The sequence below is a fragment of the Bacillus sp. SIMBA_005 genome (assembly GCF_046535585.1).
GTDB classification, from domain to species: Bacteria; Bacillota; Bacilli; order Bacillales; family Bacillaceae; genus Bacillus; species Bacillus pumilus.
On sequence record NZ_JAWRWI010000004.1, the window covers coordinates 227138 to 284808 of the forward strand.

Sequence of the window (57671 nt, forward strand, 5' to 3'; positions counted from 1 at the left end):
TGTTGCCTTCACGTATGGTTCTTCAATTTTCTCAATCTTTTGCGGATCAGGCAGATTGGACGGGTTATCGACGATGATTTTTTCACCGTCCGTCATATACACATCGTAAATAACACTTGGTGCTGTCGTAATGAGATCGATTTTAAATTCACGTTCAATCCGTTCTTGGATGATTTCCATATGAAGCATTCCAAGAAAGCCGCAGCGGAAACCGAAGCCAAGTGCTTGGGACGTCTCTGCCTCATATTGAAGTGAAGAATCATTTAATTCAAGCTTTTCTAGTGCTTCACGTAAATCGTTATATTTCGCTGTGTCAATTGGATAAAGACCGCAGTAAACCATTGGGTTAAGCTTTCTGTATCCTGGCAGTGCTTCTTTCGATGGGTTCACCGCACTTGTGATCGTATCCCCCACACGTGTATCGCCGACATTTTTAATCGCTGCTGTTAAGTAGCCAACATCTCCAACAGTGAGCTCATCTGTCGGCATGGCTTTTGGTGTGAATACGCCGACTTCAAGTACTTCAAATTCTTTGCCCGTCGCCATCATTTTGATTTTCTGACCTGGTCTGACGGTCCCTTCCACAATTCGTATGTACGCAATAACGCCGCGATACGCATCGTAGAGAGAATCAAATATAAGAGCTTGAAGCGGTGCTTCTGGGTCTCCAGCAGGTGCTGGCACCTTTTCGACGATTTGTTCTAAAATATCTTCGATCCCAATACCCGCCTTAGCAGAGGTGAGAACAGCTTCAGATGCATCCAACCCGATGACATCTTCAATTTCTCCTCTTACACGCTCAGGCTCTGCACTTGGCAGATCGATTTTATTGATAATCGGAAGAATTTCTAAGTTGTTATCAAGAGCTAAATAAACGTTCGCAAGTGTCTGTGCTTCAATTCCTTGTGCTGCATCTACTACGAGAATCGCACCTTCACAGGCAGCAAGGCTTCGAGATACCTCATAGGTGAAGTCGACATGCCCTGGTGTATCAATCAGGTGCATAATATATTCTTCTCCATCCTTCGCCTTATATTTCAGCTGGACAGAGTTTAATTTAATCGTTATGCCGCGTTCACGCTCTAAGTCCATGGAATCAAGTAATTGTTCTTTCATTTCTCGCTGCGTAATCGCCGCTGTTTTTTCTAAAATACGGTCGGCCAATGTGGATTTCCCGTGGTCAATATGGGCGATAATGGAGAAATTTCGAATTCTTGATTGCCGTTCTAATCGTTTTTCTTTATCTGTCACAATCTATCACTCCTACTATAAAACGCGGGTTGCGCTAGGTTAGATTATATCAATAGGGCTGTAAAGATTCAATCGAAATCAAGAAAAGCCGCTCATCAATTAGCGGCTTTAGTCATATGGTGTTGATTTGTTTATTTCCCATTCACCCAATCATAAAGAGAACGAGCTGCATGTGTCATGCCATCAGACAACGCCTTCCCTGCCTTGGAGAAGGCATTAAAGCTCTCTATTTCCTCAAGCTGCTTTTGTTTTTCGGCAAGATCCTTTTCTGTAACAGCCGTTCCTAAGATAGAGGCTTCTCGTTCTTCGTCATCGTTTATTTGGATGGAAAAAGCGCCTTTTAATTGCGGGTCATGGTAACCCTTCATTTGCAGCATGCCATTATTTGCCTGCTGCATTCCTAAAAAGACGCCAAATAGCAAGACCAGTCCTAAAATAATGGTTTTTCCAATAAATGATCCCATGCACCGTCACCACCTTAAGAGCGTTTTTTCTCATCCTTTGCTTTGCCGTTTACCTTTTCCGCGTCCCAGAAAATGTCGCTGAAGACATCAGCTGCTGCATTGGATGCATTTTTCAATTCTTCCATATTATTATCCACTCCGCCAAATTCTAAAAGAAGGGCTTTGTCGGATAAATCTTGATTATAAATTCCATTATCACCAATTTCGCCTTTGGCAAACACACCGACACTGAGCCCTTTATATTTTTTCTCCATCAAATGGTGGAACTCCGTCGCAAGCTTGAGGTTTTTCTCATAGCTTTGATTCTTCTTCCCCACAACAAACGCAATTCTCGCATATTTCTTTCCTTTGATCTCGACAGTGGTGTCTTTCTTTCTTCTTGAGTCACGGTGGATATCGATTAAATATTCGAGATCATCATTTTTCGCTAAGGCTTCTTTTACGACCAGTCTTGATTCATTATAAGACTGGGGATACTTTAGTCCTTTTTGCAGAAGCCGTTTTTCAACTTCTGTTTTGTCGACCGTATTCCCGATTCCTTGCTGATCAAGCGCCTTTCCGAACATGTCGCCGACAAGGGTGACATTCACTTTAGAGTGCCGTGCATTGTTTGGATTCGTTTCTCCTTTTAAAAATGGTAAATATGATTCCGTATTATGTGTGTGGTAAATGTACACTGCTTTTCGTTTTCCTGTCGACCGGTCCGGCTCTTTCGCAGGCTTTTTCGGCACATCTTTGTCGAGCTTGTCCAGCTCTGCCAAATTCGCTTCTTTTTCATCTTGGATGACTTCACTTGGCGGCGGCGATTCCATTGGCATGTTGGTATAGTCTGTTCCTTCACCCGCTAAAATGATTTTTGTATCAAAATGTTCAAAGCCCGGGAGTTCTCTCCCTAGAAAACTACGCGGGTCTTCTAAATTGATACTGGTCGCAAGCTTGAGTGACAGTCCAGAGAAATGAAACCCTTTTTGATCTTTCGGGACGGCTGAGGCGAAATATTGATTTTCCATGCCCATTAATGTGGCAAAAAAAGCCCCGGAAAGCTCATCTGCTACACCATATAGCGAGGCTTGTGGCCTCAGCTCCGGCTTTAAAGATGTCAGCGCCCCTGACATCACAAATACTACAACAAGCGAGGCTATAAATAAGAAAATGCTTTTGACTACTTTCGTTCCATTAATCGCAACGACCAACTGTCGAGGACGGCGGGGTCTTTTTTTCATGATTTACTCCCTCCAGCACGCTTTCTAGTAATTACACTATGAGCGAGCTAGAGAAAGTAGAACCGATTAATGATTATAAGAACCCATGTTATCTTGAGAGATTTTTTGATGAAGCGCTGTGTTCAATCCATTGGCGAGCACGTTTGCCATATCATCAATGAATGTATCCACTTCCTTAGGCGTGACCATGAGATTTTGCCCTAGCGGCGCAAGCACTTCATGGATCAGCTGCCGTTTCTCTTCTTCTGGAAGAGTTCCTACGATACCTAAGAATGATTGACGCGTTTCCTCATCTGGTAAGTCTTCTTCGTTTAGTACTTTTTTCTTCCCAAACGTCAAACCAGCCGGCACAAGAGAGCGGGACGGCCGGTCATCTTTCAGTTCTCTACCAAAATGCTTTAAGACATAATCAATTGTGTCACTTGCAATAGTGACTGCATCTACGACTGTCGGAACGCCAATCGCAATCACTGGAATTCCCAACGTTTCTTTGCTTAATTCTTTTCGCTTATTCCCTACACCTGAACCGGGATGGATGCCTGTATCAGAGATTTGAATCGTCGTATTTACCCGTTCTACTGCACGAGCAGCAAGGGCATCGATTGCAATGACAAAATCAGGTTTGGACCTCTCGATGACACCTTGAATTATGTCGCTTGTTTCAATACCGGTCAGTCCCATCACTCCCGGTGATAAAGAGGACACTGGGCGGTAGCCTTCCTGTACATTTTCCGGCTGCAATTCAAAAAGATGCCGGGTCACAAGCAGACTTTCAACCGTGAGCGGACCTAGCGCATCTGGCGTGACATTCCAGTTTCCTAGACCTACTACAAGACAGCTCGCATCAGTTTGTATGCCTCGGTCTTTTAAAAACTGAGCAAAATGATGGGCAAAGACTTCGACAACTTTTTCCTGCATCTCAGAATCTTTCTCCCGAATGCCCTGCGCCTCAAGTGTCAAGTATGTTCCTGCCTTTTTACTGGTCAGCGCCTCCCCTTCTTTCGTGATCTCCACCGTGCGTATACGGATGCCGTGCTCCTCTTTTTCCTTTTCGACAATCCCTTGAATTCCGTCCTTTTTGACGACATTCGGATCGTTCTCTTGTTCTAGTATCTCTTTTGTTTCAACAGCCAGGTCTGTCCGAATTTGATAAGCACTTAAATCAAGTTTCTGTTTCTCCATAAAAAGACTCCTTCCACCAAGTAATTAACAGTAGTCTTTCCATCTCTTGAAAGAAACATTCGAGCGCTTCATCAATGAAAAATACTTTACATTTATATTGCATTCTAAAGGTGTGTTTGATAGAATACAACTTGTTCTATTGTGAAGATTTAACCTTAAGACAATTGTGTTTAGGTTGTATCTTAGGAGGTGAAACACATGCCAAATATTAAATCAGCGATCAAACGTACAAAAACGAATAACGAACGCCGTGCACACAACGTGACAATCAAGTCTGCGATGCGTACTGCGATTAAACAAGTTGAAGTTTCTGTAGCTAACAACGATGCTGAGCAAGCAAAAGCTGCTCTTTCTTCTGCTGCAAAACGCATTGACAAAGCCGTTAAAACTGGTCTTGTACACAAAAACGCAGCTGCGCGTTACAAGTCAAGACTTGCTAAACAAGTAAACGGACTTTCTGCATAATGCTTGCAACGCCTCAGTAATGAGGCAACTGTTTAACTGTACGTCCGTCCTGACCGGCTCAGCCATTAGGACAGACTGGCAATTATACATCTACAAAAACGACCTTCTTTTTAGAAGGTCGTTTTTGTATGTTCAAGCGCCTAATAGGCGAAGCAGAAACAATTCTAGCAATAGCTGCTTGTCCTTTTTACCGGTTTTCATTTCATAATCGATCGTTGACAGCTCTTTGACAATCTGCTTGAGCTCTTCTTCTGTAAACAGTCTTGCCTGATCCATAGCAAGTTTGACGCGGAATGGGTGAACTTTTAGATTTGAAGCAATTTGTTTTTGCCCATATCCTTGCTGAGCGAAATACTTTGTCTGCAAAATCAAACGAAATTGAGTGGATATAAGCGCTAATATTTTAATGGGTTCCTCATTTTGTTTCAGCAAATCATAAAACATCTGCATGGCCTGAGAGCGGCGTCTGTTGACAATTTGGTTAATTAATTCAAAAATATTCTGCTCTAAGCTTCTTGCAACAAGCTGATTAACATCCGCTAATTCAATTTCTTCTCGTTCTCCAATATATGTACTGAGCTTCCTGACCTCTTGAAACAATGAGGATAGGCTCCCTCCGCACAGCATCACAAGCTGCTCAGCCGCTTCAGAGGAAATCGACTTTCCTTCTGTTTTCACCAGTGTAATGGTGAAATCCGTTGTTTCTTTTGGGTTTAACTCTTTTGCCTCAACCATAGCCGCTTTCTTTTTTAGCAATTTGGTGATTTTCTTTCGTTCATCCAGCTTTTCATATGGTGCCAATAAGACGAGAATGGTATAAGGCGCCGGCTTTTCTAAATACGCTTCTAACAGAGAAAGCTCATGCTCAATCTTCTCCTTTTTCTTTTCCGCTGTAAGAAAATAAGGGTTCTTAATCACAACAAGACGCCTTTCTCCCATGAACGGAAAGGTTTCTGCATCTGTCACAGCCTGTTCAAGCGGTACCTCTTCCATATCAAAGACGGAGTAATTAAAATCCTTTGTCTCCTCGTCTACTACAGTTTGTCTTAATTTAGCTGCTGTTTCTTGCAGTAAATACGTTTCTTTTCCATATAAGCAATAAACGGGATGGATATCCCCTCTTTTTAAATTGTTCCAAACCTCAAAGACCATAAATTGAATCCCTCTCTTTCACTTCCTCCTCTATCCTAAAGTGTGCGAAGACATTAGTAAAGAGGAAGCTGAAAGTACCGCCTCCTCATTTATAGTAAACGTCTGGTGCAAGCTCCCGGGTCAGCTTGCCACAGACGATATTCATAAAATGATCATGAAAATGGAAAACGGTTACTTTACCTTCTAGCAATTCCAAATGAGTTCAAGTATACTAAAATTAGCCAGGAGGGATGAAAATGAATGAATTTGAAAAAAATGTTCAAAGCAAGCGGAATGATGTGACCGACTCAGCCGTTGGTTTTATCGTCACATTCGGATTTTTCGCCTCAATGTTTATTTTGGCCACCATTATACACCTCGTTGGATCTTAACTTCATGAATGCTACATGACTGCCGTTTTGGCAGTTTTTTATTGATTTTGTAAGATATCATATGGAGGATGCGTGTAAAACGTTCCTTTCTCCTCAAGAAATTCATATGTCACACTCCCGTCTCGATCTGTACGGTACACCTTCGTTTGATGATCCATGAGTTTTTTCAAGACATCCTGATGAGGATGCTGATAACGATTGCGTTCACCAGCCGAAATGAGTGCATGCGACGGCTCTAGATGCCGAAGCCACTCCTCACTTGTTGACCCTTTGCTCCCATGATGCCCAACCTTTAAGATATCTGCTCGCAGGTGAGGGTAGGCTTCTATAATGTCTCGTTCCCCTTCATGTTCAAGGTCTCCAGTGAACAGAAACCGTTTCCCGCCAAGAGTAAAAGCTAGAACAAGTGAATCATTGTTCTTACTTGTCACCCGGTGTTTCGAAGGGTGGAGAACCTCAAATGTGTGCTCTCCAACTTGGAGCTGATCTCCTCTTTCTAATTCAACAATCATAATCCCTTTTTCAGCGGCTTCTTTTAACAGTTTTGCATCCTCTGGACTTCGGGCAAAACCTTTTGGTATAGCCAGCCGCTTTACTTTATTTCGCTTGATTAAATGAACCGCTTCTCCCATGTGGTCTTGATCTGCATGCGTGAGAATCAACACATCAAGTTTTGCTATACCTTTTGAATGGAATAACGGGATTAGCGTTTGATCACCGATCGTAGATACTTTACGTCTTTTTTTCCATGGTTCATCATCAAAAGAAAGTCTGCCACCTGTGTCCACAAGTAGATGTCCCTTTCGGTAAGGGAGCTGAATAAACAGACTATCCCCTTGTCCGACATCCAGCATCGTGACCTCTCCTTTTTGGAGAAAATTCGGGGTGAAATAGTGTGCACTCAAGACACCAATGAGTAACAGAATCGGCACGGCATAGGATTTAACGGACATTTTGCACTCCATCATAAATAGCAGAAAAACAATAGCACTCACTTCAAGCAGAATATGCCACCAAGTCGATTTCATAAAAATTAAGTTGAACCCATCAAAAACTGCCATATGTGCTGACAACTGATGACTTAGCTGGATGACCGAATCAAGCAGCTGGAACAACGCTAGCCCAAGCGGAAGATAAATGATAGACAAAAGAAAAAAGAGTAAGGACAAAGGCAGGACAACTGTCGTATAAAAAGGCACAAATATCATATTCAATGGGATGCTCAGCAAAGAAAATAGCTGAAAATGATATAAAAGAACAGGAAGCGAGGCAAGCTGTGCAACAAATGAGATCAGGAATAACTGCATCACTGCGCTTTTCGCTTGTGATAAGATTCTGGTCGATAACAAAATAAAAAACGTCACCACAAATGAAAGCTGAAATCCGATATCGAATAGATATAGAGGATGAATCGCTAATAAGAATAAAAACGCTGCGCTTAATACGACAGCAGAAGACTGTTTCATTTCTTTTGGCAGGCTTGTCATCACTAAATAGATTCCTGCCATAAGGCAAGCTCTTAAAACTGATGGTGCAGCACCTGTCAAACAAGCATAAACTGGAAGAAAGCATAATAGAAGAAGACGTGCTGTCTCTCTAGTCACACCGGCACGAAGCAGACACCAAAATAAACAGGCAAGAAGCGTTTGCACATGGAGTCCTGAGATCGCTAACAGATGAATAATGCCGAGCATTTGATAGTCTCTTAGTGTGTCAGAATCTATCAATTCTCGTTCTCCAAAAATAAGAGCCTGTACAATACCTACAGAGTTTTTCGGTACATGATCTTCTAAGAATTTTAAGCCCTTTTGCCTCATCTTTTGAAGAAAATAGGAAGGACGATCATTTTTTGTACAGCCTTTGATTGACTGCGGTAAGAAAATAGCGCGAATGCCTTTTGATTTTAGAAATTGATCGTATTGAAACCCGTTAGGAATGGTTGCGTGTTTAGGTCGTCGAACATCACCTGTCATATGACAGCTCATACCTGGCTCTATATCTTTTAGAGCCTCTTTTTCACGCTCTGTTTGAATGGTATAGAAAGCGGCTAGACGCTCATCTTCTGTTGACACAGTCGCCGAAAAACGATTACCATCTGTTTTCGGAATCGTTTCAATCACAACGGAGCCGGAAAAGAATTTTTCTTGAACAGGTTGATCTTTTTCAAAAGACTCATGAACCATAAAAATAAGAATATAGATAGCTCCACATAGGCTGATCACGAGAAAGAGTTTAGGAATTTTTTTCAGTAGACTGAGAAGGAAGATGATGAGAAGAAAGAGAAGGAAATACATATGAAGATGATATGCAGCCAGAGCAATTCCAACAGCTGCTGAAATTGCCCCAAACGGCAAATAATTAAACATACGAAGTAAATAATTGATTCGCCTTCTCATGCATATCGCGAATTTCTGATTCACTAAGTCCTGATTCACTTAGTTTGCCAATTAGATCTGCAACAAAGGCTAATTTTTCTTGATTTTTTAAGTCGATGATCATTTCATCAAGTTCAACTTGTTCCGTTTGAACACCTGCCTGCTCAAATAAATCAATGGCGTATGGGTGATTTTTATAATCCTTTGCATAGTATACGGTTCGAATACCTGCTTGAATAATGGCTTTACAGCACTGCAAACAAGGAAAATGTGTGACATATATTTCAGCATCGGATGTAGGTGCACCAAATTTGGCACATTGTAAAATAGCATTCATTTCCGCATGGATGGTGCGAACGCAGTGATGATCAATGACATAGCATCCCACATCTGCACAATGGACATCACCAGCAATTGAACCATTATATCCTCCCGCAATGATACGCTTGTCTCTGACGATGGTCGCCCCAACAGCTAACCGCTCACAGGTGCTTCGTAAAGCAAGCAAATGGCTTTGTGCCATAAAATATTGATTCCATGAAATTCTTTCCACGAGCTGATCCCTCCAGAATGATGGTTGGTATTAAGTGTACATGCCTTCCTTCTATACCGTCAATTCTACTTAACGGTCAATTCATTTTTCAGCCGTTCAATGGTCTTCTCCCCAAAACCTGAAATGTTCCGCAAATCTTCAATTTGGTGAAATTCTCCGTGTTCCTCTCTGTACGTAATGATGGCTTCCGCTTTAGCTGGCCCTATTCCATTAATGGTTTGCAATTCCGCCGCATCAGCCTGATTGACATTGACACCTTGACTTTTTTCATTACCTGATGGAACGTTTGCACCTGCTGTTTGTGTCTCTCTCTCTGCTTCTCCCTGCTTCCGAACATAAATCATCATACTGTCTTCTAATTTTGCTGCTTGATTAATTTCAATCGTGTCTGCTTTACTAGTAAAGCCTCCTGCCCTTCGAACGGCTTCTTCTACCCGCGCATCAGGCTGAAACGTATAAACACCTGGCTTTTTTACAGCCCCTTTGACCTCCACAAAAATGGAGGATGATTCATTATCGGTCTTTTCTTGTTTGTCTTCTACTGTGACTTGTTTGTCTTGATCGCCCTTCAATACACTTGGCTCTCTAGTGCCCCCCTTATTTCCTACCAAAAGGAAGAAAGTGATGATGATCGCGCCCATGAGCCCAGCTCCGATATAAAGACTGTATTTTTTCAATGGAATGAATCGCTTCAAGTGCTCACGCTTCTTTCAATCATATTTTTCTATTGCTCAACATACTGTTTAGAAGATAACAGATCCTATGCGCCTAAGGAGGGAGAACGTTTGAATATCGGGATAATCGGTACAGGAAACATGGGTACCATACTTACTGAGGCATTTATTGAATCAAAGGCAGTCAATCCCTCATCCATCACCATTACAAACCGGACCATTGAAAAAGCGTTCAATATAAAAAAGAACCATCCAGAGCTTGAAGTTACGAAACAGCTTACAGGAGCTATCACGAATAAAGATTTTATCTTTGTTTGTGTCAAACCGCTTGATATTTATCCTCTGTTAAAGGAAGTGAGCCCTCTCTTAACAGAGCAGCAAACCATTGTCATCATCACAAGTCCGGTTCATCCTGAGCAGCTTCAGGATGTCGTTCCTTGTCAAACAGCCAGGCTGATTCCAAGCATTACGAACCGCGCTTTATCAGGAGCGTCACTTTTAACATTTGGATCGTCATGTAATGTCACAACGAAAACAGCGTTAAGACAATTAGCTTCCTGCATTTCAACACCTATCGAAATTCATCATTCGATTACAAGAGCGGCGTCAGATATCGTCAGCTGCGGTCCTGCCTTTATCAGCTTCCTCGTTCAGAAAATGATTGAAGCAGCCGTTGAAGAAACGGATATTTCTAAAGAAGAAGCCACCTCCTTATCAGAAGATATGCTTGTAGGGCTTGGCCGTTTGATCGAAAAAAGAGTCTATACCCTTCCGACACTGCAAGACAAAGTGTGTGTAAAAGGCGGCGTCACTGGTGAAGGGATTAAAGCACTTGAAGCAGGTGTTCAAGATATGTTTCACCGCCTTTTTCAAAACACACATAAAAAATTCGATGAAGATCTTGAAGCAGTTGCGCATCAATACCCGCCAAGTGTGTTTACTGATGATCACAGAAATTAATCAACTCTGCAACAAGCGAAAAAAGGATTTTAAAAAACCATCGTTCCATTAAACGATGGTTTTTGGTTTCTTAGCTGAAATGAAATATCTTTCGGCGAATTCCCCGGGCGCTTCATTTGTAAAATCAGCGGTCACTTCTATTTGTTCAAAGCCAGCGGACTCAAGGAACGCCGCATACGTCTCAAATGGAAATGTACGCTGTTCATGTGTCTCATCATAACGCTGATACACGTCTCCGTCCTTTACAAAAAAGCTTAAATCATGAATGACCGAATATATGTCATCCCCTTTATCACTCTGCCAAATATAGCTGATCTCTTCATCTTGATCGGCATAAGTCGAACCTGGGAATACCTCATCCATTTTATAAGGAGTATGAACATCAAAGAGTAAAACCCCATCTGCCTCTAAAAGCTGAAACATGTTTTTAAAGGTTTTTTTGACATCATTTTCGTTTTTTAAGTAATTCAAGGAATCACAGCATATAACCGCCGCTTGAAAGACTTGCTCAAAACCCGTCAGCTCTCTCATATCTTGATGTAAAAATTGAATGGACTGCTTTTTCGCCTGTGCTTTTTGCTGTGCGAAAGCCAGCATTTCTTCACTGAGGTCAATTCCTGTGACTGCATGACCCTTTTCAGCTAACCGAAGAGAAATCTCTCCAGTTCCACAGCCAACATCAATAATGGCAGCATTCGGTTTGATATTCTGCTGGATCCACTGAACCCATTCATCATAAGGTGCATGTGTCATGAGCTCGTCATATACACCTGCAAACCCTTGATAAATCATGAGTTAATGCCAAGTGAAAGCGTTTCTCTCGGCGCATCTCCCCATAGCTTCTCTAGGTTGTAGTATCCTCTTTCTTCTTTGTGGAACACATGAGCTATGACATCACCAAGATCAATCAATACCCATCTTGCTTCATCAAAGCCCTCCATCTTCTTCACTTCAATTCCACTTTCCTCTGCAAGATGTTTTACCTCTCTTGCAATGGCCTGAACTTGTTTATCAGAGTTCCCGTGACAAATGAGAAAATAATCGGCAACAAGTGAGATTCCTTGCATATTAAGGGCAATAATATCCTCCGCCCGCTTATCATCGCATGCTCCTGCCGCGACGTTTAAAATTGATGATGAATCCATCCAAATTCCTCCTTAATTGTTCTTATGCACAAGTGAGTTGTAAGTCGCAAGCGTATCTGGATAGACTGGCTGGTTCTTTTTCAATAAAAAGCTGATCGTGTTTTTTAGTGATTGAATCAGTGCGCTATCTAGATCTTGCTCTGCTAACTCTCTTACTTCTTCAACACCAGGGAAATGACGTCCTGGTTCGATATAATCAGCGACATAAATGACCTTTTCAAGTAATGTCATGTTTGGTCTGCCTGATGTATGAAATTCAATAGCCGTTAAAATGTCTTGGTCGTGAATAGCTGCTTCCTTTTTAACCAAATAGGCACCGACCGGGGCATGCCAAAGCTCGGGCGAATATTCCAGCAATAGAGGGTTCATCTGCTCCTTTTGGATAATCCCCTTCATTTCATCCTTTGGTCTAAATTTCGCATAATCATGAAAAATAGCGGCGGTTTCTGCTTTTTTCACATCTGCACCGAACCGTTCCGCTAATGAAATAGCTGTCTCCATAACCCCGAGTGTATGTGTATATCTATGCTCTGTTAACTGCTCTTTGACACAGTTCAATGCTTCTTCACGATTCATATAAGTGATGCTCCTTTATATAACGCTCAACAGGTTTCGGTATCAAATAATCGACAGGTTTTTCCTGCAAGATTCGCTGCCTAATCAATGTCGATGATACATCAAAAGCTGGAACATCTGCAAATAAAAGAGGATATGTCGTATTTCCGGTATAACCCGGTCTTTTCATCCCAATAAAAGTAATCATCTGAAGCAAATCATCAATCCGATGCCATTTTGGCAAATACTCGACCATGTCCGCTCCAATCATAAAAAAGAACTCATCTTCAGGGTGACGCTTCTTTAAAAGCTCCACCGTATCTACTGTATAAGATGGACCCTCTCGCTCCATTTCAATGAGCTCCAATCGAAAATGTGGATTTGACTGGATCGCCGCTTCCACCATTTTCACCCGGTGACGACTATCTGCTCGTTTCCGGTCTGTTTTATGAGGAGGCTTGTGATTTGGGATAAACCAAATTTCATCAAGCCCTACTTGAAAACGCACCTCATTTGCCATCAGTAAATGCCCATTATGAGGAGGATCAAACGTACCGCCGAACAACCCTATTTTTTTCATATCACATCCACCTTTACGGCAGCTTAATTTGTTTATTTTCCTTCGATTCTTTATAAAGGACAATCACATTTCCGATCGTTTGAACAAGTTCAGCTTTTGCACCTTTGACAAGTGCTTTCGCAACTTCCGTTTTGTCCTCGTCGCAGTTTTGTAATACGCTGACCTTTAACAGTTCTCTTACTTCAAGCGCCTCGGAAATTTGCTTGATCATATTGTCATTTACCCCGCCTTTTCCTACTTGAAAAATAGGCGATAAATGATGTGCTTTTGCACGTAAAAAACGTTTTTGTTTCCCTTTTAACATGGTGTTCCTCCTAATTTCTGTATCACAATTGACTTCATTTTTCTTACGTCAGGCGTGATGCCTGTCCATAGTTCAAAGGCTCTAGCTGCTTGTCCAACAAACATGCCGACACCATCTACTGTTTTCAAACCTAACCCGGCTGCTTCTCTGAGCAGTTTTGTTTCTATTGGATTATACACAATATCACAAACGACCGCTGTTTTTTTTGCGTTTGCTAAAGAAATCGGGGTTTCTTCAACATTCGGGTGCATACCAATAGAGGTTGTATGGATGATGACATCATATTCCCCAAGCTGCTCTTCCGCCGTCTTTAATGTAATGGCACTAGAAGTGATGTTCCCCTCTGCACTTTCAATTAAAGCCTCAGCTTTTTCAATGGTGCGGTTGGTGATATCAAAGCTTTTCGGTGCATAGCCAGCAATTGTCGTATAAATTGCTCTTGCCGCTCCTCCAGCACCAATTAGAAGAAATGAAAGCTCTGATAATGGCTGATCCAAGGCTTCAAGCAATGAATGAAGAAAGCCCTCTCCATCTGTGTTGTACCCAACGAGCTGACCTCCTTCGAGCCGCACCGTATTGACGGCACGCAGGCGTTCAGCTGTGACATCAATTTTGTCCAGGTACTGCATGATGTCTACCTTGTGCGGAACAGTGACGTTAAAGCCGCTGATTCCTAAGGCTTTCATACCGCTAATCGCATCTTTCAGGTCATCATTTTCTACTTGAAAGCCGTGATAATGTCCATCAATTCCAGCATCCTTTAATGCTGCATTATGAATATCTGGAGACATTGAATGGCCAACAGGGTTACCGATTACTCCGTATAAAGGTTTCAAGGTCTCTCCCCCTCTGAACAATTATATTAACGAACGTCTCATAAACACATGCACGCCTTTTGGCGCATAGACTTTAATTTGCTTACCTGCATCATTTGCCGTGATCCATCCTAAGCCTGAGAAAACGATATCCATTTTGGGCTGATCAATGGTAAAGGTATGCGGAACGAGTGCTGGAAAATCTTCCATCCCCTCTTTTGATGGCGGCGATAGCAGTTCCCCTGCATGTTTTTCATATAAATCATCTGCGTTCTCTAACTTTGTTCTGTGTATGTTCAGCTCATTTGGCATATAGCAGACAAATGATGTTCTGCCGCCTTTTACATAATCAAATCGAGCAAGCCCGCCAAAATAAAGCGTTTGTGCTTCATTTAATTGGAACGTTCTCGGTTTCAATTCTTTTTTCGGCGTTAAGATCTTCAAGTCATTTTTGCCGACATAGTGCGCCATCTGATGACGGTTGATAATGCCCGGCGTATCAAATAGAGCAGATCCGTCATCAAGCGGGATCTCAATGGCATCAAGTGTTGTACCTGGATATTGGGATGTGGTGATCACGTTCTCTTCGCCAGATACTTCTTTGATGATTCGATTGATAAATGTGGATTTCCCAACATTCGTACAGCCGACCACATAGACATTTCTTCCCTCGCGATAATGATCGATCGCTTCCATCACCTCAGGTACGCCCTGACCTCTGCTTGCACTGATTAAGAATACATCGACCGGGTTCAATCCGTTTTCTTTCGCTTCCCGTTTCATCCAATGAATCAAACGATCTTTTTTCACGGATTTCGGTAAAATATCTACTTTGTTGCCGACGAGTAAAATCGGGTTACCACCAACTATACGACTCAGCCCATTTATCCAGCTTCCGTTAAAGTCAAAAATATCAACGACCTTGACAATCAGAGAATCTGTCTCTCCGATGCTGTGCAATATATTTAAAAAGTCGTCTTCCGTTAAAGAAACATCTTGTATTTCATTGTAGTTCTTTAACCTAAAACAGCGCTGACAGATCACATCTTCTTTCAATAGAGATGCTGCCGGCGCATATCCTAATTGATCTTTATCTTCCGTCTGAATGGCTACACCGCAGCCAATACAAACAACCTTTTCCATTATTACTCTTCCTCCCACTGAATGTGGCCCTTACGCTTTAAGGCTCCTAAAATTCTGCGTTCAATCTGCCTGTTAAATTTAGTGAAAAATCCGTCTGAGGCAGCAACAGGGACGACCAAAATCGTATGGAAGCCGTGACGATTCCCGCCTAGAACATCGGTCATAAGCTGATCCCCAATGACCACCACATCTTCTTTTTTCAATTGCATATCAGCGACGGCCTTATTAAAAGCTCTTCCCATCGGCTTTTTCGCTTTATAAATAAACGGGATATGAACTGGTTCAGAAAAAAGCTTGACCCTTTTTTCATTATTGTTCGATACAATCGTCACTTGTATCCCGTGATCCTTCATTTCTTGAAACCATTCAATTAAGCGGGGCGTCGCACTTGGACGATCCCATTCTACTAGTGTGTTATCTAAATCAGTAATAATTCCTTTTACATTTCGTTCTTTTAATTTTTGCGGTGAAATGTGGAAAATGCTTTTCACAAATTCATCCGGTAAGAAATACTTCTTTAGCACAATTTGCACCCTTTCTTCCATTGGTTTTTCAGCGATTGTGTCGAATCAAATCACAATTTGTCTGTCTATCGAATACAATGAAAAAGTTTTCGACATATGATGAGTACCTTCAACAGGTGTGGATAATTTTACACACATTATCCACCTATATTCCATCACGCTTTCATTCAATTATAAACACTCTACCCACAAGTTATCCACTTCACCATGTGGATAACAGAACGATTGTTCTTGTTTCCCATTCATGGTAGATTAAAGGTACTTCAGAGACATTCGATCAACCTATGATGATATGTCTTTTTCTCAAGTTTTATGCCAACTTTTTCAGGGGAGGTGTTTTTCCCATCATATGGGTTTCTAGTATGAAAAAGCTGTCAGATGATTTACTTATAGAATCGTACTATAAAGCAAATGAAATGAACTTAAATCGCGACTTCATTGAATTAATTGAGACAGAAATGAAAAGACGTTCGCTCGGGCATATGCTCTCTGTTTCCTCTTAATTCCATATCACAGGAACCATGCCTCCCGAGCACTCTCCTTTTTTAAACTCAGGTGACTGATATTATATCACTTGCGCTATAGGCTTACTACTATTTTCCGTAAAAAACACCCCTTCTTAACAAAGAAGAGGTGTCTTATTTGCAAGGCTGTTCATTCCAAAACCATAACCCTCCACCTACGACCAAAATGACCACAAGGAACACAACAAGAAAAGCGTAACCGATTCCTGCTCCTTGAGCTGGATAAGGCGAACACGCAGGGTAAGGATAAGGGCATCCCCACATATCAGTTACCTCCTTCTAGGAAGATATACTGTTAGACTATGCTGGAAGGATGGTCTTGTTTAGGCAGATGGCCATCATTTAAAAATGTTTAATGACATCCCGCTCTTTGATTTCGTTATAAATGATTCTTGCCCCTTTTGGCGTCATATGATTGCCAGAAGGGTCGATCAAACCTGATTGAATCAGCGCATTGTCACTATCTTCGCCCGCTTCTCGGATGAACGCTTTCCAGTTGTCGACAAGCGGTACTTGCTGATCCTTGGCTAGTTCTCTCGTGATGTCATTATAGGAATTTTGCCAAGCTCTTGCCCCGCCTCTCTCAGCAAAATAAGATGACTTATACCTAGAGTAATAATACAAGCCCTTTTTTCCGCCTTCTACAACAGGAACGCACGTCATGAGAATTGGGGTAATACCTGCTTTTCTACTTTCAGAAATGAAGTAGGTTATATTTTCTTTAAATCTTTTTTTCGTCACTCGGGGATGTTTCCCGTCTAAAATCGCCGCATCATTCGTACCGAACATGATGAGGACGTAAGTTGGTTTCTGCTTTAAAATATCCTGCTCAAAGCGAAGCTTCGCATCTTCAGTCGTCTGCCCGCCAATCCCTGCGTTCTTCACTTGAATTTGACCGCGCTCGACGTTTTTCATGAGATTCACCCATTTTTCAGATGTTGGATAATCTCGAAAGTCCCAGTTTGATCCCTTTGTATTACTGTCGCCAAATGCAATGACACTTTCTTGTTCTGGCTTTGAACACCCAGCAGCGACACAAAGTAGGATGAAAAGGACAACATATTTCTTCACAACATTCACCTCCAAAAGCCCTCTTCATATAGTAAACGACAAGACTTTTGGTTTCAATGAATGACTGTTTTTGACGAATACTTCCTAGTGCAGTTGAACAGGTACATACGCTTTGTCGTGATGCAGCAGTTCGCTCACTTTGACAAATTCATAGCCTCGATCCTTTAATTCAGGTATCACTTGTTTCAGTGCTTCGACCGTCTGCTTCCGGTTTCCCCCGCCATCATGCAAAAGAATGATATCGCCGCCTTGAATGTGATCAATAATCCGGCTCGCAATTTTGCGTGAGCCTGGTCTTGACCAGTCCTTCGGATCTTGCGTAAAGGACCACATCACCACATCATATCCTTGCTTTGACAAAATGCGGAAAGATTTCATCGTCAAGCGGCCGCCAGGAGGGCGAAATAATAAGGGTCCGCCAGGCTGGAGTGAAGCGATTTGAGCCGCTGATTCTTTTAGCTCCTGCTTGATCTCCTTTGATGATAACAGGTCAAAATACGTATGATTCATCGTGTGGTTGCCAAGCTCATTTCCCTCGCCTACGATTCGTTTCGCAATCTCTGGATATGTATGAATCCGGCTGCCTATAGCAAAAAAGCTGGCATTCACTTGATGCTCCTTCAGCACATCTAATACTTGATTCGTGTACACTGGATGAGGTCCATCATCAAAGGTCAGTGCAATCTTTTTTCGTTCCTGTCTCATGTCCCAAAAAGCTCGTCCTGTTTTTTCTAGGTCGATTCTTTTTAATGTTCGAGCTTCTATTTTATTAGGAACAAACGTGCATAGCATTAATATACACATCAAGACATGCAACCCTCTCATTTGACCGCCTCCACAGAACATTCTTACAGATTAAATTGCCCGCTTTTTGATGAATCATTCAACATTCAAGGTCACGATCCCCATCTCTGGCTTCTTTTTTACATAAAAAAAAAGCTGGCCATCAGGCCCGCTTTTTGTTTCACGTTTGGTTTCTCTCTTCAACTGTCGAACGTTGCTTAGAATTCATACAGACACTCTCCTTCTTGGATTTGATTTTGAGCCCATAATAATTTCCGATAATACTGGTTGGACTTCTGGTATTGTTGGGAGGCTTCTAAGGCTGTCGCAATTTCTAGTGAGATATCCTCTATATAAGAGTATAGGCTAAGTTTTTCCAAATAATCAATGGTTTTTTGCAGTTGTTCTTCATTCATTTCTTGAACATATAAAGCATCTAGATACTCAAACATATGACAGAACAGCTGGTCTTCATGCTTCTTTGCAGCTAATTTCCCATCCTCTAATATGCGGCATGCTGCTACTTGTTCATTTTGTCTAAAAAGCAGTTTTGCCAGCGTATAGAGCGTATGCGGAAGCGTGGGAAGCTGCTCTTTACAGGCAATATCAGCCGATTCCGTTAAATAGCGTTCTGCTTCCTCAAGGTAGCCCAGCTCCCCATAACATTTCCCTAAATTATAAAGCGCTGAACTGTATATCCGCGGGTGATCAATTTGTGATGCGAGCTGTTTTGCCTTTTTTAAATGAGGCAGTGCTCGGTCTTTTCGTTTTAAATCTTGATAGTTTCCTGAGATCACAAACAGGCACTGAATGATGCGAATAGAATAAGCATCATGCTGATCGTATATTTCCAGCGCCTTTAAAATATGATGCATCGAGACATGCGTTTGCTTCATAATATAGTAGGCTTCTGCTACTTTAAAATGAAATTCAGCCTGCTCAATATCATCAAATACCATAGACAGCTGTTTTTCTGCCACTCGGTAATATTTGACGGCTTCTAAATATTCTTTTTGACTAAACTCATGCATGCCACGAAAAAATGCATGGTAATAATGCAGCATATCAGATAACTCATGATTGGAGTTTTCGATTTTATCGACAAGATTAGATACTGAGAAAGGTTGATATTTTGAAGGGTGTATATAGTCAAGCATGATCTGGTGCCGAAAACACATGAGCTGATAATAAATCAGTAAATGCTGGTCCTCTTCCATCCGTTCAATTTCCGCTTCTACTTCTGCTTTTAGGATTTCCGCATCTGGAACACTGAACTGCCGTATCATTCGATACCATTCATTAATTTTCATACCTACATGTGAAGAAAGAACCTTCCCCATGTTCCGAAAAAACCCCTTCCTTTTCGGTCTAATATTACATATTTTAGCACGCTTCTTGACCGCCAAGCACCGCAAAGAAACCGCAAACATATGAGAAGGGAAGCAAAACAAGACGAACAGAAGCCCGTTTTTTTCGAAAAAGATGATTTTTTCATCGTACAGACACAGACAATCCCCCCTTCACATACATTTGAGGATATAGGCAGTGGCCTAAACATGGTGGAGGTGAAAATCGTGGCAGGAGTATTTACAGCGATGGGATTGATGGTCAAAGAATTGGTGTTCTTAGTGTCCTATGTCAAAAACAATGCCTTTCCACAGCCCCTTTCGGGAGAAGATGAAAAAAAATACTTAGCCCTTATGGCAGAGGGCGATGAACACGCGAGAAATATGCTGATTGAACATAACCTTCGGCTCGTCGCCCATATTGTCAAGAAATTTGAAAATACCGGGGAAGACGCAGAAGACCTCATCTCCATCGGGACGATCGGACTCATTAAAGCCATCGAAAGCTATTCCTCTGGAAAAGGAACAAAGCTGGCAACGTATGCCGCGCGGTGTATTGAAAATGAAATCCTGATGCATTTACGCGCGCTCAAAAAGACAAAAAAGGATGTCTCCTTGCATGACCCCATTGGTCAGGATAAAGAAGGCAATGAAATTTCTTTAATTGATGTCTTAAAATCCGAAAATGAAGATGTGATTGATACGATTCAGCTCAACATGGAGCTTGAAAAAGTAAAAGAGTATATCGACATTCTCGACGGCCGGGAAAAAGAAGTGATCGTCGGCCGGTTCGGCCTTGATTTAAAGAAAGAAAAAACACAGCGGGAAATAGCCAAGGAGCTCGGAATATCACGGAGCTATGTGTCCCGGATTGAGAAGCGAGCGCTGATGAAGATGTTTCATGAGTTTTACCGGGCGGAGAAGGAGAAACGGAAGCGGGAGAAGGGGAAGTGAAAATAAATTGCTTCCATCTACTAATAAAAAACAGACCTTGTTGGGTCTGTTTTTATTTTCAGCACTAAGCTACTGTCTCTCTGCATTTCCTTTCAAATAGATGCTCTGTATTCATAACGTCCATAAATCTAATTTAAAAAGATTGCGATATCCTTTTTATTAATGAAAAATAAATGGTTATTATCATGATCTTTTTTAGGATAATGGTCAATTAAATATTGTCTCAAGGTATTTAATTCATCTATTTCAATCATTTTTGACTCAATTGCATTTTCCCACATTACAATTAATGTTTCATCGTCTATTACTTCTAGCACTTGAGGAACAAATTTTTTATTCTCTCTTCTATACGCTTGATACGCTGTGTAAGAAACTGCATCTAATACTGAATACCAGCCATATTGTTTTTGTTCATCTTTTTCTTTATTTGCGAACTCGGCTACATCCATATAATCTTCACTATCTATGTAGTTACATAAATCATCTGCACTTAACTGTTTGCCAGAAAGCCATTTCCAGCAATCATCTAAAGCTTTTTGTCCTATGTGGTAACCATCATCTTCTTTACCTATGAATGTATACATTTTTTCGGCTATCGCTAAGCCTAGTGCAACTTTAGCTTCTTCACTAAGGTCATTTATAAAATCCATTCTATAGCCTCTTTTCTATTTTTTTATTTTAACTACATTTTCTGTAACACCATTTTTAACATCAAAAGATAAAGTATCTCTTGGATGTGGGACACTTGGATCTCGTTCTGTTGTTACTTTTATTTTCAATTCAGGATAGTGATCTGTCAGTTGCTTGAATATTCCTCTTTCCTCACTTGGAACTCAATCAAACAAACCTTTTGTACATTTATTACAAACTCCATTTGGATTAGATTGATGGATATTTAGTATACCTTTTATCTCTTCTGGTTTAAAAACAGCACTTAGATGATTCAGAGTTCTCGAAAATTTAAACTAGTAATATTCTTTTAAGATGTTAATGCGCAACTATTTTAATCAAAGAAATTACCATCTTCCTGTCTCTAAACTCTTAAAAAACACGCCTTCATAATCAAAATCATGTTCATAATACCCTACATGTAAAAGCATAGTATCGTCTAAACTAGGTAATTTTTCTTCTGTACTCACTTTCATCTTACGCCCCTAACTTTTCATATCCTTCTGAAAATCAATATCCCTCAACTCAACCCATTCAACAAAGTCAGGAACTGTTTTTGTCGTCAAAAAATGATGAACGATTTGATACGCTTAATTACGATCGACATAGCTGCACGACGGCACATACAATGAGGTTCCTGCGACCAAATGCTCGATCGTTTCAATTTTTTCTCCCTTTTTAAAAGGAACCAAAAAATTTGGATACCTCATGATCAAGAAACCATACGGTTCCGTATAAAAGAAAACTAGACTTTCACTTTCCCAATCTTCTTCTATCTCAATGGAAGATTCTCCGTTACCTTGTTCCCAATATTCTTCACCCTCCTGAAAGAAAATCCTTTTCATGAATTCTTCTCCTGGATTTGCTACTGAAGCTCCTGTGGGGCCGTAGTATAAAAACATCTATATCTCTCCTTCATACCTATATCAACTTGTTAACCAACTGTTCTATTTCCTTCAAATTGATAAAAAGCTTGTGGTTCTTCGTTTAATTTCAGCAAGTGATATAGCTTTGGGTTTAGCTTTTGAAAAGTTTGCTTGCTGACCCATTTTACTTCTTCAATATCATGATCCGAATCGAGAATACTCATTTGTCCTCCGGTGATTTCAGCAAAGAAGGTGATCATCAGTGCATGATGCTTTTTGTCTTGAAAGAATGCTTCTCGAACCGAATGAAGTTCATTCACTTTGCAAATATACCCTGTCTCTTCTTTCACCTCACGGATCACGGCTTGATGCAGGTGTTCGCCTTTTTCTACAGCACCACCAGGAAGTCCCCAATATCCCTTTACGTTTTTGACCATTAAAATATTTTCTGCCTCATCATTCATAATAGCTGATACTACGTCTACTCTTTTCAAATGAATCCCCCTCAATCATTCTCTTTTCTCATCAATTATCCAATAAATAGCACGAACTGTTCATTTCAATACATTCATTATACGGTATCCTTGATACAAGAGAATGGATAAGAAAGCAAACAGCTTTCGTGAACAGATTGGAGGCCACAGCATGTGGATCATCATCATTTTACTTATTGTCCTCATTGGGTTTACAGGGAATATCGTTTCTTTATTAAGACAAATGAAAGAATCAAACGAGAAAATTATACAACTGTTAGAACATCAAAAACCGAAAAAATAAAAACCTCACTCTTTTAGAGAGAGGTTTTTTAGAGTAAGCCATTATTCTTACCGTTTCTCGTGAAGCAACATATATCTGATTCGACGAATATAATGCAGCGCAATATGAACGAGACATAAAATGAGCCCGATCATCGCAAGAATATAAATGGGCAGCATCAAACCAGGTACATAGTTGACGATAAAACCCAAACAAAACGCTGTCAGCATATATAGGCTGATCAACCTCATCAATACCATTCGAAGCCCTCCCTTTCTACAACTTTAACATCATTTCCTTTATTTTCATAAAAAAATGCGAATCCACTAAGATTCGCATGATCATTACGTATTCAATTCACCTTTCTTCGCCCGCGCTTCCTTCCACTGCTCAAGCTCTGACACTGTCAATAATTGATATCCTTGTTTGGTTAATTCCTTGATAATCGTGACAGCTGCGTTTGCCGAGGTGTCGTAGATGTCGTGCATTAAGACGGTTTCTCCGCTAGATGCATGTGTGAGAATGTAGTTGGCAACATACTCGCTGTTGCGATATTTCCAGTCTTCAGGATCTACGTCCCAAAGCGTGACTTTCATGTTGACAGCCGCGTTAATTTGCCCGTTTGTTCCTCCATATGGCGGTCTAAAGTGAGTCGGTGTGAAACCGCCCGCTTTTTCAATGATTTGCTGGGTCTCTTCCACTTGTTTGACGGCTTGTTTTAATGGAAGTCTTGTGAGTAAAGGATGGCTATAGGAATGATTTCCGATTTCATTCCCACCCTTTCTGATTTCACCTAGCATATCAGGGTAATATTGAACCCTGTTTCCTAATACAAAAAATGTCGCATGTCCTTTGTTTTCTTTTAAGGCTTTTAAAATTTTTGAGGTCGTGGATGGATTTGGTCCATCATCAAATGTCAGGGCAATGGCTTTTTGATTTGGGTTGAATGTTGCTTGTTTTGGCAGTTTGACGAGCTTTCTTTTTGAGATCGGTTCTTTTTTCTCATTTTTGTTCTTTTCTTTATGAATGTATTCGGGCTTTAACAGTCCTTTAAGCAGCGTTTTTTTAATCGCCAGCACTTGAGGTCCTTGTTCGCTTGGTGCGATTTGCCCTGCTGGAAAGTAGAATTCTATAAAACGATCTTTGATGGCAAAATACTGATAATGCTCTGCTGCAGGAGACGTTCCATGTTTGAGCAAATGCTCATTTTCAGCAAGAGAGCGATCTTTTTTTAATTCATCAAATGTCATTTGAGACAGTTTTTGCAGATCTTCTTTCTTTGATAAAAATAGATCATCTATTGATAAAAAATGCTGTTTCTTGAAATCAAAATTGAATATCTTTGATTCATGTTCGCCCTTTACTCCGCCTTTTAATTCATAAGTATTGAATTTGATCGCAGCGGTTTGCTTGGCATAATGAGTAATCTCGTAATCTATGTTTAATTCGTATCGATGATCTTCATCGACATCGTTTGCTTCACTGAATGATGTTTTGAATTTATCTAGCGCTGTTTCAGCAAATCTTTTCATCTCTTGATCTAGCTTTTCTTGATGAAAGACCGGATAGTTGACAGCATATCTCATGTATCTCCCGTCATTCACGAGGGTGACTATTTCCACTTCTTTATAGCTCGCATCTTGTTCTACTTTCTTCTTCTCCGTCCCGCTTGCCTGCTGATTATGAAAAAACGCAGCAATTCCGATGATGATTGCAAGTCCGCATAGGACGAGACTAATCTTCCATTTCATTGACACAATAATTCCCCTCTCGTGATGGCGTCATGCCTTAATGACGTGTGTTTGTAGGATAGACTTTGCGTGAACCCCATTTAGTTTTCAAAAAACAAACTCGTCACATTTTAGACACATTTTAAAAGAGGAATAGAAAAAGGGCTTGATTTCTCAGCCCTAACATTATTTTTGCATATATAGTTGAAATAATTTCGTTTCTTCATCAATCGAACTCGCTCGATCAAAAGCCGCTCTAAGCGTCTTTGTATTGTTTAATCGCTCATAAAGCATAGTCAATACAAAGATGAATGCCGCATTCCCATCAATGTAATCATCCGGCGCTACATAGGACATGGCACCAGCTTCTAAAAAGGCATCTGCTAGTTTTTTCTCACCTAGTGTGCAGCCTGTAGAAATAACGTGAACCCCTTCTAACGAAGCATATCGCTTGATTTCATCCACTCCAAAAGCAGCTCCTCTAGGCTCCCCATCTTCATATACATCTTCCCCTAATTCCGGCATGAGAAAAGCTCCTTCTTCCCCATGAAATGATAGAAGAATATAATCGATTTCTCCTCTATTTTTTCCAGATAACACATTGATCAGGTCATTTGGTCTTCCGATCCATTGCATATCGACTTTCACACCGAAGTTTTCAAGTGCTGCACGCAGCGCAAAAGATTCGAGCTCACTATTTGGTCCTGCTGCTAACATAATGCGCATCGTCTGTTGATCCACTTTTATCCCCTCCAGATTATGCTAAAAATAAAACCATTTTTTCCTCATCTGCATATGTATGATCAGGCCATTTTAGTGCTTTTTCTTCAAGTGCGTATGACTCAAATCCAATAGAGCGATACAGGCGTTTGGCTGAGTGATTGGTCGTCACGACTGATAAATACATTTGCTCAATGTCATGTCTTTCTCCGGCGAATGAAAGAACTTCTGTCATCAAGGCCTTGCCTACTCCTTTTCCGCGGGCACCCGCCGTTACATACATCGCTGCTACATTCGCTCGGTGCTTTAATTTCTGCAAATTTTCTTGGATGAGCGTGACCATGCCCACAAGCTTCCCTTGATCAAAGGCGCCAAAGGTCCACATCAATTGTACAGAAGCAAAACGAGCTGCGTATTTTTCTATTGTACCGATTTGCTCTTCTTCATAACTCATCGCAAAGCCCTCAGGATGTAATCGCAGTGCTTCTAGTCTCAATGCGGCATATTCTTCAGCATCATCTGGTGTTAACAATCGAATATTCAGAACATCGCCCCCAACAGAATGATTAATACGTCCAATTTTATCTTGAAAGGAGATTTTGATCAAAATGTTTCTCCTGAAAATAAAAAGGCATCCCCTAAAAGGATGCCCCCTCCATTACCACTTACAGCGTTTCACTGGACGGCAGCAAGGGTTTTTGATATCACTGCCGCAATCGTATTCTTTCACGATATACTCGTTATGAGTCGACTCAGTGACAGGATAGTAGTTTTCAATTCTTTTGATGTTTTTGTTGACGTTTGTGATATGCGTTGGATGAATTTTTCTGATGGTTTGTTCATTCGTTCTTGTGTTGACAATTTGACGTGTGGGGAAAACAACCGTTTCATCTCCTCCATGGTTTCCTCTGCGAGGTCCAAAGAAAAAATCATCTAATCGATTCCGGCTCATCTCAACACCCCTTCAATTTGTCTTTCACTTACACTCTATCGTATGTAAGAGACGCCATTCGTGATTAGATGCTTGTCTATTTTTTAAAAATTCCGCTATTCATCTCGTTTTCTCTCTCTTTACAAAAGGGTAATCTTAACATATTATACAAATGATATATTGTGGTAGAAGAAATGGTCCCCATAGCCTTCCCACTCATCATCAAACACGAGGTGAACGATATGATCAATACGACACAACCAATCGAACGAAACAAGCTAGACATTGCACTTGAACTGACTCAAATGCATTTGAATCGATATGAAACGAATCATCCTGATCAGCTGAGTGAGGTTTATGCGAAATACTATGCACTGCTTGAAGTGCTGGATTTATCTTCTTATGATCAATTGATTGATTTATTGCCAGATGAGCTAAAACAGACGCTTGAGTAAAAAACCCTCTATCCACATGGGATAGAGGGTTTTCTTTATACTCGTGCTGCCATATCGGTTTCGATTTGTTCTAGGCTTCTTCCTTTTGTTTCCACTAGTACAAAGCGGGTGAACAATAGTCCGATTAAGCAGATGACACCAAATGAGGAGAAAATGACCCCGAAGCTGAATTTGTCTGCCAAGATAGGGAACACGAGTCCAACGGCTAACGATCCCGTCCAGTTAAAGGCAGATGAAATACCTGCGCCGATACCTCTGACAGAAAGCGGGAAAATTTCGCCGATGATGATCCACGTGATCGGTGCCCATGAGAAGGCATAGCACAAGATAAAGCAGCAAAGTGAAATTAAGGTCACCCAGTTTAAAATCCCTTCACTAACGCCAAGCGCACCTAATGCGGCTGGTGCAAAGAAAGAAAGGGCCATGCCCGTTCCCCCTACGGTGAGAATCGTTCGGCGGTCGAACCGGTCGACAAATTGTAAAAAGATTACGGTGGTGACGACAAAAATGACACCGACAATGACGGTAAAACCTGCAGCAACCTGAGGTGCAAGCCCTACATTTCGAGCAATACTCGTTGCATAATACACAATAGAGTTCGCCCCTTGAATTTGCTGAAGGGTCGCCATCCCAACCCCGATGAAAAGAGCCATTCTAAATTTCTTTTGAAACAACTCGCGAATACCAGAGCGTTCTTCTTTTGCGACTTCTAAAATTTCCTGCATCTCTGCTTCGATTTCCTCATGAGAAGAGCGCAGTGATCCTAATACTTCCCGTGCTTTATGAGCCATTCCGTGTTTAATTAAATATCTCGGAGATTCAGGAAGCTTCAGCATACCAATATAAAGCACGATGGCAAATAAAGCGGCACTACCGAGCATCCAGCGCCAGCTGTCTGGAATAGGTTCAAACACAAATGCGACAATATAGCTCAGCAGTAGTCCACTCACGATCATGAGCTGATTGAGCCCGGACAATTTCCCGCGGATTTTAGCAGGAGCAATTTCAGACATGTATGCCGGCACCAAAGATGAGGCTGTACCAACGGCTGTTCCTAAAAAGATACGTGCAATGGTTAATGAAATCTCTTCTGGTGCGATAGCTGATCCAATCGCTCCGACAAAAAAGATAACAGATGAGACCAAAATAAGCTTTCTGCGGCCAAATTTATCCCCTAAGAGACCGCTTAAAATGGAGCCGATGATCGCCCCGCCCATTAATGAAGAAACGACAATTCCAAGCCATAATGGACTGAGCTGAAATTCTTGCTGAATATGCCCTTCTGCCCCTGCAATAATCCCAATATCATATCCGAATAAGATGCCTGCAAAGGACCCGAAAAAGAAGATAAATTTGCTTGACACTTTTTTCTCCAAGTGGATGACCCCCTCACTTAATTAACCGCTTTCATTTCATCCCGTGCTTCTACTGTAATCAGTAGAAGACCTTTCACCCTTCTATAAAACCACATATTCTGCACTCACAAGCTTTGCAAAATGAACAATTTGATCAACCGTTAAATTGAGGGATACGACTGTATGATGACCCCCGCCTTGCTTAATCCACGCTTTGACGCCATCCTGAAAATTCGGCTTGATTTTCCAGAGCACACGTGCAACCGGTAAATGAGGTGCTGCTTCCTCCGGCTCAAAGGCTTCGACTTCTTGTATGAGCCATTTGAAATGAGTCCCAAAGTCAGCAATAGAAACAACAACACCTTCCCCTGCTTTGCCATCAAACACAAGACGAGCTGGATCCTCCCTGTTTCCAATTCCAAGCGGAGATACGACAATGACAGGTTTCGTATGGGCGAGCGCCGGATCTACTTCTAACATATGAGATTGCAGCACTGCTTCCTGTCCAGAGGTCATTTCATACGTGTAGTCCTCCATAAAACCAGTGGATTGATGATGACTCATCACTTTTAATAACCGGTCCAGCGCAGCCGTTTTCCAATCGCCTTCCCCCGCAAAGCCATATCCCTTTGCCATTAGCCGCTGTACCGCAAGTCCTGGCAGCTGTTTCATTCCATGTAAATCTTCAAAGTTTGTCGTAAAGGCATTGTACCCGCCTTCATCTAAAAAGCGTTTGATAGCGATTTCATAGCGCGCTTGCACCTTCACACTTTTTTCCCATTCTTCAACTGAATACGTCCCATAATCCACATCATATTGCGATAAATACTCCGCAAATAATGCATCTACCTCTGCTTCTTCTACTGCATTCACATATTTGACGAGATCGCCTATACCAAAGTAATCAACCGTCCATCCTAACTGAATCTGGGCTTCGATTTTATCACCTTCTGTGACAGCCACGTGGCGCATGTTGTCACCAAACCTAGCCACTTTAATCTGAAAGCTTTCATGATAGGCAGCTGCCACGTCCATCCAATCAGCGATTTGCTGCTGCACATCCGGCTTAGACCAATGACCGGCAACAATTTGATTTTGTTTATTTAGACGTGCATTGATATAGCCATATTCTCTGTCTCCATGTGCCGATTGATGAAGATTCATATAGTCCATGTCGATCGTGTCCCACGGAATCTTTTCATAATACTGTGTGACAAGATGCAAAAGAGGCTTCTGCAAAAGATTGGTCCCGCGTATCCACATTTTTGCCGGTGAAAATGTATGCATCCACGTCATGACGCCGACAACCTCATCACGATAATTGACCTCTTTCATCAGCTTTGTGATTTGATCCGCGCTGACAGCTAGCTCCTGCAAGATTACTGGATAAGGAAGTAAACCGCTCTCATTTAAGGCATCCGTCATCTTTTGTGCATCTGCTTTTACTTTCTGCAGTGCTTCATCTCCGTATAAATGCTGTGATCCGACAATAAACCAGCATTCTTTATGTTGACTTGTTAACATAGATATCCCTCTTTTCTTTATCTTGAAGGTTTTTGTCCGTAATACGCATGTTCGCCGTGTTTTCTTAAGTAATGTTTATCTAAAATTCGCTGCGGAAGAGGCTCCGCGTATTCATTTAATTGCTTTGCGAACAAATTCATTTTGGCGACTTCATCTAAAATCACACTGTTTGTGACCGCACTTTTTGCATCTTTCCCCCACGTAAATGGGCCGTGGCCTTGAAGCAAAACACCCGGCACCGCCATCACATCTAGGTTTCTTTTCTCAAACGTTTCGATGATCAGCCGGCCCGTTTCTACCTCATAACCGCGATTGACTTCTTCTTCTGTCAGAAATCGAGCACACGGAACAGCGCCGTAAAATGTATCGGCATGTGTTGTGCCCATTGCCTGTAAATCGAGACCTGCCTGCGCCCAAACAGTTGCCCACATGGAATGGCTATGTGAAATACCGCCAATTTCCTCAAAGTGTTTGTAAAGGACAGCATGTGTTGCTGTATCTGATGAAGGACTGTATTTCCCTTCCACTACTTCACCGTCAAAATCGACCACAACCATGTCTTTCGCTGATAATTGGTCATACGCTATCCCGCTAGGCTTAATAACAAATAGACCGCTGTCACGATCACACGCGCTGACATTGCCCCATGTGAATTTCACAAGTCCGTATTTTGGTAAATCTAAATTGGCTTCGTATACTTCTTCTTTTAAGCGTTCTAGCATACGGTTGTCACTCCTTTCTTTGGCATCAGATGTGCTACTGCCGCCTCTTCAATCGGAAGGCCGTCTTGATAGCGCTTTAAAAATTCGCCAAAACCTTTGACATCAAGCGGATCGGGTTCTATCAGTTCTTCTGATGTATGGGCAAACACTTGATGCGTGAGAAATTCAGCCAATGTTTGCTTTTGATGATGGAGCATATAGGAAGCGAGGACAGCCATTCCAAACGCACCGCCTTCACCCGCAGTGGAAACGACTGATACAGGTGTATTAAGCGCTGCCGCCACCATTTTTTGACCAACGAGCGGTGTTTTAAATAACCCTCCATGTGCTAATAAACGATCAATCACAACATGTTCTTGTTCTTTTAAGCGATCCATCCCTATTTTCATTGCGCCAAAAGCAGAAAAAAGATGGGTACGCATGAAGTTAGCCAGATTAAAGCGGCTTTCAGCTGATCTGACAAAAAGAGGTCTTCCTTCTGGCAGTCTTGTAATATTTTCACCAGAATAATAGCCATAGCTTAAGAGTCCGCCGCCATCTGGATCTGCTTCTAACGCCTGCTGCAATAAAGCTTCGTACACCTTTTCTGATGCTACTTGCATACCCAATGCGTCAAATGCCTCTCTAAAGATATTCATCCAAGCATTTAAGTCACTTGTACAGTTGTTCGCATGAACCATTGCGACTGGCAGTCCGTCTGGCGTTGTGACCATATCCACTTCTGGATACACACCCTTTAGCTCCTGCTCTAGCACAATCATGGCAAACACAGATGTCCCAACTGAAATGTTCCCTGTCCGTTTTTCTACACTGTTTGTTGCCACCATTCCCGTTCCGGCGTCACCTTCCGGGGGGCAAAATGGAATGCCTGGCCGCAAATGTTTGCCTTGATCTAAAATGGCTGCTCCTGCTGCCGTTAACACGCCAGCCTCCTCACCTGCTAAATAAACACGCGGCAGAAGATGACGAAGCTTCCACGGATAGCCTTTTTCTGCGATCAAGTCTTCAAATTGATGGAGCATTTCTTCATTGTAATCTTTCGTATGTTCGTCAATTGGGAACATACCTGACGCATCCCCAATGCCAATGGCCTGCTTTCCTGTTAACAGCCAGTGAATGTATCCTGATAGGGTGGTCATATATTCTAAACGGGAAAGATGTTTTTCCTCTTCTAATATGGCTTGATACAAATGGGCAATGCTCCATCTTTCTGGAATATGGAATTGGAAAACATCCGTCAGTTTTTGACTCGCCTCTATGGTTGTTGCATTCCGCCATGTGCGGAACGGAACGAGGACCTCTCCTGTATGATCACATGCCACATAGCCATGCATCATCGCTGATACCCCAATTGAGCCAATGGTTTGAATGGTCACGCCATACCTTTGCTCGACTTGCTCTTTCATCTCTCGGTACGCTACTTGAAGACCTGTAATGATATCAATTAAGTTGTACGTCCAAATACCTTCCTGAAGAGAACTTTCCCATTCAAATGCACCTTGGGCAATTGGCTGAAACGCTTCATCTATTAAAATGGCTTTAATTCGTGTTGAACCAAATTCAATCCCTAAAGATGTACGTCCTTCTTTTAAGGCTTTGGTCGTCTCTTCATGATTCATTCTGCGTTCACCCCCATGATTGATAGCGGTTTCAATTTTAATTTTCTAGATTCATTGATTCTCTGTGCACATTCACAATATAATATTTGTACGTACATATGTCAATAATAAATATAGTTGTACATACACAATACGACAAAAACCTGCACTTTTCTAAAGCTGGGACGTCAGAAAGGGAAAGCGCCTGTTTTTGATTCGACAACCATGTTAAAATATGTCCATACAATTTCTTCTCAATCCGAGTAGATGATCAACTGAGAAAGAAGTGAAACGATGAAAAAGAAGTACCAGATCATTATCGATGATATAAAAAGCAAAATACTTACAGGAGATTACCGGATCGGGGAACGTATTCCAACTGAATCAAGCCTGCAGGAGACGTATCAAGTGAGCAGGCATACAGTTCGAAAGGCCATCTTAGAATTGTCGAGCGAAGGTTTTTTGCGAAGTGAGAAGGGTTCAGGCACATTTGTGACCAATCAATATCAAACAAAGCCTGCGGGACATGCGCATATGAAAACGATTGGGGTTATCACGACATACATATCCGATTACATTTTCCCTTCCATCATTCGAGGCATTGAAAGCCGATTAAACGAAGAGAACTATTCTTTGTTACTGGCGAGTACAAATAATGATGTAGAACAGGAGAAAAAAGCGCTAGAAATGATGCTGTCCTTTGGTGTGGACGGACTCATTGTCGAGCCAACGAAAAGTAATTTATATAATCCGAACATCTCGTACTACCTATCTTTTAAAGAACAGGATGTACCGCTCATTATGATTAATGCCTATTATGAGCAGTTAGAGGTTCCTTTTCTCTGCTTGGATGATGTGAAGTCCAGTTATTTAGCCACAAAAGAGCTGATTACCTCGGGGCATCAGCAAATTGGGCTCATTTCAAAAACAGATGATTTACAGGGAAAGTACCGAATGAAAGGCTATATTCAAGCGCTCGGTGAAGCGAAGCTTAATTTTCTGCCTGAGCACGTCCTCTTTTTCGATACAGAATCGAAGCAGCATTTGGGGGATGATATTAAAACTTTCTTATTAAAGCATCAGCACGAGCTGACTGCCCTTGTTTGCTATAACGATGAGGTCGGATTAGAGGTTGCCAATGTATGCAGTGACATCGGGCTGTCCATTCCAGAGGATCTCTCCATTATTGGACAGGATAATTCATATATTGCCCAGAAAAATGCCCATGTGAAGCTGACAACACTGACGCACCCTCAGGAGCAAATGGGCCGGGATGCAGCAGACTGGATGATTAAAAAAGTGCAGGGGAAGAAGAATCTCCCTCATCAAACCTTTTATGAACCTGAATTGGTTCCAGGAGAAACGATCAAACAAATGCATGCAAGAAAAAAATGAGCCCTTGCCGCAAGAGGCTCATTTTTTATATGATTAGATCTCTTCTTTAGGAGTAGGCACTGCGCATACACCATCTGCACATGCCGCTTCAAATGAATTAGAAGCCGCTTTATCAGCTTGGGCTGCTTCTTCTGTCCAAGCCGTTTCAAGTGCACGCAGGAATGTATCGGCTGGCTGTGCACCTGCCACTGAATACTTGTCATTGATCAAGAAAAACGGAACAGCATTGACACCAAGCTGTCTCGCTTCTTGTTCGTCTTTTCGGACATGATCGGCAAACTCTTCACCGCCTAAAATTTGCTGTACTTCCTGCAAATCAAGACCTGCTTTTTCTGCAATGTCTAAAAGGGTTTGACGATCACCAACATGCTTTCCATCTGTAAAGTATGCTTGAAACAGCTCAGTCATGACGAAATCACCTTTCCCCATTTGACCAGCATATTGCGCCAATCGATGGGCATCAAAGGTGTTTGTCAACACGAGTGGATCAAATTGAAAATCGATTCCTTTCTCTTTGCCGGCCTGCTTCACCTGCTCATTCATCGCCACGGCCTGGCTGCGGCTCATCCCATATTTTTTGACGAGCATATCATGGACATCATAATTGACCTCAGCAGGTGCATGTGGATCAAGCTCAAAGCTTTTAAACTCGATTTCTACCTGTTCCTTTTGAGGGAATTGTTCAAGCGCTGTTTCTAGTTGTTTTTTTCCTATATAACAAAAAGGACAGGCGATATCTGACCAGATTTGTACTTTCATGTTCATCTTCCTTTCGTGTTTACGCTTTTTCTTTGACGATGTAACAATTATAGTTACACCAAATCGGTTATGTCAAGATTCTGATCTTGATTGAAATGAAAAAGCCTCTCCTTTTAAGAAAGGAGAGGCTTTGAAAATGACTATTCTAAATTGGCATGGTGACCGTACATTGTCTGTGTGTCGAGCTTTTTCATTTCCATTAACCGCAAAATAACCGCATCGTATGTCAGAAGAAGCGACTGCTCAAATAGCGAGCCCATTGGCTGAATGGTATGATGGCTTCCTTCCTGTTGATCCTTCGGCGCACCTGACAGTAAGATGACTTCATCCGATAGATCAGCTAGAGGTGACTGAGCCGAAAGCGTAAAAGCTGCCACTTTTCCACCAATTGCTTTTGCCTTTTTTGCAAGGACAAGCAAGGTCTCTGTACGGCCAGAGCCGCTCCCGACAATCAAGAGATCTTCTTCTGTAAAGGAAGGTGTATTGGTTTCACCGATCACATACGCCTTGACGCCAATATGCGTGAGTCTCATGGCAAATGATTTTCCCATCAAACCAGACCTGCCAGCCCCTGCCACAAAGACCTTTCTTGCAGTTAAAATGCTTGAGACAAGCCGCTCTGCTTGTTCGTCTTGAATAGCGGGCGAGTGCTCAGAAAGCTCATTTAAAATGGCTTTCACATAGTCACTGGTTTTCATGATTGTGCGATCAGCTGCTTCATTTGTGCGGCCACTTCTGCTTTATTGTCCTGGCTTGCGATACCACCGCCGACAATGATTAAATCAGGATTTAATTTCACGACTTCAGGTAACGTATCAAGCTTAATTCCGCCTGCAATGGCTGTTTTCGCTTGTTTGACGACTTGTTTAATGGTCATAAGGTCAGCAAATGAGTTTTGACCAACCGCTTGCAGATCATAGCCCGTGTGCACACAAATATAATCGACTCCAAGTTCATCCAGCTCTTTTGCCCGGCCGGCGATATCTTTGATACCAATCATATCCACTAAAATCTGTTTCCCTCTTGCTTTCGCTTCTTTCACGGCTCCTTGAATGGACATATCTTCTGCCGCTGCAAGAATGGTCACGATATCTGCTCCAGCTTCAGATGCCTGCTGCACTTCATAACCGGCCGCATCCATTATTTTCAGATCGGCGAGTACACGTAAGTTTGGAAATGCCTGTTTGACTTCTTTAACGGCACGCAAGCCTTCGTTGATCACAACAGGTGTTCCAATTTCGACTACATCGATCGATCCTTCTACTTCTTTAATCAGCTCAATCGCTTCTGGTATATTCACTAAATCTAATGCTAATTGTAATTTCATGAACGTTCACTCCTATTTTTTCATCTCATCTTCAAGAGCTCCGTGGATAGGGCTTCTTGCACGATGAAATGAGTATAACAACAGGATGGAAGCAATCCAAGTACGCACTTTTTTTTTACATACTATACTTTTTCGCATATGGTTACAAAAAAGACACTGTCTTTTCGGCCAGTATGTCAGCGAGCGCACAAACCCTCGCATTCGGTGTCATGTCTGTGTTCTGATGCCGCTCCGGTACTCGGCCTCCCTAGACTGCAAAGGTTTTCAAGTCACGCTGAAAAGAAGACAAAGAGCTAAAATAAAGTGATTTTAGCTCTTTGTCTACATCGGTCATCTTTCTATTTATCATCCTTTAAAAAATTGCTGTCGAGATACTGTTTTCCCCAATCATACATCGCCTCTAAAATTGGCATTAAGCTTTCCCCTAGTTCTGTGAGAGAATACTCAACCTTTGGCGGAACGACAGGATAAACCTCCCGGTGCACAATGTGATCTTCCTCTAATTCTCTTAGCTGATTGACAAGCATTCTTTGCGTAATTCCAGGCATTAACGACTTTAACTCACCAAACCGTTTTGTCCCTTCTCTGCCAAGGTGCCATAAAATCAGCATTTTCCACTTACCGCCGATAATATTCAGCGTCAGCTCTTTTTCGCAATTGAACACTTTATTTTCCATACGTGATGACAACAACATTCACTCCTATCATTACAAACCATTTACCCTTTATCATATACTGCGGCAAAATGGATTGCCTAGCATACAGTCTTTGTTATTGATTTTGTTTTTTGACGAAAGCCATCACAGCCTTTGTCATATCTTGCGCTTCTTTTGGCGCTCTGTCAGATCCAAACCATTTATTTAAATCACTGTGGCTCAGCGAATGAACCCGAAACACAAACCGTGAGCCTTTCTCATGATTCAGTTTTTCTGCAAATCGGTACACCTCAGGATTTTCCCATCCTGTGACCAAATAAACAGGCGGTACATTCGTTTGATTCATATAAGTGACCGGTGATGCCTTTGTCCAGTTTTCCTCTTGTTTGCCAAAGACTTTTTTGTACGATGGAATGGCTTGTATAAATTGATTGATGTTTAACGGTCCATCTAAAATCACGATAGAATTGATCGTTTTTGGCGACAGCCCCACACGTTTTAAGTAAGTCGAATCTGTAGCAACCAATGCTGTCAAATGACCGCCCGCTGAGTGTCCCATGACATTGATTTTTGACGAATCGATTTGATATTCATCTGCATGATCCTTGACCCACTTAATAGCATTCGCCGTATCATCTGCCATCTGCTCGAAGTTGGCATCGGGGTGAAGCCTGTAATTCATTGAAACAAACACATACCCTTGACCCGTAAAATAATCAGCCTTTGAAGCGACTCTATTCTTATCGCCGCCTGTCCAGCCGCCGCCATGGAGATAGATCATGACTGGATGCTTCTTCTTTTTGTCTTCATCTTTTCCCTTTGGCATATACATATCCAGTGTTTGCTGTTTATTTTGTGTGTCTGCATAATGGATGTTCGTCGTCGGCTTAGGCTGGTTGAAACGGAACACAAAGAATGCGCATACCAATAATCCAGCGATGACCGCCGCAAATAAGAGCCATTTCATGATTCGATTCAATGTCATTGCACCTTTCTGTGTTGGGATGGGGAAGACTGAATGTCCAATAAAAACTAGAATCGTCTGTTAAGTACAAACCTTTGATTTAAACAGAAGGTAGATTGGTGAATTTTAGATGTATGTCGGCTTGAATCACAGATTCAAATGGGTTGTGCACGTCAATACAATAGATCAAGTCGTTATGTTCATTATACTCTTTAATGTAGTGAAATTCATTGATTTGCACTAGATGATTGATATTGAAATCAGGGATTTGTTTCTGGATTTTTCCATCTAAAAACTCTATCATAGTTGGCCTCCAAGAGGTTATTGTATCAGTGCAATGATTCGTTTTCTTGTTTCTTCATGGTATTGAACATAGGAATGCAATAAAGGATATGAATCAAAGATATGTTGACATGTTTTGATTTGGGGATATTGCTCTTCAAATGACTGACGCAGCACGTTTAACTGTTTTTTCGGTATTCGTTTATGATCGATCACAAGACTCAAGCTGCCTGCAACAAGTGAAAAAAATAAATAAAAATCATCTGAGGACATCCCAGTTTCTTCTTCAAAAGAGATGATATCATCTGGATAAGCAGAATCTAATAAGTATTGATAACGCTGCTTCAAATCATTGATTAAGCCTTTTTTATCTTGGCTGATGTTCATGGATCTTTACACCTTTCTCTCAATGCTTTTAAGATAATCAGTCTTTCAATTTTTGATTAACTAAAAATGTGCCTTATATTGAATATCATAATATAAGGCACATTTCCAATAATACTATTTGTATTTTTTCACAATAACACCCTGAATTTTCCCCTCGACTACTGCACGGTCTTCCCTATAATCGTATACTTGTATAAACTGTTTTATGTGCACGTTTGAAAAGTGCCACTTCATTATCCGTTAGCCATTTAAGCTCTCGCATATGATACGAAATTTCTTCTAAGTAGGTATCGGTTTCAGCAATTAACTTTTTATCTAAGATATTTCTTTTTTTGTCTTCAACTACCAGATAAAGAGTAAACTGCTTTAAATCTAATTCGATAAGTGGGTAAGCTTTCTTTTTTTTATCGGGACTTAGTTTTGCTTTCCCTTTAATCTCCGCTTTATATTCCTTCTCTTTCATTTTCTTAAATGTAGCTTTGACTAGCTGACTATCCCATTTTTTTAATTCACACAGATATAGCAACGCTTTTTCCAAAGTATCAGCTAAGATTTTTTTCTTATTGGTTGCATTTTCAAATTCACTGTAACGGAAGGGTACTTCCAGCTCGTACGTATTTTTTAAAAATAAGATGTCAGGTTCATCTTTTGAAGTACTAATTAATTGGTAGTCTGTGAAAGATCCACAAATCAAAACAATAGCCTCACAATCTTTCGTTTGAAATTTCTTTTCTAATTCGTATAAGAACATTTCCGTAATACAAAGGGATTGGCTAGCTAAAATTCCATGATCATCATCTGACATTAATTGTATATTTTTCAAATACACTTCTTATAAGCCTCCTAATAAGATTTTAATCACCATGGCCTTGAATGTTTACTCATTCTTTTTCCTTTACTTGCTTTCTTAACAGCTAATACTCTACCTCGTTCCCATTCAAGCGCCCTTTTTCTTCCCTTTAAATTTCGTTTTACAACATATGGTTTATACCTTTTATAACCAGCAGCTTTATTCCATCTATTCGCTTGAGAGTTCGCCCTTCTTGATGTTCCATTTTTATTTAACTTACCACTACTAATTCCTATTTTAGCTAATTTACCTGTCTTAGTATCGACTATTTTGTAACCATGGTTTATTTTCTTAGACCTTTTGCTATTTCCATTGACTTTCTTCGAAAATCTCAGAGCCTTTTTCGCACCCTTTAACTTTCCACCACCCAAAAATCCTGATGCGGCTGCAACCGCCACACCCTTCCAATCTTTTCCTGACTTATGTGCTTTGTATCCATCATATACCGCAAATCCTGCATTGACAACAAACCATACCCAATGACCATCCGGGTCCACATTCATGACTGGGTTGTTGTTTCCATAGGTATATCCGTTTTGATCTAGTGCATCTCCATCGCTTCCTGGGTCTGGATCTAGTGATAGGAATACTCCGTTTCTCGGTTCATAGTAGCGGGCGATTAGATAGTAAAGTCCTGTTTCTTCGTCGAAGCGGTAACCAGCATAGCGATATGGGTTTCCTTTTACTTCTTCATTTTCTTTTACTTTTGTTGGAACGCCCCATGTATCGTATTCGTACTCAGCAACGATTTTTCCTGCACTATTTGTGATGGCCATGACATCACCGTGTGCATTGTAGTGATAGAAATATTTGTTTCCATTTTGCGTGAATGCAAGGAGTTGTCCACTCTCACCGTATGTGTATGTTTTTGTGACTTCGTTGTCTCCATCTGTTTCGTATAAAACATTCAGACTATCACCGTCATAAAAGTAATTGGTGACTTTTCCATTCACTGTTTTTTGAATTCTATATCCACGCTCATCATATTTGTAAGTGACAAATGGCTTGTCTTCCCCTTTTTTCGTGATGGCCGTTATGTTATCTTCTGCATCCCATTTATAAAGGAATTGCCCGTCAGACGTTCGGTTGCCATTTTTGTCATAAGTTAAAGTCTCATCATTTACCTTTGTCAGTTGGTGCATGATGTTGAATGATGCATTGATTGTTTTTTTAGTGCCATTTTTTTCAGTCGTGACGGTTTTTCTGTTTCCAAACCCATCATATGTGTACCCAATGACCATGCCATCTGGATGAGTTTCTTTGATCAATTGATCTAATTTTCCATATTCATAACGAATCTTCCCGTTGCTTCCTTGATCAACCGTTATTCTGTTTCCATTTTGATCATATTCGTAAGCTTCGTTTAAGATCGTTACCCCTTGGCTTGTTCCAATGTGCAAATCATTAATTAAATTGCGCTCATCATAAGCAAAGCTAGCACCACTGCCGTTACCTGTAATAAAGGACTGAACATTTCCATTTTCATCATAATCAAACGAATACGTAGAACTCGAATCCTTCATCTGCGTCATTTGATCAAGCTTATTGTAATTGAATTGGTTCGTTCCTTTTTGATTTCCGTGTGTCCATTCAAAGAATTTCAGTTTATCTGAATTGGCTGGATACGTCCAAGTTTGGCTGCTGCCACGCTCTGTTAACTTTGTGATGCGGTTTTGTTGGTCGAACGTTCTGTTTTTGGTTGTGTTTTGTTCTTTGTTAACAACCGTTGTTTCGTTTCCGTTTTTATCATAGCTAAAGTTATATTTTTCTGTCCCATTGTATGACTTGGATTTCACTCGGTCTGTTCCATCATACGTGAGAGACACTTCATGTCCATTTGCAGAAATGGTTTTGATTAAGTTGCTATTCGCATCATATTCACTTTTCAACACATTCCCTAATGGATCAATGGTTTTTGTCAATTTGCCCATTAGGTCGTATTCGAATTGATACGTCTGATCTGACTCTGCACGAATGGTTTTCGACTGTTCATTGCCCTCTTTATCATACGTTCTCACAATGGATGTCCCGTTAGATAAAGTGATTTTCTTCAGCTGATCAGCCTGGTCATATTCGAATGTTGTTTTTTCGCCTTTCGCATCTGTTTCAGAAAGTTTTTTGCCTGTTTCATCGTAGGCAGATTGAGATGAGTAACCAAGCTCATCCTCCTCTTTAACAGCATAGTTCCCTTTTTCGTCGTAAGTGGTTTTCGTTAAAAGACTTCCTTCTACTAGACGGATATCATCAAACCAAGCCGTTCCCGTCGCACTTTTTTGGAAAACGATCTGTACATCGACTTTTTTCAATGGTTTTGTTTTTGGTATGACAACCGCTGCTCGGTTCCATTCCTGTGTACCGGTTGGGAATTTCGCATTAAACGTTCCTGTTGTGCCATCTGTATACGTAACGGACGCTTGAAGTGAGTAGTCATTTTCATTTGAGGCTTTGACATTTTCAGCCTTAGACATCCCAGTCAATGTGACATACACAGATTGATCATTCGCACTTTGTTCAATCGGTACAGATTGTTTATAGATGGCATTTGCTTGAGTTGAAGAGGTTCTTGTCATTTTTAACGAAACGTCATCGTTAAAGCCTTCTTCATTATCTAATGAACCACCTGTTCCGCTCCAGCTTGTTGTTTTATCCGTAAAGGAATTATTTTTGACTGGATTATAACTTGATGAAACTTCGCCTTTTTCTAACTGAATTTCATCGAACCAGGCTTTTCCTTTTCCAGCCTTATCTCGATGATCCACTTCCATATAGATCACAGCTTTACCTGCATGAGATGGCGTCGTAAACGTGACTTGGCGTTTTGTCCAATCGTTTTTGCCTGATAATGTGCTGTAGCTGTTGCTGATCCATTGAATTCGTTTGTTGTTTGTATCTCTTAAATCAATGTTAAAAAATGCTCTTGCTTTCGTTAGCTCTGTCTTGATTTTTCCACTCAGTGTATACGTCGTATTTGGCTCTAGCCTCACTTCTTGAGTAGCAGAAGAATAGCCAAGTTCTGTTCCTTCAGTTGTCGACTGTGAACTGACCTCTAATACTCTGCCGCCAGATAACGGACCACTTTTCCCAGCTGTTTGCGCTAATTTCCCATCATCCTTAGATGCTGTAAGCTTCCAGCCAGTTAGCGTATCTTCAAAACTGCCATTTTTCAATATACTCGCACCTGCAGCAAGTTCTTTACTCGTTTGTACCAAATTCCCGTACGAATCATAAATACTTGCTGAAGACATATTTCCACTTTGATCCGTTTCAGATACAGCATCTAATCCATCATAGGCGATATCTGTAATATCTCCTTCTGTATCTTTTACTTTAGTAAGATCATTGTTTTTGTTATACTCATAGGTTTCTGTCCCGTAAGCATCTTTCGCCTGAATGACGTTGCCATTTTTGTCATACGAATAGCTTTCTGTAGCTTTTCCTTTTTCTACATCATTGGGATCAGTTTCTTCTACAATTTGGTTGCCTTCATATTTCGTTTTAGTAGTAATTTTAAGCCCTTCCGCATCATCTACAACTTGAATCGGGTTGGCTGCTTCATTATACGTATACTGTATTTTCCGGCCGTTTGGCTGCGTCAGCATGAGTGTCTTTTTAGACATATCATATGCATACTCAAAGGTTTCTTTTTTTGCATTGATTGCCTTAACTAAACGGTGATTTTCATATTGGTATTCTGTAAAAACAGGCTGATCTTCTGTGCTGTTTTGAGAGAATTGTTTAATCAATTTGCCTTCTTTGTCGTATTCATATGAGATACTCGTTCCATCTGAATCAATGACTTTCACTAGTAAGCCTGCATCATACTCATATGAAAGCTTTTTTCCTTTTGGTCCTTGAACCGAGATGATATGACCATCTTCATCATATTCCATTGTTATTTTTCGGCCAGATGCATCTTCCATTGATGTGAGCTGATTGTTTTCGTTATATTTGTATGTCGTTGTATTTTTATGTCCATCTACAACCTTGGTGATTTTCCCACCGTTTTTACTAAAGTGCGCAAAGGTTTGATCCTTCGTTTTTAACATGTATTCATCTTTTGATTCCGTTAATTCAAGGAAAATACCTGTTGGTGGTTGATACGTACCATCTGCTTTTTTTGTAAAAACATGGGTTGTGGCATCCTCATCAAGATAGATGGCACCTTCTTTTGTTGGCGTGATACTAGTTTCTACATCTGCGTACCACCCTTGACCAAACAGATGGTCAGCTACATCTAAACTGTTGTACGTGCGACCAATTCCAAGTCCCGGTCCTCTTCCATCAATCGACATTTCTTCTTCACTGACAATCACATTACCAGTTGCACCATTCAGCTGGCCGTCTGGTATATCAATAATCGACCAGTAATCCTCTGTCCCAAGGAATTCGGCACCTTCATGGAATGTCGGGTTAAAGGCTGGTGTCGGAATGGTTTCTCCATTTGCATCGTAGGCGGAAAGGGTAAAGGAGTAGTTCTTGCGTCCTTTATAATTTCCATTCGCATTTTCATAAACTGGTGATGGGTCTAGCGCTAATTCCCCGCCTTTACCATCTGTATGAAGCACATATTTCCCACTTTTAACTTCAGTAGGAGTCGGCCAAATATTCTTATTTTGTGTTGTCCAATGATCGACATCACCAACATCAAATGATTGATATGCCTTACCATTATAGATGTTAATTTTATATCCTTTTGCATTTTTTACTTTGTCCCAATGTAAATTGATATAACCTGTTTGGCTCTCTTTCGTATTCGTATAAGCATACCCAGATAAAGCTTTCGGTCTAGATAGATCAGGTAAAGTTGGTCCAGATGGCGGTGAAGCAATAGCTTCTCCATCTTTATTGTAGGCAATCACTCTGAAGGAATAATGTTTTTGAGCCGCATCTCCTCCAGCATTTTTATAAGTCGCACCAGGATGAATTGGAAGCTCAGCCCCTTTTCCATCTTGGAGGTGCAATGCAAATTTACCTGCTTTAATCTCAGCAACTGTCGGCCATACTTTTTTCCCTTTAGTTGACCATGATGTTTGATTCCCAAGATCCAATGTCTCATAGCTTTTCCCATTAAACATTTGTATTTTATAACCGGTCGCACCGGAAACTGAAGTCCAAGAAAGATCAAAGTAACCTGTTGCGTTATTATTATTGAATCCTTTTGTACTAGGTGCTTTCGCTCTAGCCACATTCGGCACGACAGGTTTTACTTTTGCTGACATTGCGCCTTCACCTTGGTCAAAAATCGCACTTACAGCTACCCAATAATTTTTGCTTGTCGCATAATTACCACCTGAGTTTTTGTAAACCGGGGAAGGATCAACTGCTAATTCTGTCCCCCCTTTTCCATCTAAATGAAGTTTATATTTCTTAGCTGCAATCTCGCTTGCTGTCGGCCATATATTTTTTCCTTTTGTACTCCATGATGCCACATTTCCAACTGAAATGGCTTCATACTCTTTTCCGTTGTATAACCACACTTTGTAGCCTTTTGCACCAGTTACCTTTTTCCAACTTAAATTGAAGTAGCCTGTACCATTTCCATTACTAAAACCTTTTACAGTTGGTGCATTTGCCTGTGGAATGGTATACGTTACTTCAATGACTGGTTTATTGGTAGAGTTTGTTGATGAGATTATTTTTTTCCAATGGTCTTGCCCATTTCCATTTGCATGTAATTTAAAACCATAGTTAGCTGTTCCGCTATTCCAAGCTTTGATGGTTGAAGTCACATCATAGCTCGCCCATTGTCCTTTATATACATTGGCTTTGCCGATGTTTTTGGAGCTTGGTTTATTGTTCCACGTTAGTTTTGTATGATCATAGTTGGCATTCACTGTATCCAGCCAAAGACCAGTAGCCTTCGTCCCGTAATATGAATGAGCAACATACGTTTTGAGCGTCGCTTTCGTTACATTCATATGTTGAATCGGTTTGAATGAGTTAAACTTCATGAACGCATAGTTTGTACCAGTTGTTTTATCGTAATAACCTGTTTTGAGTACATAACTTTTAAGTTTAGCGTCCCATTTTTGCGTAGAGGATGAATAATTTGTTGTTGGGTACTTACTCATGATAAATGTGTCTGCTGATACAGATAAAGAAGTCGAAGGATCGATAGACACAGGATAAACTCGTTCAGGATCTTTGAGCCATTTTTCATCTGCTGTCACATGAAGTAAATAGCCATCGTCTTCTTTTTCTAATTTAAAGCTCACATCTTCTGAGCGAGCCACTTCACCTGACTTTTCATCTAAATTAGAATCAGTCATAAACGGTTTCGGGACTTGAAAAATGGTCCGTTTTTTCTGATCGTAAAATGTAATAGAACCGTCTTCCTCAATTTCCCCAGTTAGATCTGTCTTTATTTTAAATGTAAATGAATTGTAGCCATCATATTGATTGAGTACAATATCTTCCTTGATGTTTTCATTAAAGGTGAATGATCGTAAATCTATATTTGGAAATACCTCTTCATATGTAAGCTCGTTGGTGTTCTCTTTAAATTGTGCAGAGGTATCTTTGGAATTGATTTCTGATTTGTTTTTCCCTGAAGCTTTTAAAATTGAAAATTCAATTTGATGCTTCTTGTGTTCAAATGTCGCATATAGTCCTTGTTTCATTTGCTTTTGAAAAGTAGTTTCTAATTTCGCATTTTCTGTTTCTATTTCTTTTTTCGAGATCGTCTTTAATTCTGGAGAGATGTCCTCCCACTCAGCATCTGGAGCCTCTTTAATATGAATAGGATCAGGATAAACCTCTTGTGTAAATACACCCTCTCCTTCATAAAAAAGCTTGCTGTTTTCTGTTCTTTCTGAAAGAACTTCTCCGTCTTTTCCAATTTCCTCTTCGTCAATTCCTGCCATTTCTAGGACTTTTGAATTGTCGAATGTTTCTAAGCTGTTATGACTTGGTTTTGTATTTTCTACATGTTCTTCTGCAAAAATGTCAGAAGGTAACATTGATATAAGCATCACAAAGGATAGAAGAGCTGCAATATTTCTTTTCCAATTTACTTTTCTTTTTAGGTTCATATTAATCTCCTTATCATATATTTGTAATATTTGTAACATTACGCCATATATAATAATACATTTGAAATGATACTTCAATATATTTCTATAAACATATCATTCTTTCAAACTAATCCATATATCATCAACTTATCTATATACCCCCTTTTTCACACATAAAAAAGCACCCTAAACGGATGCTTCCATCAAATGATATTTTTTCAAAATGCGATAGGTGATGTCTTTTGCTTCTATGCCGGTGCCTTCGATATTTGTGGCGAAAATGTAGGTTTTATTTTCATGTTTGATAAAGCCTACGTACCAGCCGATGCCTGATCCCGAGCCTGTTTTTCCGTATAGGGTGGCGTGTTTCTCTTCTTCTTGTACCATCATTCGTTTGACTGTTCTCATGTTCTTTAAGTCAAATGGAAGAGTCTCTTCATATAGCTGTTTGAGAAAACGAACTTGTTCGATAGGAGAAATTCGCAGGGTACTGCTTAACCAAAATTGATCGATTCCGCCAGATATGTCTTTGTTCCCATAATGAATGGCCTTCACCCAATGATTCATGCGTTCTTCTCCAATGTCACGCGCCATGGCTTGATAGTACCAGACGACTGAATCTCTCATCCCAGATCCTAATGTATGATCTCTATTCCAGCTGTCAATCTCTCTTTTTACACCATCCCAATATTTGATGTCGTATTCATCTCTCACTGTGCCTGTTTGAAGTCCGATTAAGGCATTTGCTACCTTAAATGTCGATTGAGGTGCAAAGCGCTCTTTCGCTCTTTTTTTGTTATACACCCAAGGGGACTTTTCTTTTACTTCTTGAATCACAAACGTGCCTTCCCGATTTTTAAAGAATTCATCTACTGACCATGATGATGATCTTGCTTCAGTCGATGAAGGCTGGCTGATACAAAGTGCCATCAGCATGATGCCAGAAAACAGCCATTTTATATACTTTTTCTTCAAAACAATCGCTCCTTTTCTCATGATTTCCATGATTGTAGCATGCTTATGCGATGGGATATAAGGTACGCTTGTCCTCTTTTCTTTCAAATAAAAAAAGCCGGTTTATATCCGGCTTTTTGCTGTATATTAGCTCTCTTTTTTCTCTTGAATGGCCTGTTTCGCCATTTTTGATATTGTCATATCGTCCATTGGCGGGTTATGGAGCCCGGCACGAATATCTCGATAGTAGCGCTGCAGTGGACAGTCTAGGCTTAAGCTTTTCGCACCGACTAAACGCATAGCTTTATCGACAACTTGCAAACTATGATTAACAACGGTATGTTTCACAGCACCAAATTCATTAATTAACAGCTCTCTTTTTTCTGGCTTTTCATACAATGTGGTCGTTGAGTAGATGACGTGGCGTGCTTGCTTTAATAGTAAGTCGATTTCACCAATCAGTGTTTGGACATTTGGCAGGTCACTAATTGTGCCGTTGATGCTGTTCGGTGAATGGGTGATGGCATATTGAACAGCATAATCTCTTGCTGCTTGCGCAATGCCTAAATAGCAGGATGGAATATGTGCAATCCAAGGATTTAGCGTACCACCGCGCGGCCCTTTTTGCACCTCAACAAGCATGTCATCTGAAACCTTCACCTGATCTAAGATTAAATCATGACTTTCAGTTCCTCTCATCCCCACAACATTCCACGTTTCTTCTATTGAAACACCTTCTGTCTCGCGATGAATTAAGAAGAAGCCCATTGCCTCTTTTTCTTCAATCCATACGCCGACTAAAAAGTATGTAAGTGCTGGTGACATCGTTGTGAAAATTTTACGTCCATTGATGAGCCACTCATTACCCGATCTAGTGGCTGTTGTCCCAGGCTTCCCGCCTCTTGTTGGACTGCCTGTCTGCGCCTCGCTCACGGCACGGTTGACAAGGGCGCCCTTTTTCACTTCTTCCGCAAAGAATTGCAGCTGCTGCTCATTCCATTGTTTCTTTTCGTAGATTTCGCCTACAACCCCTTGGTGCCAGCCGATAGATAAGGCAGTCGCTCCGTCCATACTGCCGAGCGTCTCTTGAAACAGAACCATATCCTTCACAGATTGACCTCCGCCTCCGTATTCAGCAGGAAGAGACAACGTCGTATAGCCCATCTCTACTAATAATTCAATATTCTTTTCAGGAAAATAAGCGCCTTCATCATGTTCTTTTGCCGTTTGTTCGAACGTTTCACGAAGAGATTCCAGCTGATTGAGCCATGTTTTTTGAAAATCTGTATCAACAAATAATGCTTTAGACAAAACGTATCCAACTCCTCTGTTTCTCACAATCTATCATATCTGATTTTTCCAATCGGAATAAATAAAACACACTTTACTTATAGGATTTAATGTGTTAAATTTTATCAATATTAAGTACATATGTCAAAGGAACGTGATGCTTTTATGATTTCAGCTACTAATCTACATAAATCTTATGGGCAGACCCATGTGTTAAAAGGCATTGATTTCACCGTACAAGAAGGTGAAGTGGTCGCCATTATTGGACCGAGCGGATCAGGAAAAACTACACTTCTCCGCAGCTTAAACAGCCTTGATATTCCAGACAAAGGAGAGCTGACAGTTGGTGAAGCCACGATTCAATTTGAACGATATCATAAAAAAGATCTGCTAAAACTCAGACAGCAATCTTCCATGGTGTTTCAGCATTATCACTTGTTTCAGAATAAACGAGCACTTGAAAATATTACAGAAGGGTTGATCGTGTCTCAAAACATGTCTAAAAAAGAAGCAGAAAAGATCGGAGAGCAATTTTTAACGCGGATTGGACTGCTTCATAAAAAGGATGCATTTCCGAGTGAATTATCTGGTGGTCAGCAGCAGCGAATTGGCATAGCCCGCGCTCTTGCGATGAATCCTTCAGTGCTTTTGTTTGATGAACCTACGTCGGCACTGGACCCAGAGATGGTAGGAGAAATTCTTGAAATGATCAAAGATATTGCGAGCCAAGGGATGACAATGGTCATTGTGACGCATGAAATTTCTTTTGCAAAGGACGTGGCGGATACGGTGATCTTTATGGCAGATGGCGAAATCGTTGAAAAAGGCTCACCGGAAGACGTCCTATTGAAGCCACAACATGAACGAACGAAACAATTTTTATCAAGAATACATCGCGGCATGTGGCAAGAATCGGAGAAAGACAAATGAAGCAAAGAACAGCATTCATGATGTCCGGTGTCCTTCTGTTTCTTCTCTTTCTGATGGGCTGCAGCAGTGTGAAAACCACGACAGATGATGGTAGAAAAATTGTAAAAGTCGCACTAAGTGCAGAGGTCAATCCACCCTTTTTAGCAACAAATGACCGAAACGAACCAATTGGCTATAACATTGATTATTTAAATGAAGTGGAAAAGAGGCTTCCTCACGTACATTTTGATTACATTTTTGGCGAGGAAGAATCCAATTTAATTGGTGTAGGCGCAGGGAAGTTTGAAATGGCGGCTAATTGGTTTTTTAGTAATCCCGAACGTGAAAAGCGTTTCCTTTACCCTAAGGTTCCGTATGGCTATTCGATGACAGGTTTAATTGTGAATGAATCAGACAAGGAGATTCGATCGCTTGATGATATGACATCTAAAAAGCTGGCTCCTGTCAGCCCTAGCGGAGGCTTGCGTTCGATTTTAAATCAATATAATAAAGAACATGATCCGGATATTCCGCTGACGACTATTGAGAGCCCTTCAAATGAGCTTAACTTAAAGCGCGTTGAAAGCGGACGGTCAGATGCAGCATTTATGAACATTTCAACCTTTGATACCATTCAAAAGCATTTAAATCTAAAGGTCAAAGTTGGAGGCATTGTGTCAAAGGAGCCTATCTATCTTGTCTTACAGCCAAGCGAGAAGAAGCTTGCAAAAGATTTGGACCGGATCACACAAGAGATGATTGATGATGGAACACTGCCTAAACTGGCGAAAAAGTGGTTTGGGGTTGATTTCTTTCAAGATATTGATGACATCTCAGAGCAAGGCGATCAAAATGAAGAAAGGAAGGAAGCGTCATGACGTTTACAGCTGGAGATTGGCTGGGCATTTTTTTACAGGTGATTGAACGCCTGCCACTTACTTTTCTCATGATTATCGTGTCATTGTTTTTTGCCATCATCATCGGCTTGCTATTTGCATGTATTCGTATCAAGCAAATCCCAGTGCTGAAGCAATTGGCTGTTATTTATTTATCTTTTACACGGAGTACGCCTTTAATTGTTCAGCTTTTCTTGATTTATTTTGGACTGCCTCAGCTTTTGCTTGTGGCAGGGATTCAAATCAATCATTGGGATCGTGTGTTATTTGTGATGATGACGTTTTCTTTACATACGGGCGCTTATTTATCTGAAGTTTTTCGCAGTGCGTATTCATCTGTCGGGAAGGATCAGCTGGAGGCCGCCTACATTGTTGGGATGACAGATACACAGGCATTGATCAGGATCATTATCCCGCAGGCCTTTCTCATTGCACTGCCGAACCTCGGAAATTACACCATTGATCTCGTGAAAGACACAGCAATTGCCTTTACAATCGGACTCATTGATATGATGGGACAGGTAAAGATCATTTTGGGAAATAACTACGGAATCGGTATGTTTGAGGTGTATGTGATCATTGCGATTGTGTATTGGCTTATTTGCATGAGTATTGAACTGATCACCATGCTGCTTGAAAGGAAATTTGTAAAAGGCCGCACCAGCCTGTCACGTTAAGGAGGCGATTTGATGCAAACCATCGATATTCCATTTGCGATTGACCAAGTACCTCACATTTTAAAAGGCGTTCCTTTTACCTTATTGATTGCACTCGTTTCCATGGCTGTAAGTCTGATGATTGGATCTGTTTTTGCTTTCATTCGTCTCTTCCGCATTCCTTTACTCAGACAGCTTGTGACGCTCTATGTCTCCTTTTTTAGAGGAACGCCTCTTATTGTTCAGTTGTTCGCTTTCTTTTATGGACTTCCTTTTGTTCTAACCAAAGTGAGCGGTACATTCGGGCTGACCTTTCATCCAGACATGGTCTCCCCATTAGCTGTTGCTCTTATGACATTCAGCCTCCATTCAGCTGCCCATTTAACAGAGGTTGTTCGGAGTGCACTTCTTGCGGTAGACAAAGGGCAGCTTGAAGCAGCAAAAATTGTGGGGATGACAACACGCCAAGCGATGATGCGCATTATTTTGCCGCAGGCATTTGTGGTAGCCCTGCCGAACTTAGGCAATCAGCTCATTCAGCTATTAAAAGCCACCTCTCTTTCGTTTACGATTGGAGTACTTGAAATCATGGGGATTTCCCGAATCATTGCGAACGACGGCTATCAGTTTTTAGAAACGTATCTCGTCTCTGCTATGATCTATTGGCTGCTGAGCATTTTCTTTGAACTCGCTTTTGCCTTGTTAGAGAAACGTGTCAGTGTGTACGGAAGATCTCTCGGACGTTAAAAAAGCCGGTCAGGCTCAAATCCTGACCGACTTTTTTTATTCGCCTTTTTTTGGTGTGTTAAACAGTTCCTTTGGTGCGGGTTTTAGTTTTGGTGCAGAACCAAACACGACTGGTGCAGAAATATATCTAAACTCCCCTTTTCCATCCATGCTTCGGCCATGTGCCCATCTGCCTTCCTTACTTGCTTCCCCTCTTGAGAAGTTAAACAGATCATAGGATACTTGCTGTTTTTCTAGTGAGCGCGGGAAGGTGGTTGGTACGACGACATCCCCTTCTCGTTCTTCTAATTCTTGAATCGCCGCAATCCACATATTTTGATGATATGTATCTCGAGCAATAAGAAAAGAAAGCATATCCTTCACGCCTCGATCATCGGTCATTTCGTAGAGCCTTGTGACCTGAAGTCTCCCTTGTGATTCTGCATTTAAATTGGCTCTAAAATCAGCCATTAAATTTCCGCTTGCAATGATATACTTAGCATTCCACGGATATCCTTGACTATCCGCTGCCATGGCTCCTAAACCGGCAACAATTGCATGCTGAGGATTCATTCCGCCCATAACAGCTGCAAGTGCTGGATCACTTTCATACGCCTGTTCTTGTTCTTTAACAGGTGCTTTATCTAGTAAACGAGCGATCATCGTCGCCAGCATTTCCACATGACCAATTTCCTCTGTCCCTATGTCAAACAATAAATCTCTGTATTTTTGATCTGCTCGACAATTAAAGCCTTGAAATAAATATTGCATCATGACACTGATCTCACCATATTGACCGCCTAATACCTCCTGCAATTTTTTTGCATAAACTGGATCAGGCTTTGAGGGCTTTGCTTCATATTGCAGTTCTTTGATGTGATAAAACATGATGTCATCTCCCTTATCAAAAACATCTTTTCATTTATCACTATTCAACTGCAGGCCTCTTTATGAAAAGGAGCAATCATGTGCATAAAAAAAGAGAATGGCCTCTGCCATTCTCTTTATCATCCTACTTATTCAGCACTCACTAGAATTTTCACTTGATCTTTTTCATTGATTAATGCATGGAAACCCTCTTCAATCACATCGTCCAACTTGATTTTCTTTGTGACGAGCGTATCAGCAGAGAAATAGCCTTTTCTCATTAAGTTTAATACAGATGGGAATACGTCTCTGTAGCCGATAATTCCTTTGACTGTACGTTCTTTAATGACAATGTCATTTGGCAGAATTTCTGCGCCTTTTTCCCAAATACTCACAATGACTGTTTCACCTGAAATTCTAGTTGATTGGATTGCTTGTTTCAATACAACAGGTACACCTGTCACTTCAAAAGAAACATCGACGCCACCGTTTGTACGGCGTGCAATTTCTTGAACCACATCTTCATATTGAGAAGGATCAACAATGATCGCTCCAAGCTCTTTCGCTTTTTCTTGGCGTTCTTTAGATAATTCTACTGCGTAAATATCAGTAGCACCAGCTGCTTTTAATGCTTCAATAACAAGCAAGCCAATTGGTCCGCAGCCAAACACTGCCGCTGTATCACCAGCTTGTACTTTACTAGAACGAACCGCATATAAAGCAACTGCTGAAGGCTCTACAAGTGCCCCTTGCTCATATGAAATTTCGTCTGGTAATAAATGAAGTAATTCTTCATCGACAGATACATATTCAGAGAATCCACCGCCGCCTCCGGCAAGTCCTAAAAAGCCCATGTTTTCATCTAAGTTGTAAGCACCTTGATGTCCGTGAGTTGCAAAAATAGGCTCAACAACCACTCGGTCGCCTACTTTGTAATTGCTGACGTCTTCTCCTACTTCAACAACCTCACCAGAAAATTCATGTCCCAGTGTAATAGGGGCTTTTTCTTTTGTCAGTGGATGAGGTTCATTCACTGGAATGAAGATAGGTCCTCCTAGATATTCATGTAAATCACTACCACAAATGCCGCACCATTTTACTTTAAGTTTCACTTTTCCTGGAGCAACTTTTGGTTCATCAATTTCCTCTAGTCGAATGTCCTTTTGATCGTGCCAGCGTAGTGCTTTCATGTGTAAGACTCCTTTTCTCATCAATTTCATTAACTTACTTAAATAATCATAACATAATTTTTTTAATTTTCTAAGTAGGATGCACTATCTTTTTGCCAGTCAATGGACGAAAGATGACAAAACATAGCAATAAACAGACAAGAAGCATACATAGACTACCGATGACAACGGAGGTTCTGATTGATAAAACATGTGCAAGTCCACCAGCGAAACCTGTCATCATGATCGTCAGAATGGCTTCCACCAAAGCATAAAAACTGGCTACCCTCCCCATCACCTCTACCGGGATATTCGTTTGATAGAAAGTCATAAAACCTGTGTTCGCAAATGCTAAAAAGAATGCTAGTATAAAAAATCCAACAGCGGCTGCAAACAATGTGCTGGAAAAAGCATAAATGAGATAGCCACATGCCACAAACAAACTGCCCATCCCGAGCATGATCGAAACAGGCAGCTTCTCCACAATGACCGAATTGAGACTTGCGCCTGCGATAATGCCTGCCCCAGCTATACTAACAAGAAGACCATATTGTGTATCAGTTAGCAGCAGCACTTCTTTTGCAAAGGCTGTTTCAAGAGAGTCAATGGCAGTAGGAAGTACCGTGATAGCGGCACTAAATAATAAATACACCGCCATCATTTGGCGTGATGTCAAACTAAACCGAAGAACAAGCTTCGCATCCTCTTTTAACATTGAAAAGGTAAAACCCTTTTGGACAGCATCTTGTTTGAGCAGATTCGGTAAACACATCGTGAACAGAGAAGATACCAACAGGCAGATCGCATTTATATAAATGGAAAGAACAGGTGTACCTATTAAAAAAAGCAGACCTGCTGCAGCGGGTCCAAGTAAAAATCCACCCGATTGTAATAATGAGCGAATGGCATTAAACCTTTTTCGGTTATCTGCTGGGATCAATGCTGTCATATAGACCATCGAAGCTGGATGAAACATCGCTTGTGCCATTTGAATGAGGAACACCATTACATACAGGGTTAGCAGATGTCCTGAAAATAACGCAAAGGGTATACATGCGATCAAGATAGCCCGGCTGATATCTAAGCTGATCATCACTTTCCGCTGATTCAGCCTGTCAATCAAACTGCCAGACCAGCTGTTTGTCAAAAGAGAAGCAGCTGGTCTCATCATATAGACAGCCGTTACAGCCAGCACAGAGCCCGTTTCTTGAAAAATGAGCAGATGGAGAGCAATCATATAAATCCATTCTCCTATGTTCGCAATTCCGATAGCTCCAAGCAGCAAACTCATATCCCGCCAATGTTTTTTCATCACTTCCCCCCCTATTTGTCATAAAAAAATCCCGCCCCCAAGACATTTCTGTCTTGAGGACGGGATTTACTCCGCGTTGCCACCTCAGTTTATTCATCTGTTGCCAGATGAACCTTAGCAGGTCATCATGAACCCATCTCTCTAACGGGAGAATGTCGCTGCACCACCATCCGAAGGAATCCGGTGCAGAGCTAAGAGGTTTGGTTCCATCATGCTGCCCGGCTCCTTCTCAGCTTCACGGAGTTCTCTGTGCGGGACGGCTCATGATGTACTCTTCTCTATGAGCGCCATGTCTTTATTTCATCACGATCTTCAGCTGAATTGTTACATATTGTACTGCGCCTTGATCAAAGCGTCAATGTTTTTTTCGAGTTAATCAGCATAGATCATCTTTCTGGTCATGCCGCCATCAACGACTAAATCTGTGCCGGTCACAAATTGATTCTCCTCATCGGTTAAATAAAAGCAAGCCTTCACAATATCCTTTGGCGTGCCCACTCGATTGGAAAGATGCTGCTTGTGGTCGATCTCTCGAAGATTCTCCTCATCCTTCGTTTCAATCCATCCAGGTGAAATGCTATTCACCGTGATATGATCCAGACTAAAAGAAGCCGCTAAGGCATGAGTCAGCGCCGATATTCCGCCTTTTGATGCAGCATATGCTTCTGTATTTGGCTCTGACATGGTCGCTCGGGTGGATGAAATGTTCACAATAAAACCGCCTTTTGGATTCTCTTTTATATAACGTGCTGCTTCTCTTGCACATAAAAAAGTTCCTCTTAGGTTCGTCTGTAACACACGATCCCAATCATCGACCGTTAATTCATAAGGCGATACTGTGCACATGACACCAGCATTATTAATGAGAATATCAATCGTTTTACAGCGCTCCGCCGCAAACGACATTAAGTGTTGAATATCCTTATCTTGCGTCACATCTGTTTTCTTAAAATAAGCTTCTAACGATTCTTTTTTCAGCTCTTCCTCCAAGCGCTTCCCCTTCTCTTCATCTATATCTGCAAGCACCACTCGCGCTCCTTCTTTTGCATAGCCCCATGCGATCATTTCACCAATTCCATTGGCTGCACCTGTGATGACGACCGTTTTATTGTGAAAGTTCATCGTTTATCCAATCCTTTCTCTATCAGATGTTGTCGTCTATCATACCACTCTTATATAAGCGATACCTAGCCACATGAAACATAAAAGAACACCCTCCAAGTGATCGTGTCATAGGAGGGTGTTTCTTTGGAATTCATTGATCAAAAGCAGCCTTTAAAATGTCCAAGTAGTCGGCTTTCGTAACAGTCCGAACATTGCTTGATGTAGAGCCGTTTTGTTCTGCTAATTCAGCCATTTTTTCAAAATCCTTTTCTTTTACATAAGATAGATCTTTTAGTGCTGGAATACCTAAATTTTTTGTGAAAGTATACATGCCATCAATTAATTTTTGAATCGCCACATCATCTGAATCTGTTTTATCTGCAAAGCTCATTATTTTGGCAAGCTCTGCGTGCAGTACCTTGTTTTCAACTGCATTGAATTGCATGACATAAGGCAAAAATACCGCGTTTGCGATTCCATGAGGTGTATCATAAAGACTGCCAAGTGCTTCTGCTAAGCAATGAACGGCTGCGACATCGGCTGAACCGAAGCATAAGCCAGCTAGTAAACTACCTTCCTGCATTTTATATCTCGCTTCTAGATCAGATCCATTCTCGTATGCCTTGGGTAAGTATTTCACAATTGTCTCCATTGCACTTGCACCCATTGCTTTCGAAATTGGATTTGTTACTTTACATGAATAGCCTTCAATAGCATGTACCAATGCATCTACACCTGTTGCGGCTGTTATGCTTTTTGGCACCGTCAATGTAAGAGCCGGATCTAAAATCGCAATGGTTGGCCGAAGCAAGGCATGTTTTAATGTGATTTTTTTATGGGAAGCAGCTAACGTAATGACAGATGAACGGGTCACCTCAGAACCAGTACCGGCCGTTGTTGGGATACAAATTAATGGAGATAGATTAGCATACGCCTTCTTCCCTAATATATAATCTTCAGGAATGCCGCCATTTGGCCCTAATAAAGCAATCGCTTTCGCCGTATCCATTGGACTTCCGCCACCAATCGCAATGACCGCTGAAGCTTGTTCTTTTCTAAAGAGCTCTGCACCAGCTAGACATTCATTATCTCTAGGGTTTGGAGATACTTGATCAAATATAAAAACAGAATAACCGGCTTCCTGCAAATACGCTTCAATAGGCTGAACTAGCCCTGCATTTCTCACACCAGAATCTGTCACAATCATCACTGTGGCACCCGGCAGTACAAGATCCTCTACTATAGATCCAATTTCTTTTGACTGACCAATCCCCATCATTATGTTTGTTTGGCAATGATATTCAAAATTCATCATGATTTTTCTACTCCTTCATGTAAATTTGTTGAGTGAGCCGTTTGTTTTTCTGCTCCCCACCACTCTATTTCTTTTAAACCTGGAATGCTAGATGCATAAAAGACAGGATTTTTGCCTAACAGCCTTTGTTGCATGTAATCATCCAAAGCGGCAAAAGCATATTTTCCTAGGATAGCTATTGCAATCAAATTGACGATTGCCATGATGGCCATTGACAAATCCGCCAAAGTCCAAACGATTTGTAAGTTGGCAACAGCGCCAAACATCATCATCATTAATACCATGATTCGGTACACCAATAACGCTGTTGCACTGTTATGAATAAAACCGATATTGGCTTCACCATAATAGTAGCCACCTACAATAGAACTAAAAGCAAAAGTAAATATAGCAAATGCTAAGAAGATACTCGCCCAAGATCCAAAATGCTGTGCCATCGCAGCTTGGGTAATTTCGATACCAGATAATTCACCCGTTGTTTCTACTGTCGATAGCATAATAATAAAGGCTGTACAGCTGCAAACAACTAATGTGTCAAAAAATACACCTAATAATTGAACAAATCCTTGTTTTACTGGATGCGAAACATTGGCGGCAGCAGCGGCGTTTGGGGCACTTCCCATTCCTGCTTCATTTGAAAAAAGCCCACGTTTGACACCGTTCATTATCGCAGCACCAATCCCGCCCCCAACGATTTGCTCTAATCCAAATGCACTCTTCATAATACTTGCTAATGCTGCGGGTACATCAGTGATATTTGTGACAATCACATAGAATGCTAAGATAATATAAAACACTGACATCACTGGAACAACGATTTGAGTGACGTTAGCAATTCGCTTGACTCCACCAAAAATGATGAAAGCCGTTAAAATGGTGACAAATAGACCCATGCCAATCGGACTAATACCAAATGAATACTGAAAGGCATTTGTAATTGTATTCGTTTGTACTGCATTAAAAATTAAGCCGAAACTAAGAATGATAGAAAAAGCAAAAATCCTGCTTGGCCATTTCAATCCGAATTGCTTTTGAATATAGTAACCAGGACCTCCTTTAAAACCGTCACTTGTTCTCACCTTATAAATTTGAGCCAGTGT

Annotated in this window: 61 protein-coding genes and 1 pseudogene (2 of these 62 running past the window's edge); 12 read left to right on the forward strand and 50 right to left on the reverse strand. The window is 41.0% G+C overall.

From position 1 onward, the window contains the following. The 4 genes from lepA to gpr form a co-directional block, all read right to left on the reverse strand. On the reverse strand, nucleotides 1–1251 hold the 5' portion of the coding sequence (gene lepA, locus SB660_RS08440; RefSeq protein WP_410582110.1) for a translation elongation factor 4. 588 nt of this gene lie to the left of the window's left edge; the window shows 1251 of its 1839 coding nt (coding positions 1–1251); the start codon lies at nucleotides 1249–1251; its stop codon lies off the left edge, out of view. A 131-nt stretch (nucleotides 1252–1382) separates the two neighbouring features. After that, nucleotides 1383–1715 carry a YqxA family protein gene (locus SB660_RS08445; protein ID WP_169056956.1) on the reverse strand — a complete coding sequence of 111 codons (333 nt, stop codon included), beginning with the start codon at nucleotides 1713–1715 and terminating at the stop codon, nucleotides 1383–1385. Between the two features lie 14 nt (nucleotides 1716–1729). Further along, nucleotides 1730–2938 carry a stage II sporulation protein P gene (locus SB660_RS08450; RefSeq protein WP_034661367.1) on the reverse strand — a complete coding sequence of 403 codons (1209 nt, stop codon included), beginning with the start codon at nucleotides 2936–2938 and terminating at the stop codon, nucleotides 1730–1732. Nucleotides 2939–3004: 66 nt separating this feature from the next. Continuing rightward, nucleotides 3005–4120, reverse strand: a complete 1116-nt coding sequence (gene gpr / locus SB660_RS08455; protein WP_003217353.1) for a GPR endopeptidase — start codon at nucleotides 4118–4120, stop codon at nucleotides 3005–3007. Between the two features lie 198 nt (nucleotides 4121–4318). Here gpr and rpsT point away from each other — a divergent pair, with 198 nt between their 5' ends. After that, entirely contained in the window at nucleotides 4319–4585 is a 267-nt protein-coding gene (gene rpsT / locus SB660_RS08460; protein ID WP_003217506.1) for a 30S ribosomal protein S20, read from the forward strand. 132 nt (nucleotides 4586–4717) lie between these two features. Here the strand turns inward: rpsT and holA are convergent, their stop codons facing one another. Then, nucleotides 4718–5737 carry a DNA polymerase III subunit delta gene (gene holA, locus SB660_RS08465; RefSeq protein WP_180310497.1) on the reverse strand — a complete coding sequence of 340 codons (1020 nt, stop codon included), beginning with the start codon at nucleotides 5735–5737 and terminating at the stop codon, nucleotides 4718–4720. Between the two features lie 236 nt (nucleotides 5738–5973). Between holA and SB660_RS08470 the strand changes: the two genes are divergently transcribed. After that, nucleotides 5974–6108 (forward strand): YqzM family protein, encoded by a 135-nt coding sequence (locus SB660_RS08470; RefSeq protein ID WP_012010638.1) that lies wholly within the window; start codon nucleotides 5974–5976, stop codon nucleotides 6106–6108. Between the two features lie 38 nt (nucleotides 6109–6146). Here SB660_RS08470 and SB660_RS08475 read toward each other — a convergent pair whose 3' ends face one another. The 3 genes from SB660_RS08475 to SB660_RS08485 all read right to left on the reverse strand — a co-directional run bounded on the left by SB660_RS08475 (nucleotide 6147) and on the right by SB660_RS08485 (nucleotide 9731). Then, nucleotides 6147–8474 (reverse strand): DNA internalization-related competence protein ComEC/Rec2, encoded by a 2328-nt coding sequence (locus SB660_RS08475; RefSeq protein ID WP_410582266.1) that lies wholly within the window; start codon nucleotides 8472–8474, stop codon nucleotides 6147–6149. Then, complete coding sequence (locus tag SB660_RS08480; protein ID WP_058014632.1) at nucleotides 8467–9036, reverse strand: ComE operon protein 2; 570 nt, start codon at nucleotides 9034–9036, stop codon at nucleotides 8467–8469. Before SB660_RS08480 ends, SB660_RS08475 begins: the two co-directional genes overlap by 8 nt. 65 nt (nucleotides 9037–9101) lie before the next feature. After that, nucleotides 9102–9731, reverse strand: coding sequence for a helix-hairpin-helix domain-containing protein (locus tag SB660_RS08485; protein WP_410582114.1), 630 nt, complete (start codon nucleotides 9729–9731; stop codon nucleotides 9102–9104). A gap of 90 nt (nucleotides 9732–9821) precedes the next feature. Here SB660_RS08485 and comER point away from each other — a divergent pair, with 90 nt between their 5' ends. Then, nucleotides 9822–10670: a late competence protein ComER gene (comER, locus tag SB660_RS08490; protein ID WP_410582116.1), complete on the forward strand. Its 849-nt coding sequence runs from the start codon at nucleotides 9822–9824 to the stop codon at nucleotides 10668–10670. 48 nt (nucleotides 10671–10718) lie between these two features. Here comER and SB660_RS08495 read toward each other — a convergent pair whose 3' ends face one another. Genes SB660_RS08495 through SB660_RS08530 form a run of 8 tightly spaced genes read right to left on the reverse strand, consistent with a single transcriptional unit; the run spans nucleotide 10719 to nucleotide 15736 of the window. Then, complete coding sequence (locus tag SB660_RS08495; RefSeq protein ID WP_410582118.1) at nucleotides 10719–11462, reverse strand: class I SAM-dependent DNA methyltransferase; 744 nt, start codon at nucleotides 11460–11462, stop codon at nucleotides 10719–10721. Further along, complete coding sequence (rsfS, locus tag SB660_RS08500; RefSeq protein WP_003217467.1) at nucleotides 11459–11815, reverse strand: ribosome silencing factor; 357 nt, start codon at nucleotides 11813–11815, stop codon at nucleotides 11459–11461. Before rsfS ends, SB660_RS08495 begins: the two co-directional genes overlap by 4 nt. Before the next feature lie 12 nt (nucleotides 11816–11827). Beyond that, the gene (yqeK, locus tag SB660_RS08505; RefSeq protein ID WP_410582120.1) at nucleotides 11828–12391 is read right to left on the reverse strand and encodes a bis(5'-nucleosyl)-tetraphosphatase (symmetrical) YqeK; all 564 of its coding nucleotides are present in this window, start codon (nucleotides 12389–12391) and stop codon (nucleotides 11828–11830) included. Next, a complete protein-coding gene (locus tag SB660_RS08510; RefSeq protein WP_169056949.1) occupies nucleotides 12381–12950 on the reverse strand; it encodes a nicotinate-nucleotide adenylyltransferase in 570 nt (189 codons plus the stop codon). Before SB660_RS08510 ends, yqeK begins: the two co-directional genes overlap by 11 nt. A 13-nt stretch (nucleotides 12951–12963) precedes the next feature. After that, entirely contained in the window at nucleotides 12964–13254 is a 291-nt protein-coding gene (gene yhbY / locus SB660_RS08515; RefSeq protein ID WP_034661378.1) for a ribosome assembly RNA-binding protein YhbY, read from the reverse strand. After that, nucleotides 13248–14090, reverse strand: coding sequence for a shikimate dehydrogenase (gene aroE / locus SB660_RS08520; RefSeq protein ID WP_180310491.1), 843 nt, complete (start codon nucleotides 14088–14090; stop codon nucleotides 13248–13250). The genes yhbY and aroE overlap by 7 nt, the downstream gene beginning before the upstream one ends. Nucleotides 14091–14111: 21 nt before the next feature. Next, on the reverse strand, nucleotides 14112–15212 hold the full coding sequence (gene yqeH, locus SB660_RS08525; protein WP_410582123.1) for a ribosome biogenesis GTPase YqeH: 1101 nt from the start codon (nucleotides 15210–15212) through the stop codon (nucleotides 14112–14114). Between the two features lie 2 nt (nucleotides 15213–15214). Continuing rightward, nucleotides 15215–15736, reverse strand: a complete 522-nt coding sequence (locus SB660_RS08530) for a YqeG family HAD IIIA-type phosphatase (protein WP_044139602.1) — start codon at nucleotides 15734–15736, stop codon at nucleotides 15215–15217. A 362-nt stretch (nucleotides 15737–16098) separates the two neighbouring features. Between SB660_RS08530 and SB660_RS08535 the strand changes: the two genes are divergently transcribed. Continuing rightward, a complete protein-coding gene (locus tag SB660_RS08535; RefSeq protein WP_003217327.1) occupies nucleotides 16099–16239 on the forward strand; it encodes a sporulation histidine kinase inhibitor Sda in 141 nt (46 codons plus the stop codon). 135 nt (nucleotides 16240–16374) lie between these two features. Here SB660_RS08535 and SB660_RS08540 read toward each other — a convergent pair whose 3' ends face one another. The 4 genes from SB660_RS08540 to SB660_RS08555 all read right to left on the reverse strand — a co-directional run bounded on the left by SB660_RS08540 (nucleotide 16375) and on the right by SB660_RS08555 (nucleotide 19454). Continuing rightward, entirely contained in the window at nucleotides 16375–16524 is a 150-nt protein-coding gene (locus SB660_RS08540; RefSeq protein ID WP_003217499.1) for a hypothetical protein, read from the reverse strand. Nucleotides 16525–16602: 78 nt separating this feature from the next. Then, the gene (locus tag SB660_RS08545; RefSeq protein WP_235567047.1) at nucleotides 16603–17331 is read right to left on the reverse strand and encodes an SGNH/GDSL hydrolase family protein; all 729 of its coding nucleotides are present in this window, start codon (nucleotides 17329–17331) and stop codon (nucleotides 16603–16605) included. Nucleotides 17332–17415: 84 nt separating this feature from the next. Then, nucleotides 17416–18156: a polysaccharide deacetylase family protein gene (locus SB660_RS08550; protein WP_061408655.1), complete on the reverse strand. Its 741-nt coding sequence runs from the start codon at nucleotides 18154–18156 to the stop codon at nucleotides 17416–17418. 176 nt (nucleotides 18157–18332) lie between these two features. Beyond that, entirely contained in the window at nucleotides 18333–19454 is a 1122-nt protein-coding gene (locus SB660_RS08555) for a Rap family tetratricopeptide repeat protein (protein ID WP_058014623.1), read from the reverse strand. 231 nt (nucleotides 19455–19685) lie between these two features. On the opposite strand from SB660_RS08555, the gene sigK reads away from it, so the two are divergent. Then, nucleotides 19686–20414: an RNA polymerase sporulation sigma factor SigK gene (gene sigK / locus SB660_RS08560; RefSeq protein ID WP_082627020.1), complete on the forward strand. Its 729-nt coding sequence runs from the start codon at nucleotides 19686–19688 to the stop codon at nucleotides 20412–20414. Between the two features lie 128 nt (nucleotides 20415–20542). On the opposite strand, the gene SB660_RS08565 is transcribed toward sigK, so the two are convergent. From SB660_RS08565 to SB660_RS08580, 4 genes and pseudogenes are all read right to left on the reverse strand, one after another. Beyond that, nucleotides 20543–21064: an Imm6 family immunity protein gene (locus tag SB660_RS08565; RefSeq protein WP_180310488.1), complete on the reverse strand. Its 522-nt coding sequence runs from the start codon at nucleotides 21062–21064 to the stop codon at nucleotides 20543–20545. Between the two features lie 366 nt (nucleotides 21065–21430). After that, a complete protein-coding gene (locus SB660_RS08570) occupies nucleotides 21431–21559 on the reverse strand; it encodes a hypothetical protein (protein ID WP_410582127.1) in 129 nt (42 codons plus the stop codon). 9 nt (nucleotides 21560–21568) lie between these two features. Then, a pseudogene (locus SB660_RS08575) lies at nucleotides 21569–21985 on the reverse strand (hypothetical protein). 32 nt (nucleotides 21986–22017) lie between these two features. Further along, the gene (locus SB660_RS08580; RefSeq protein ID WP_410582129.1) at nucleotides 22018–22443 is read right to left on the reverse strand and encodes an NUDIX hydrolase; all 426 of its coding nucleotides are present in this window, start codon (nucleotides 22441–22443) and stop codon (nucleotides 22018–22020) included. A gap of 151 nt (nucleotides 22444–22594) precedes the next feature. Between SB660_RS08580 and SB660_RS08585 the strand changes: the two genes are divergently transcribed. Next, nucleotides 22595–22726: a hypothetical protein gene (locus tag SB660_RS08585; RefSeq protein ID WP_003217310.1), complete on the forward strand. Its 132-nt coding sequence runs from the start codon at nucleotides 22595–22597 to the stop codon at nucleotides 22724–22726. Nucleotides 22727–22773: 47 nt separating this feature from the next. Here the strand turns inward: SB660_RS08585 and SB660_RS08590 are convergent, their stop codons facing one another. The 5 genes from SB660_RS08590 to SB660_RS08610 form a co-directional block, all read right to left on the reverse strand. Next, the gene (locus SB660_RS08590; protein WP_003217441.1) at nucleotides 22774–22965 is read right to left on the reverse strand and encodes a hypothetical protein; all 192 of its coding nucleotides are present in this window, start codon (nucleotides 22963–22965) and stop codon (nucleotides 22774–22776) included. Between the two features lie 84 nt (nucleotides 22966–23049). Continuing rightward, complete coding sequence (locus SB660_RS08595) at nucleotides 23050–24462, reverse strand: polysaccharide deacetylase family protein (RefSeq protein ID WP_410582132.1); 1413 nt, start codon at nucleotides 24460–24462, stop codon at nucleotides 23050–23052. Between the two features lie 159 nt (nucleotides 24463–24621). Beyond that, the gene (locus tag SB660_RS08600) at nucleotides 24622–25176 is read right to left on the reverse strand and encodes a hypothetical protein (RefSeq protein ID WP_061408671.1); all 555 of its coding nucleotides are present in this window, start codon (nucleotides 25174–25176) and stop codon (nucleotides 24622–24624) included. A gap of 16 nt (nucleotides 25177–25192) precedes the next feature. Beyond that, on the reverse strand, nucleotides 25193–25762 hold the full coding sequence (locus SB660_RS08605; RefSeq protein ID WP_235567045.1) for a GNAT family N-acetyltransferase: 570 nt from the start codon (nucleotides 25760–25762) through the stop codon (nucleotides 25193–25195). Nucleotides 25763–25813: 51 nt separating this feature from the next. Continuing rightward, nucleotides 25814–26107, reverse strand: a complete 294-nt coding sequence (locus tag SB660_RS08610; RefSeq protein ID WP_044139542.1) for a CotD family spore coat protein — start codon at nucleotides 26105–26107, stop codon at nucleotides 25814–25816. A 221-nt stretch (nucleotides 26108–26328) separates the two neighbouring features. Between SB660_RS08610 and SB660_RS08615 the strand changes: the two genes are divergently transcribed. Beyond that, a complete protein-coding gene (locus SB660_RS08615) occupies nucleotides 26329–26541 on the forward strand; it encodes a hypothetical protein (protein ID WP_044139544.1) in 213 nt (70 codons plus the stop codon). A 35-nt stretch (nucleotides 26542–26576) separates the two neighbouring features. Here SB660_RS08615 and SB660_RS08620 read toward each other — a convergent pair whose 3' ends face one another. From SB660_RS08620 to SB660_RS08635, 4 genes are all read right to left on the reverse strand, one after another. After that, the gene (locus SB660_RS08620) at nucleotides 26577–27917 is read right to left on the reverse strand and encodes a sugar porter family MFS transporter (RefSeq protein WP_061408677.1); all 1341 of its coding nucleotides are present in this window, start codon (nucleotides 27915–27917) and stop codon (nucleotides 26577–26579) included. 81 nt (nucleotides 27918–27998) lie between these two features. After that, nucleotides 27999–29420 carry an L-arabinose isomerase gene (gene araA, locus SB660_RS08625; RefSeq protein ID WP_058014615.1) on the reverse strand — a complete coding sequence of 474 codons (1422 nt, stop codon included), beginning with the start codon at nucleotides 29418–29420 and terminating at the stop codon, nucleotides 27999–28001. A 17-nt stretch (nucleotides 29421–29437) separates the two neighbouring features. Beyond that, nucleotides 29438–30142, reverse strand: coding sequence for an L-ribulose-5-phosphate 4-epimerase (locus SB660_RS08630; RefSeq protein ID WP_410582136.1), 705 nt, complete (start codon nucleotides 30140–30142; stop codon nucleotides 29438–29440). Next, entirely contained in the window at nucleotides 30136–31761 is a 1626-nt protein-coding gene (locus SB660_RS08635; RefSeq protein WP_410582138.1) for a xylulokinase, read from the reverse strand. Before SB660_RS08635 ends, SB660_RS08630 begins: the two co-directional genes overlap by 7 nt. 273 nt (nucleotides 31762–32034) lie before the next feature. On the opposite strand from SB660_RS08635, the gene SB660_RS08640 reads away from it, so the two are divergent. Beyond that, a complete protein-coding gene (locus SB660_RS08640) occupies nucleotides 32035–33135 on the forward strand; it encodes a GntR family transcriptional regulator (protein ID WP_180310480.1) in 1101 nt (366 codons plus the stop codon). A gap of 33 nt (nucleotides 33136–33168) precedes the next feature. Here SB660_RS08640 and SB660_RS08645 read toward each other — a convergent pair whose 3' ends face one another. The 11 genes from SB660_RS08645 to SB660_RS08695 form a co-directional block, all read right to left on the reverse strand. After that, a complete protein-coding gene (locus SB660_RS08645; RefSeq protein ID WP_180310479.1) occupies nucleotides 33169–33894 on the reverse strand; it encodes a DsbA family oxidoreductase in 726 nt (241 codons plus the stop codon). A gap of 140 nt (nucleotides 33895–34034) precedes the next feature. Further along, entirely contained in the window at nucleotides 34035–34592 is a 558-nt protein-coding gene (gene hxlB, locus SB660_RS08650) for a 6-phospho-3-hexuloisomerase (protein WP_268466161.1), read from the reverse strand. Further along, nucleotides 34589–35221, reverse strand: a complete 633-nt coding sequence (hxlA, locus tag SB660_RS08655; protein WP_003216301.1) for a 3-hexulose-6-phosphate synthase — start codon at nucleotides 35219–35221, stop codon at nucleotides 34589–34591. Before hxlA ends, hxlB begins: the two co-directional genes overlap by 4 nt. 338 nt (nucleotides 35222–35559) lie before the next feature. After that, nucleotides 35560–35916 carry a transcriptional activator HxlR gene (gene hxlR / locus SB660_RS08660; RefSeq protein ID WP_029708013.1) on the reverse strand — a complete coding sequence of 119 codons (357 nt, stop codon included), beginning with the start codon at nucleotides 35914–35916 and terminating at the stop codon, nucleotides 35560–35562. Nucleotides 35917–35992: 76 nt separating this feature from the next. After that, nucleotides 35993–36862: an alpha/beta hydrolase gene (locus SB660_RS08665; protein WP_410582142.1), complete on the reverse strand. Its 870-nt coding sequence runs from the start codon at nucleotides 36860–36862 to the stop codon at nucleotides 35993–35995. A gap of 79 nt (nucleotides 36863–36941) precedes the next feature. Continuing rightward, a complete protein-coding gene (locus SB660_RS08670) occupies nucleotides 36942–37145 on the reverse strand; it encodes a hypothetical protein (protein WP_410582144.1) in 204 nt (67 codons plus the stop codon). Nucleotides 37146–37162: 17 nt separating this feature from the next. Beyond that, complete coding sequence (locus tag SB660_RS08675) at nucleotides 37163–37510, reverse strand: YxiJ family protein (protein ID WP_410582146.1); 348 nt, start codon at nucleotides 37508–37510, stop codon at nucleotides 37163–37165. A gap of 175 nt (nucleotides 37511–37685) precedes the next feature. Then, the gene (locus SB660_RS08680; protein ID WP_410582148.1) at nucleotides 37686–38339 is read right to left on the reverse strand and encodes a hypothetical protein; all 654 of its coding nucleotides are present in this window, start codon (nucleotides 38337–38339) and stop codon (nucleotides 37686–37688) included. A 29-nt stretch (nucleotides 38340–38368) separates the two neighbouring features. Then, nucleotides 38369–45391, reverse strand: coding sequence for a DNRLRE domain-containing protein (locus SB660_RS08685; protein WP_410582149.1), 7023 nt, complete (start codon nucleotides 45389–45391; stop codon nucleotides 38369–38371). Nucleotides 45392–45559: 168 nt separating this feature from the next. Beyond that, complete coding sequence (gene blaBPU / locus SB660_RS08690; protein WP_410582268.1) at nucleotides 45560–46369, reverse strand: BPU family class D beta-lactamase; 810 nt, start codon at nucleotides 46367–46369, stop codon at nucleotides 45560–45562. A 105-nt stretch (nucleotides 46370–46474) separates the two neighbouring features. After that, a complete protein-coding gene (locus SB660_RS08695; RefSeq protein WP_410582151.1) occupies nucleotides 46475–47638 on the reverse strand; it encodes an acyl-CoA dehydrogenase family protein in 1164 nt (387 codons plus the stop codon). A 144-nt stretch (nucleotides 47639–47782) separates the two neighbouring features. Between SB660_RS08695 and SB660_RS08700 the strand changes: the two genes are divergently transcribed. The 4 genes from SB660_RS08700 to SB660_RS08715 are packed head-to-tail and all read left to right on the forward strand — an operon-like array spanning nucleotide 47783 to nucleotide 50825. Next, entirely contained in the window at nucleotides 47783–48547 is a 765-nt protein-coding gene (locus SB660_RS08700) for an amino acid ABC transporter ATP-binding protein (RefSeq protein ID WP_410582153.1), read from the forward strand. Then, on the forward strand, nucleotides 48544–49404 hold the full coding sequence (locus SB660_RS08705; RefSeq protein WP_180310467.1) for an amino acid ABC transporter substrate-binding protein: 861 nt from the start codon (nucleotides 48544–48546) through the stop codon (nucleotides 49402–49404). The genes SB660_RS08700 and SB660_RS08705 overlap by 4 nt, the downstream gene beginning before the upstream one ends. Further along, complete coding sequence (locus SB660_RS08710) at nucleotides 49401–50099, forward strand: amino acid ABC transporter permease (RefSeq protein ID WP_058014598.1); 699 nt, start codon at nucleotides 49401–49403, stop codon at nucleotides 50097–50099. The genes SB660_RS08705 and SB660_RS08710 overlap by 4 nt, the downstream gene beginning before the upstream one ends. A gap of 12 nt (nucleotides 50100–50111) precedes the next feature. After that, the gene (locus SB660_RS08715; protein ID WP_180310466.1) at nucleotides 50112–50825 is read left to right on the forward strand and encodes an amino acid ABC transporter permease; all 714 of its coding nucleotides are present in this window, start codon (nucleotides 50112–50114) and stop codon (nucleotides 50823–50825) included. Between the two features lie 36 nt (nucleotides 50826–50861). Here the strand turns inward: SB660_RS08715 and SB660_RS08720 are convergent, their stop codons facing one another. From SB660_RS08720 to SB660_RS08745, 6 genes are all read right to left on the reverse strand, one after another. Then, nucleotides 50862–51692, reverse strand: coding sequence for a manganese catalase (locus tag SB660_RS08720; protein ID WP_410582156.1), 831 nt, complete (start codon nucleotides 51690–51692; stop codon nucleotides 50862–50864). A 128-nt stretch (nucleotides 51693–51820) separates the two neighbouring features. After that, nucleotides 51821–52861: a 2,3-butanediol dehydrogenase gene (locus SB660_RS08725; protein ID WP_058014595.1), complete on the reverse strand. Its 1041-nt coding sequence runs from the start codon at nucleotides 52859–52861 to the stop codon at nucleotides 51821–51823. Between the two features lie 70 nt (nucleotides 52862–52931). Further along, entirely contained in the window at nucleotides 52932–54152 is a 1221-nt protein-coding gene (locus SB660_RS08730; protein ID WP_410582158.1) for an MFS transporter, read from the reverse strand. Nucleotides 54153–54524: 372 nt separating this feature from the next. Beyond that, entirely contained in the window at nucleotides 54525–55274 is a 750-nt protein-coding gene (locus tag SB660_RS08735) for an SDR family oxidoreductase (protein WP_410582160.1), read from the reverse strand. Nucleotides 55275–55407: 133 nt separating this feature from the next. Next, nucleotides 55408–56571, reverse strand: a complete 1164-nt coding sequence (locus SB660_RS08740; RefSeq protein WP_410582161.1) for an iron-containing alcohol dehydrogenase — start codon at nucleotides 56569–56571, stop codon at nucleotides 55408–55410. Beyond that, a protein-coding gene (locus SB660_RS08745; protein ID WP_410582163.1) for an alanine/glycine:cation symporter family protein crosses the window boundary here: on the reverse strand, nucleotides 56568–57671 show its 3' portion. Its footprint extends 348 nt past the window's final position; the window shows 1104 of its 1452 coding nt (coding positions 349–1452); the start codon falls outside the window, past its right edge — the gene reads right to left on this strand; its stop codon occupies nucleotides 56568–56570. The genes SB660_RS08740 and SB660_RS08745 overlap by 4 nt, the downstream gene beginning before the upstream one ends.

Excerpts from the sequence above, each read along its gene's own strand:
- blaBPU (WP_410582268.1), bottom strand. The coding sequence starts at position 46,369 with ATGAGAAAAGGAGCGATTGTTTTGAAGAAAAAGTATATAAAATGGCTG.
- SB660_RS08610 (WP_044139542.1), bottom strand. The coding sequence starts at position 26,107 with ATGAGCCGGAATCGATTAGATGATTTTTTCTTTGGACCTCGCAGAGGA.
- SB660_RS08570 (WP_410582127.1), bottom strand. The coding sequence starts at position 21,559 with ATGAAAGTGAGTACAGAAGAAAAATTACCTAGTTTAGACGATACTATG.
- SB660_RS08665 (WP_410582142.1), bottom strand. The coding sequence starts at position 36,862 with ATGACATTGAATCGAATCATGAAATGGCTCTTATTTGCGGCGGTCATC.
- gpr (WP_003217353.1), bottom strand. The coding sequence starts at position 4,120 with ATGGAGAAACAGAAACTTGATTTAAGTGCTTATCAAATTCGGACAGAC.
- SB660_RS08710 (WP_058014598.1), top strand. The coding sequence starts at position 49,401 with ATGACGTTTACAGCTGGAGATTGGCTGGGCATTTTTTTACAGGTGATT.
- SB660_RS08615 (WP_044139544.1), top strand. The coding sequence starts at position 26,329 with ATGATCAATACGACACAACCAATCGAACGAAACAAGCTAGACATTGCA.
- SB660_RS08630 (WP_410582136.1), bottom strand. The coding sequence starts at position 30,142 with ATGCTAGAACGCTTAAAAGAAGAAGTATACGAAGCCAATTTAGATTTA.
- SB660_RS08735 (WP_410582160.1), bottom strand. The coding sequence starts at position 55,274 with ATGAACTTTCACAATAAAACGGTCGTCATCACAGGTGCAGCCAATGGA.
- hxlR (WP_029708013.1), bottom strand. The coding sequence starts at position 35,916 with ATGTTGTTGTCATCACGTATGGAAAATAAAGTGTTCAATTGCGAAAAA.
- SB660_RS08705 (WP_180310467.1), top strand. The coding sequence starts at position 48,544 with ATGAAGCAAAGAACAGCATTCATGATGTCCGGTGTCCTTCTGTTTCTT.
- SB660_RS08675 (WP_410582146.1), bottom strand. The coding sequence starts at position 37,510 with ATGAACATCAGCCAAGATAAAAAAGGCTTAATCAATGATTTGAAGCAG.
- SB660_RS08670 (WP_410582144.1), bottom strand. The coding sequence starts at position 37,145 with ATGATAGAGTTTTTAGATGGAAAAATCCAGAAACAAATCCCTGATTTC.
- SB660_RS08645 (WP_180310479.1), bottom strand. The coding sequence starts at position 33,894 with ATGAAAGTACAAATCTGGTCAGATATCGCCTGTCCTTTTTGTTATATA.
- yqeH (WP_410582123.1), bottom strand. The coding sequence starts at position 15,212 with ATGGAAAAGGTTGTTTGTATTGGCTGCGGTGTAGCCATTCAGACGGAA.
- SB660_RS08495 (WP_410582118.1), bottom strand. The coding sequence starts at position 11,462 with ATGATTTATCAAGGGTTTGCAGGTGTATATGACGAGCTCATGACACAT.
- yqeK (WP_410582120.1), bottom strand. The coding sequence starts at position 12,391 with ATGAATCGTGAAGAAGCATTGAACTGTGTCAAAGAGCAGTTAACAGAG.
- SB660_RS08445 (WP_169056956.1), bottom strand. The coding sequence starts at position 1,715 with ATGGGATCATTTATTGGAAAAACCATTATTTTAGGACTGGTCTTGCTA.
- SB660_RS08590 (WP_003217441.1), bottom strand. The coding sequence starts at position 22,965 with ATGGTATTGATGAGGTTGATCAGCCTATATATGCTGACAGCGTTTTGT.
- SB660_RS08635 (WP_410582138.1), bottom strand. The coding sequence starts at position 31,761 with ATGAATCATGAAGAGACGACCAAAGCCTTAAAAGAAGGACGTACATCT.
- SB660_RS08550 (WP_061408655.1), bottom strand. The coding sequence starts at position 18,156 with ATGAGAGGGTTGCATGTCTTGATGTGTATATTAATGCTATGCACGTTT.
- SB660_RS08725 (WP_058014595.1), bottom strand. The coding sequence starts at position 52,861 with ATGAAAGCACTACGCTGGCACGATCAAAAGGACATTCGACTAGAGGAA.
- SB660_RS08585 (WP_003217310.1), top strand. The coding sequence starts at position 22,595 with ATGTGGATCATCATCATTTTACTTATTGTCCTCATTGGGTTTACAGGG.
- SB660_RS08475 (WP_410582266.1), bottom strand. The coding sequence starts at position 8,474 with ATGTTTAATTATTTGCCGTTTGGGGCAATTTCAGCAGCTGTTGGAATT.
- rpsT (WP_003217506.1), top strand. The coding sequence starts at position 4,319 with ATGCCAAATATTAAATCAGCGATCAAACGTACAAAAACGAATAACGAA.
- holA (WP_180310497.1), bottom strand. The coding sequence starts at position 5,737 with ATGGTCTTTGAGGTTTGGAACAATTTAAAAAGAGGGGATATCCATCCC.
- yhbY (WP_034661378.1), bottom strand. The coding sequence starts at position 13,254 with ATGTTAAAAGGGAAACAAAAACGTTTTTTACGTGCAAAAGCACATCAT.
- SB660_RS08535 (WP_003217327.1), top strand. The coding sequence starts at position 16,099 with ATGAAAAAGCTGTCAGATGATTTACTTATAGAATCGTACTATAAAGCA.
- hxlA (WP_003216301.1), bottom strand. The coding sequence starts at position 35,221 with ATGAAATTACAATTAGCATTAGATTTAGTGAATATACCAGAAGCGATT.
- SB660_RS08715 (WP_180310466.1), top strand. The coding sequence starts at position 50,112 with ATGCAAACCATCGATATTCCATTTGCGATTGACCAAGTACCTCACATT.
- SB660_RS08700 (WP_410582153.1), top strand. The coding sequence starts at position 47,783 with ATGATTTCAGCTACTAATCTACATAAATCTTATGGGCAGACCCATGTG.
- SB660_RS08640 (WP_180310480.1), top strand. The coding sequence starts at position 32,035 with ATGAAAAAGAAGTACCAGATCATTATCGATGATATAAAAAGCAAAATA.
- rsfS (WP_003217467.1), bottom strand. The coding sequence starts at position 11,815 with ATGGATTCATCATCAATTTTAAACGTCGCGGCAGGAGCATGCGATGAT.
- SB660_RS08510 (WP_169056949.1), bottom strand. The coding sequence starts at position 12,950 with ATGAAAAAAATAGGGTTGTTCGGCGGTACGTTTGATCCTCCTCATAAT.
- SB660_RS08470 (WP_012010638.1), top strand. The coding sequence starts at position 5,974 with ATGAATGAATTTGAAAAAAATGTTCAAAGCAAGCGGAATGATGTGACC.
- SB660_RS08720 (WP_410582156.1), bottom strand. The coding sequence starts at position 51,692 with ATGTTTTATCACATCAAAGAACTGCAATATGAAGCAAAGCCCTCAAAG.
- SB660_RS08685 (WP_410582149.1), bottom strand. The coding sequence starts at position 45,391 with ATGAACCTAAAAAGAAAAGTAAATTGGAAAAGAAATATTGCAGCTCTT.
- hxlB (WP_268466161.1), bottom strand. The coding sequence starts at position 34,592 with ATGAAAACCAGTGACTATGTGAAAGCCATTTTAAATGAGCTTTCTGAG.
- araA (WP_058014615.1), bottom strand. The coding sequence starts at position 29,420 with ATGTTAACAAGTCAACATAAAGAATGCTGGTTTATTGTCGGATCACAG.
- SB660_RS08450 (WP_034661367.1), bottom strand. The coding sequence starts at position 2,938 with ATGAAAAAAAGACCCCGCCGTCCTCGACAGTTGGTCGTTGCGATTAAT.
- SB660_RS08565 (WP_180310488.1), bottom strand. The coding sequence starts at position 21,064 with ATGGATTTTATAAATGACCTTAGTGAAGAAGCTAAAGTTGCACTAGGC.
- SB660_RS08540 (WP_003217499.1), bottom strand. The coding sequence starts at position 16,524 with ATGTGGGGATGCCCTTATCCTTACCCTGCGTGTTCGCCTTATCCAGCT.
- SB660_RS08730 (WP_410582158.1), bottom strand. The coding sequence starts at position 54,152 with ATGAAAAAACATTGGCGGGATATGAGTTTGCTGCTTGGAGCTATCGGA.
- SB660_RS08555 (WP_058014623.1), bottom strand. The coding sequence starts at position 19,454 with ATGGGGAAGGTTCTTTCTTCACATGTAGGTATGAAAATTAATGAATGG.
- SB660_RS08740 (WP_410582161.1), bottom strand. The coding sequence starts at position 56,571 with ATGATGAATTTTGAATATCATTGCCAAACAAACATAATGATGGGGATT.